41 protein-coding genes (2 of these 41 cut by a window edge) are annotated in these 57671 nt (G+C 52.8%); 20 read left to right on the top strand and 21 right to left on the bottom strand.

What is annotated here, in order from left to right; genetic code table 11:
• Both HF324_RS19880 and HF324_RS19875 read right to left on the bottom strand, forming a co-directional pair.
• On the bottom strand, positions 1–29 hold the 5' end (the start) of the coding sequence (locus HF324_RS19880) for a glycoside hydrolase family 95 protein (protein ID WP_168860625.1). Its footprint begins 2467 nt before the window's first position; only the first 29 of its 2496 coding nucleotides appear in the window; its start codon is at positions 27–29; the stop codon falls past the left edge of the window.
• A gap of 288 nt (positions 30–317) precedes the next feature.
• Positions 318–1625, bottom strand: coding sequence for an alpha-L-fucosidase (locus HF324_RS19875; protein ID WP_168860624.1), 1308 nt, complete (start codon positions 1623–1625; stop codon positions 318–320).
• Positions 1626–1948: 323 nt separating this feature from the next.
• Between HF324_RS19875 and HF324_RS19870 the strand changes: the two genes are divergently transcribed.
• From HF324_RS19870 to HF324_RS19860, 3 genes are all read left to right on the top strand, one after another.
• Positions 1949–2623 carry an SDR family oxidoreductase gene (locus HF324_RS19870; protein ID WP_220101204.1) on the top strand — a complete coding sequence of 225 codons (675 nt, stop codon included), beginning with the start codon at positions 1949–1951 and terminating at the stop codon, positions 2621–2623.
• A gap of 62 nt (positions 2624–2685) precedes the next feature.
• The gene (locus HF324_RS19865; protein ID WP_168804156.1) at positions 2686–3087 is read left to right on the top strand and encodes a GlcG/HbpS family heme-binding protein; all 402 of its coding nucleotides are present in this window, start codon (positions 2686–2688) and stop codon (positions 3085–3087) included.
• A gap of 21 nt (positions 3088–3108) precedes the next feature.
• On the top strand, positions 3109–3912 hold the full coding sequence (locus HF324_RS19860; protein ID WP_168804155.1) for a helix-turn-helix domain-containing protein: 804 nt from the start codon (positions 3109–3111) through the stop codon (positions 3910–3912).
• 8 nt (positions 3913–3920) lie between these two features.
• On the opposite strand, the gene HF324_RS19855 is transcribed toward HF324_RS19860, so the two are convergent.
• The 8 genes from HF324_RS19855 to HF324_RS19820 form a co-directional block, all read right to left on the bottom strand.
• A complete protein-coding gene (locus HF324_RS19855) occupies positions 3921–5423 on the bottom strand; it encodes a PKD-like family lipoprotein (RefSeq protein ID WP_168860623.1) in 1503 nt (500 codons plus the stop codon).
• A 23-nt stretch (positions 5424–5446) separates the two neighbouring features.
• On the bottom strand, positions 5447–6193 hold the full coding sequence (locus HF324_RS19850) for a DUF4843 domain-containing protein (protein ID WP_168860622.1): 747 nt from the start codon (positions 6191–6193) through the stop codon (positions 5447–5449).
• 16 nt (positions 6194–6209) lie between these two features.
• Complete coding sequence (locus tag HF324_RS19845) at positions 6210–7649, bottom strand: RagB/SusD family nutrient uptake outer membrane protein (RefSeq protein ID WP_168860621.1); 1440 nt, start codon at positions 7647–7649, stop codon at positions 6210–6212.
• 10 nt (positions 7650–7659) lie between these two features.
• Positions 7660–10965, bottom strand: coding sequence for a SusC/RagA family TonB-linked outer membrane protein (locus HF324_RS19840; protein ID WP_168860620.1), 3306 nt, complete (start codon positions 10963–10965; stop codon positions 7660–7662).
• A 157-nt stretch (positions 10966–11122) separates the two neighbouring features.
• Positions 11123–12277, bottom strand: coding sequence for a FecR family protein (locus HF324_RS19835; protein ID WP_168860619.1), 1155 nt, complete (start codon positions 12275–12277; stop codon positions 11123–11125).
• Positions 12278–12353: 76 nt separating this feature from the next.
• The gene (locus HF324_RS19830) at positions 12354–12947 is read right to left on the bottom strand and encodes an RNA polymerase sigma factor (protein WP_168804149.1); all 594 of its coding nucleotides are present in this window, start codon (positions 12945–12947) and stop codon (positions 12354–12356) included.
• Positions 12948–13242: 295 nt separating this feature from the next.
• The gene (locus HF324_RS19825; RefSeq protein ID WP_168860618.1) at positions 13243–14022 is read right to left on the bottom strand and encodes a phytanoyl-CoA dioxygenase family protein; all 780 of its coding nucleotides are present in this window, start codon (positions 14020–14022) and stop codon (positions 13243–13245) included.
• Positions 14023–14146: 124 nt separating this feature from the next.
• Positions 14147–15568, bottom strand: coding sequence for a glycoside hydrolase family 30 protein (locus HF324_RS19820; protein ID WP_168860617.1), 1422 nt, complete (start codon positions 15566–15568; stop codon positions 14147–14149).
• 119 nt (positions 15569–15687) lie between these two features.
• On the opposite strand from HF324_RS19820, the gene HF324_RS19815 reads away from it, so the two are divergent.
• The 6 genes from HF324_RS19815 (at position 15688) to HF324_RS19790 (ending at position 27290) form a co-directional block, all read left to right on the top strand.
• On the top strand, positions 15688–16272 hold the full coding sequence (locus HF324_RS19815; RefSeq protein ID WP_168860616.1) for an RNA polymerase sigma factor: 585 nt from the start codon (positions 15688–15690) through the stop codon (positions 16270–16272).
• Between the two features lie 125 nt (positions 16273–16397).
• Positions 16398–17609, top strand: a complete 1212-nt coding sequence (locus HF324_RS19810) for a FecR family protein (protein ID WP_168860615.1) — start codon at positions 16398–16400, stop codon at positions 17607–17609.
• Between the two features lie 263 nt (positions 17610–17872).
• A complete protein-coding gene (locus HF324_RS19805) occupies positions 17873–21142 on the top strand; it encodes a TonB-dependent receptor (protein WP_168860614.1) in 3270 nt (1089 codons plus the stop codon).
• A gap of 11 nt (positions 21143–21153) precedes the next feature.
• On the top strand, positions 21154–22626 hold the full coding sequence (locus HF324_RS19800) for a RagB/SusD family nutrient uptake outer membrane protein (RefSeq protein WP_220101203.1): 1473 nt from the start codon (positions 21154–21156) through the stop codon (positions 22624–22626).
• A 110-nt stretch (positions 22627–22736) separates the two neighbouring features.
• Complete coding sequence (locus HF324_RS19795; protein ID WP_168860613.1) at positions 22737–26246, top strand: carbohydrate-binding protein; 3510 nt, start codon at positions 22737–22739, stop codon at positions 26244–26246.
• A gap of 144 nt (positions 26247–26390) precedes the next feature.
• Positions 26391–27290, top strand: coding sequence for a nucleoside hydrolase (locus HF324_RS19790; protein ID WP_168860612.1), 900 nt, complete (start codon positions 26391–26393; stop codon positions 27288–27290).
• Positions 27291–27334: 44 nt separating this feature from the next.
• On the opposite strand, the gene HF324_RS19785 is transcribed toward HF324_RS19790, so the two are convergent.
• Both HF324_RS19785 and HF324_RS19780 read right to left on the bottom strand, forming a co-directional pair.
• On the bottom strand, positions 27335–28237 hold the full coding sequence (locus tag HF324_RS19785) for an SDR family oxidoreductase (RefSeq protein WP_168860611.1): 903 nt from the start codon (positions 28235–28237) through the stop codon (positions 27335–27337).
• Between the two features lie 158 nt (positions 28238–28395).
• Complete coding sequence (locus HF324_RS19780; protein WP_168860610.1) at positions 28396–28629, bottom strand: hypothetical protein; 234 nt, start codon at positions 28627–28629, stop codon at positions 28396–28398.
• Between HF324_RS19780 and HF324_RS19775 the strand changes: the two genes are divergently transcribed.
• Genes HF324_RS19775 through HF324_RS19765 form a run of 3 tightly spaced genes read left to right on the top strand, consistent with a single transcriptional unit; the run spans position 28630 to position 32182 of the window.
• Positions 28630–29586 (top strand): TolB family protein, encoded by a 957-nt coding sequence (locus HF324_RS19775; RefSeq protein WP_168860609.1) that lies wholly within the window; start codon positions 28630–28632, stop codon positions 29584–29586.
• Between the two features lie 48 nt (positions 29587–29634).
• Positions 29635–31554, top strand: a complete 1920-nt coding sequence (locus HF324_RS19770) for a tetratricopeptide repeat-containing sensor histidine kinase (RefSeq protein ID WP_168860608.1) — start codon at positions 29635–29637, stop codon at positions 31552–31554.
• The gene (locus tag HF324_RS19765; protein ID WP_168860607.1) at positions 31529–32182 is read left to right on the top strand and encodes a response regulator; all 654 of its coding nucleotides are present in this window, start codon (positions 31529–31531) and stop codon (positions 32180–32182) included. The genes HF324_RS19770 and HF324_RS19765 overlap by 26 nt, the downstream gene beginning before the upstream one ends.
• Positions 32183–32187: 5 nt before the next feature.
• Here the strand turns inward: HF324_RS19765 and HF324_RS19760 are convergent, their stop codons facing one another.
• The 6 genes from HF324_RS19760 to HF324_RS19735 all read right to left on the bottom strand — a co-directional run bounded on the left by HF324_RS19760 (position 32188) and on the right by HF324_RS19735 (position 42467).
• A complete protein-coding gene (locus HF324_RS19760; RefSeq protein ID WP_168804137.1) occupies positions 32188–33375 on the bottom strand; it encodes a cation:proton antiporter domain-containing protein in 1188 nt (395 codons plus the stop codon).
• Between the two features lie 79 nt (positions 33376–33454).
• A complete protein-coding gene (locus HF324_RS19755) occupies positions 33455–34834 on the bottom strand; it encodes a tyrosine phenol-lyase (protein WP_168860606.1) in 1380 nt (459 codons plus the stop codon).
• Positions 34835–34855: 21 nt separating this feature from the next.
• On the bottom strand, positions 34856–35557 hold the full coding sequence (locus tag HF324_RS19750) for a thioesterase II family protein (RefSeq protein WP_168804135.1): 702 nt from the start codon (positions 35555–35557) through the stop codon (positions 34856–34858).
• Positions 35554–38055 (bottom strand): non-ribosomal peptide synthetase, encoded by a 2502-nt coding sequence (locus HF324_RS19745; protein WP_168860605.1) that lies wholly within the window; start codon positions 38053–38055, stop codon positions 35554–35556. Before HF324_RS19745 ends, HF324_RS19750 begins: the two co-directional genes overlap by 4 nt.
• 9 nt (positions 38056–38064) lie before the next feature.
• Complete coding sequence (locus HF324_RS19740) at positions 38065–39831, bottom strand: NAD(P)/FAD-dependent oxidoreductase (protein WP_168804133.1); 1767 nt, start codon at positions 39829–39831, stop codon at positions 38065–38067.
• Positions 39832–40190: 359 nt separating this feature from the next.
• On the bottom strand, positions 40191–42467 hold the full coding sequence (locus tag HF324_RS19735; RefSeq protein WP_168860604.1) for an ATP-binding cassette domain-containing protein: 2277 nt from the start codon (positions 42465–42467) through the stop codon (positions 40191–40193).
• 56 nt (positions 42468–42523) lie between these two features.
• Between HF324_RS19735 and HF324_RS19730 the strand changes: the two genes are divergently transcribed.
• The 8 genes from HF324_RS19730 to HF324_RS19695 all read left to right on the top strand — a co-directional run bounded on the left by HF324_RS19730 (position 42524) and on the right by HF324_RS19695 (position 48432).
• Positions 42524–42952, top strand: coding sequence for a MarR family winged helix-turn-helix transcriptional regulator (locus HF324_RS19730; RefSeq protein ID WP_168804131.1), 429 nt, complete (start codon positions 42524–42526; stop codon positions 42950–42952).
• Between the two features lie 48 nt (positions 42953–43000).
• Entirely contained in the window at positions 43001–43885 is an 885-nt protein-coding gene (locus HF324_RS19725; RefSeq protein WP_168860603.1) for a helix-turn-helix domain-containing protein, read from the top strand.
• A gap of 70 nt (positions 43886–43955) precedes the next feature.
• Positions 43956–44873 carry a DUF6268 family outer membrane beta-barrel protein gene (locus HF324_RS19720; protein ID WP_168860602.1) on the top strand — a complete coding sequence of 306 codons (918 nt, stop codon included), beginning with the start codon at positions 43956–43958 and terminating at the stop codon, positions 44871–44873.
• A 63-nt stretch (positions 44874–44936) separates the two neighbouring features.
• Positions 44937–45995: an RNA ligase family protein gene (locus HF324_RS19715; RefSeq protein WP_168860601.1), complete on the top strand. Its 1059-nt coding sequence runs from the start codon at positions 44937–44939 to the stop codon at positions 45993–45995.
• Positions 45996–46089: 94 nt separating this feature from the next.
• A complete protein-coding gene (locus HF324_RS19710) occupies positions 46090–46686 on the top strand; it encodes a hypothetical protein (protein WP_168860600.1) in 597 nt (198 codons plus the stop codon).
• Positions 46687–46728: 42 nt separating this feature from the next.
• A complete protein-coding gene (locus HF324_RS19705; protein WP_168804126.1) occupies positions 46729–47091 on the top strand; it encodes a winged helix-turn-helix transcriptional regulator in 363 nt (120 codons plus the stop codon).
• Positions 47092–47165: 74 nt separating this feature from the next.
• The gene (locus HF324_RS19700) at positions 47166–47792 is read left to right on the top strand and encodes a DUF2306 domain-containing protein (protein ID WP_168804125.1); all 627 of its coding nucleotides are present in this window, start codon (positions 47166–47168) and stop codon (positions 47790–47792) included.
• 31 nt (positions 47793–47823) lie between these two features.
• Positions 47824–48432 carry a tetratricopeptide repeat protein gene (locus HF324_RS19695; RefSeq protein ID WP_168804124.1) on the top strand — a complete coding sequence of 203 codons (609 nt, stop codon included), beginning with the start codon at positions 47824–47826 and terminating at the stop codon, positions 48430–48432.
• A 93-nt stretch (positions 48433–48525) separates the two neighbouring features.
• Here the strand turns inward: HF324_RS19695 and HF324_RS19690 are convergent, their stop codons facing one another.
• The 3 genes from HF324_RS19690 to HF324_RS19680 form a co-directional block, all read right to left on the bottom strand.
• Positions 48526–49308 (bottom strand): hypothetical protein, encoded by a 783-nt coding sequence (locus HF324_RS19690; protein ID WP_168804123.1) that lies wholly within the window; start codon positions 49306–49308, stop codon positions 48526–48528.
• A 123-nt stretch (positions 49309–49431) separates the two neighbouring features.
• Positions 49432–50355 (bottom strand): PorP/SprF family type IX secretion system membrane protein, encoded by a 924-nt coding sequence (locus tag HF324_RS19685; RefSeq protein ID WP_168804122.1) that lies wholly within the window; start codon positions 50353–50355, stop codon positions 49432–49434.
• Positions 50345–57671, bottom strand: the 3' portion of a protein-coding gene (locus tag HF324_RS19680) for an MBG domain-containing protein (protein ID WP_168860599.1). It continues 359 nt past the right edge of the window; the window shows 7327 of its 7686 coding nt (coding positions 360–7686); the start codon falls outside the window, past its right edge; the stop codon is at positions 50345–50347. Before HF324_RS19680 ends, HF324_RS19685 begins: the two co-directional genes overlap by 11 nt.

Raw genomic sequence — 57671 nt, 5'->3', positions numbered from 1 at the left:
CTGAACGCGGAACTTATTGGTTGATACATCAATCGATTGTTTTTTTCAGGGACACTGAGAGGAAATTATAAAATTTAACCGTACTGCCGGTGGTAAAATTCTTCCGCCGGTAAAATAATACCAGCAATTGCTCAATTAATATTTAAACAGCTTGTTAACAGGCTTGTTGCTGCCCGAGGCCGGTTGCAGCGCCTTGTCCCAATGGCGGGAATACGTAAATATTATCCCGTATTATCCCGCTTTTTTTATCTCCCCGAAAAAAACGTTTAACCGTTACCGTATCAGGTTACACCTGCCGCCATGAATGACTGTCATCTTTATTTTATCACGGGTACTGTCTCCATATTTTTATCCATGTCCAGCACAACAACATATTCCTGCTGGCCTTTGAGCGCAGCGGGAAGCATTAAACGACAGGTATCGTCGCTGGTGGTCACGGGCACGTTGATGCCTGTCATCGTACCTGCCCGGCGGACGTTCACGCCCGGAATCGCTTTCAGCGATATCTCCGTGAGTTGCGTATTCAGCACATGTACAAACAGCTGGTTGCTCCTGCGGGTGGTCACATAGTCTTTCGCCGGTTCGTAAGGTCCGCCTTTCGTGTTGTAAATAGCCGCTCCATTTACTTTCAGCCAATCGCCGATGGCCTGCAGACGTTTGATCTGGCGGGCTTCTATCCGTCCGTCCGGCATGGGCCCCACATTCAATAACAGATTGCCATTGCTGCCGGCGCTGCGGGAGAGAATAGACAGGCAGGTGTCCAGCGGCACCAGTTTATCGTTGGGCTTCCAGGACCACTGCTGGCAAATCGTAAAGCAGCTTTCCCAAGGTGTTGTCATGTTCAGCCGGCCCACCACCCGTTCAGGGGTGTCGTAGTCACCCACCATTTGGGAGACGTCAATCGCTTTGTTGTCCATGGCTGCGAATTCTTTGCCCAACCTGTTATTGGTGATGATATCCGGTTTTAACTGCGTGAGATAAGCATAGAGCTCTTTCCCCATTTCGTTGGTCCATGGCTGCTCCCACTGGCCGTCAAACCAGAGCATGTAGGGATCGTACTGCTCAATCAGCTCCCGGAGCTGGTTTTTCATAAAAGTGAAATATTTCCCCATGTCGGAGTTGGGGTCTGCCTGGCTGTTGTGTGCAGAATGGATAGGGTAGTCCGGGTGATGCCAGTCCAGCACCGAATAATAAATACAGAATTTGATGCCTTGTTTCTTACATGCCACCTGTAAGGCTCGTAAGATATCTTTCCGGTAGGGCGTGTTGGCGATGTTGTAGCCGGTGTATTTTGTAGGCCATAAACAAAATCCATCATGATGTCTTGCCGTGATGGTGAGATACTTCATTCCGGCGTCTTTGGCTGTTTTTACCCATGTGTCAGCGTCAAAGAGCACGGGATTGAATTCTTTGTATAAGCTGTCATAGTCGCTGGTGGGAACTTCCTTGTCGCGGCTCCAGCCGATTTCGGTGCCACGCAGGCTTACCGGCCCCCAGTGGATGAACATGCCAAAGCGGTCGTTCATAAATTGTTGAAGAGCGGCTGCTTTGGAACGTGTCTGTGCACCTGCCGGTTGCAGATACAGAAGGAACAACAGGAAAAACAGGAAGTAGTTTGTTTTCATAAGGTGGTAACGCTTTTTGCCAAAGTACAATATTATTCCCGTATACTTCATGCATGCCGGCTTCCAGGTATATTTCTCTCCCGGAGCAGGAACGGTGTTGACCGGGCCAGCTCCCGCGCTGAACTTTCCACCAATATATTTTTGGACTTCCTGGCAAGCTATTTTATCGCTGGTTTGTCCAAATTTGTGGTGTACTAATTTTCTTGACAGATGAGCAAAACCATTTTGATAACAGGAGCTGCCAGCGGCTTCGGAAAAATAGCTGCATTTAAGCTGGCGTCGATGGGACATAACGTTATCGCCACCACGCAGGTATACCCCAGATGAGTGATCTGATCCGGGAGGCCAAAGAAAAGGGAGTCGAACTCACCGCGGATAAGCTCGACGTGACTGATTCCCGCGATATCGCCTACATTCTTAAAAAATACGACATCGACATTTTGATCAGCAACGCTGGTGTAATGGAGGGGGGGCCCATCGCAGAGCAGCCGCTGGACCTCATTCGCGCCATGTTTGATGTTAATGTTTTCGGCGGGCTGGAGCTGGCACAAGGCTTCATCAAAAAATTCGTAAAACAGAAAAAGGGGAAGATAGTGTTCACCTCGTCAATGGGAGGCTTGTGGACGGTTCCCTACGTGGCGGCCTATTGCGCCTCCAAGCACGCGCTGGAAGCCATTGCAGAGGGACTGAAAACCGAATTGGCCCCTTTCAATATTAAAATAGCCACCTGTAACCCCGGTGTTTTCGGTACCGGTTTCAACGACCGTGGGGCGGACTCCATCGGCCGTTGGTACGACCCGGAAGTGAATTTCACACCGGCCAGCGCATTTGATGGCGTCGCCGACGCTCTCGCCAATCAATTAGACCCCGAATCCATGGCAGATGTGATCGTGAATGTGGCGCTGGATGCGCAACCTAACTTCAGAAACGTGCACCCGAAAGAAACAGAAGATTTTGTGAAACAATTGCAAAGTGAAGCCTGGTCCGCTAAAAGTTAGGCGAAATGCACAGGCTTACGCCTGTGCATTCTTTTATCATCCCGCTAAAAAATTTAAAAAAAATGAACATTACATACGATCAGGCTGCCAGGGCATTGTCGGCAGCGATAGCAAAAGCAAAGGAACTGAATATCCCCGTAAGCGTTGCGGTGGTGGATGCAGGTGGCCATCCCGTGGCCTTCGGCAGATGGAACAGCGTATACGGAGTGGCGGACTTTGCCGTGAAAAAGGCAAAGACAGCTGCCATGTTCGGCGTTGACAGCGACGTTATGGGCAATATCATTGCCGGCGCAGGACTGAACGGTTATGGTATGATCAACGCCAACGGCGGCCTGCTGACCATTGCCGGCGGGGTGACCATAAAAGATAAAAACGGGAACGTCATCGGGGCTATCGCCTCATCCGGCGGTACTCCGGAACAGGACAAGGAAATAGCTATGGCGGGCGCGCATGGAGGTGATTGATTTTTCCGCGATATTCGTCATATGGAAGCAAAAGCAGCAATCATATTTGACAGGTTTGTCTATTCCTGCGCTTTTGAAAAGTACAGGGGACACGAGGAGTTTATACCCGAACATTTTTTAGGGTTTCAGCTCTCAGGGGAAACGCATGCCTTTCATGCGGACGGCGAAGCCGTTATCCGCGAAAATACAGTCGTTTTCGTGCCAAAGAATCAATTGATCCGTACCATCAAATACCCCTCTAAAGAGGGCAACTATCAGTTCCTTGCGATCACACTGGATACGGAAACATTAAGACGCTATGCTGCCGAAAACAAAATCAATGTCAGCCAACGCTACCCGGGTGGCCCAAAACTGTTCTTTAAAGCAGATTTGTTTCTCAAAAGCTTTTTTATCTCCCTGACGCCCTATATCAACCGCACAAAAGAAACCACGCCCAAACTGGCAGATCTCAAGATCAGGGAGGCGATAGAATTACTGTTGCAAAGCCAGCCCGATTTCAACAACCTGCTGTTTGACTTTTCGGAACCTCATAAAATAGACCTGCAGGCGTTTATGCGTCAGCATTACATGTTTAATGTTCCCGTGGCCACGCTGGCCCGGCTTACCGGCCGCAGCCTTTCCGGCTTTAAGCGCGATTTCACCAAAACATTTGGCGCCACCCCCAAAGTATGGCTGAAAGAAAGGCGCCTGGAAGAAGCGCATTACCTCATCAAACACAAGCAGCAAAAACCGGCTGACTTTTATCTGGACCTCGGCTTCGAAAACCTGTCCCATTTTTATTTCGCTTTCAAACAGAAGTATGGTATGACCACTTCAGAATTATAATCACGGTCTTACCGGTCGCGGTAGGAAACGCTGGCCACTTTACCGATTCCGCCGGAGAAGGATTGGTACAGTTGCAACGGGGCATTGTTATCCGGTACATTGTAGATGTCGAGCATGCCGGAGTTGGTGGGAGCTCCCGGCGTATAGGTGCATACGACCAGTTTTTTTGCCAGTGCCAGATACCTGTCTTTATTGCCTGCGGCATCGAATATGTAGGTGAATTGCTGGAATTTTATTACCGATATCATGCGGGCGCCATAGTCTTTTATCAGGATACAACGGTTGTTAATGACGTCATACTCGTAGAGCTTTCCGCCGACAGCGTAAAAGAGATAGCCTTTATCCGGGCTGACGGCAAACTGTGTGGCGGCAGCAATGCCATCACCGGTGATTTCCCCGTAATACCGCTGCGTCCCGATGATAGTGAAGCGGGCAAGATATCTTTTGCCGTCTGTTTTATCCTGTAACACCGCAAACACTTCCCCGCCATTGAAGGGCACATGTTGCAGGTAAAGCAGTTCTTTGCCCGTAGTAAAATCAAAAAGGGTACCGTCGGTATAAGGAACACAGGCGGTGCCCTGGCCGGGATAACGGTAGAAGGCACCCTTGTCGGTATCAAATAATACAACGGCGCTGAGCGTGGGAGCGCTCCTGTTGAACGTCAGCCAGCGGGAGGCGTTGAACCGTTGGTTGCCGGCATTATTAACAGGGCCGGTAAAAGTTCCGAGGTATTGTAAAAACACATCGTTGTCAAGCGCGAACAGCCCCGTTTGTTGCTGGCCCATGTATAGCCTGGAATGGCTCCAGTCTGTCACCGCCCCGGGTATCCTGCTCTGCATATCATTAGCCGGTTTATAATCCAGTGTATCTGAACCCAGAAAGACAAACTGTTGGCTGGTAGCGATAAATGGTGTAAGCAGCTGTCCTCTCGGGTCAGCAAAATCAGTGGTGCCTGTTTCTACGAATACCGGTTTGCCGGCAGGAACGAAAGAAGAGGAGACGGTTTTGAGAATGTCGGGATATACAGTGTCTTTGTTGCCCTGGTGGGATACCATATCCAAACGGCTGTTGCCGTTCTCCATGTCGCAGAGTAACAGCCAGCCCTCAAAGCTGGGCGCCCCAACGGTAAGATAAAAGTAGGCGTCGGTAAATACATTGGTTCTTTTATCCGTAACGCGGTAGTACATGTAGTAGGTCCCGAAATCCAGGCTGATAGTCTGATCCAGGTACCGGGCGGTGGAGATGGTTTTGGGACGCGGGACGTATCCTACCACATGATCTGCCACCCACAGGTAGGAGTAGTTGGCGGTGTCCTGCTGCCGGTCGCGGGTAAATGACAGAACTGGCTTTATTTGCAGTTTGTTTCCATAATTTATGGTGTAGGAGCTGTCGATTCCGGTAATGGATATCCTGTTGATGGGATCGTACTGATAGTTGCCGGGGTCTTTCATACAGGAGCCTCCCAGCAGCACAAGGACCGAAAGCAGCAATATATGGAGGTAGGTATGCATATGACTGAGGCAAAAATAAATAATTATTGCACATCCGGTCCCATTACCATCACTGTTCCGTCTTCTTCGCGAATGATATTACCTGCTGCTTTTTGCTGGTCCAGGTAGGATTGAAACTCCAGGGAGAAGTTTTTCAGCTGGGCAGCTGAATACGGGCTGCTATAAAACCTGTTCAGGTCCAGTGAGAGCTGCTTTACCATTAAAGTAATTTTCTTCCTGGTATAAATGCCCAATACATGGACGTTGTTGTTCCATATGTCCGGCTGTTGCAGTATATCGGCGATGGTGATCCTCAGAACGATGCCGCTCCGGGGCTCCTGCTGGGGTGGCGTATAAACGGGCACACTGGTGGCGAAATTTTCATTAGGCTGCAATTTCAGGATAAGCCTGAACGATTGTTCATACAGGGCGGCAGACCGGAGGATTTTAAGCGGCAGATAGGTATGCGTCTCGTTAGCCGGAATATAACAGCTGTCTGCCGGCGGCAGTATAAAGTCCCGGTCGGCTACAGCGGTGGAGCTGTCAGATACGACCAGTTTAAATGTCCTGTTAACTGCCGCCACCTGACCTACCACATTGAAAGCTAATGCCAGGGTGGAATCTTGCGAAACTTTCCTGGAGAAGTCGATTTGACTGGTATCACTTACAAATGGGCCGAGTCCTTGTATATACATATAAATGTTGTTGCCGCCTTCATAGCGCAGCAGCTTTTCTTTGGTGCAGGAACTTCCCAACGCGAGAAGAAAAATGTACAGGCAGCTTGTTTTCATGCGGTCTTGCCGGCTTTTAACGTAAGGTGGTTTCGGATAACGGTAACGGTACCACGTATTTTGTGCTGTTCATCCTGATGACGCCGCTGCCGGTAGCCCTGGGAATACTTTGCCGGTTGATACGTTTATAGTAAAAGAAAAGCTGTCCCTCTCCCCAGCATTCCTTTTGGTATTCCAGTGTCAGTTGATCCCGTTTATCGCCGTGCAGTGTCAGGGGAGGGAGGCCTCTGTTAGTCCGTACCGTATTCAGCAGTGCGGCGGCTTCGTTATCATCCGGCGTACCTTCCGCTGCAATGTAATACATTTCAGACATCCGCAGGAGGGGTTGCAGGCGTCGGAAAGCCTTGCTGAGGTCTTTCACGTCCCTATACTTCTGGAAAACCTTGTCGATCCTGTTGGTGGTAAGGTCTACGGCAAACCAGGAGCGATAGCGGTAATCATCGGGATTGCTTTCGTAGATATTGTCCAGCCGGGAGGCTGCCGGGATCAGTATCTGCAGCGGCCCGTTAATGGCGGCGAACCAGTTTTGCTGTGTCTGGTACATGTGGTTGTTATCCAGGCCGAACAGTATTTCGGAAGAAAATACCCTGTCCGGGTTGGAGATGCCGGGGGCGCTCGCGTCGGCAGGGCTCCATGGGAACCAGCGGCCGGCTTCATTTATTACCGCGGCGGCAATGGTTTTGGCGTTATTGGTGTTACCCTGGTACAGCAGCGCCCTGGCCAGGAGCCCTTGTACGGCGAAGTAGTTCATCCGCCGGTTGCGCCAACTGAAGTAGGCGTCTCCTTCCGGGGCCCCGGCGTTTGCCCCTTGCGTACGTACGGGATCTTTTGCCAGAAAGGCAGCTGCATGGGTAAGGTCGTCCAGCACGTTTGCCATTACCTGCGTGGCAGGAAGCTGTGGCTGTACCTCCGATTGCGGCTTGACAGGGTAGGGAATGGCCGCTTTAGTGGAATCGGTTTGGTATACTGGTCCGAACAGGCGGAGCAGGTCAAAGGCCAGCAGTCCCCGGAGACCGTAGGCTTCGCCCAGCATCAGGCGCCTCTCTTCACCGGATACGATGCTGCTGTCGGACTCCAGCTGCCGGATAAAGATATTGATGTTCAGTATCGCGGAGTAGCTATCGCTCCATATGGTGGTCATATATTCTCTTACGCCGGCGTCGTTATAATCGTACCGGCTGAGCTGCAGGAATGGCCGCCCGGTATAGGCGGGCACATCAAAGTATTGTGCCATCACGTCCACAGTGGTGGAGGACAGGTTTTCACCGTACAGGCCCGGCTTCGCAAGGTTCAGGTAGATGCCGTTCAGCGCATTCCGGATGGATTTACGGTCGCTGTAAACAGTTTCCTCCAGGAGACGGTCTTCGGGTTGCACGTCCAGGTACTTATTGCAGGATGCCGTAGCGGTCATCGTCAGTACAAAAATCAGCAGGTGAACGGAGGCTTTATGTTGCATAAATGACGGTTTAAAAGAAAACATTCAGGTTCAATGACACGGCCTTGCTGAAGGGATAATCTATACCTCTTTCAGACTGGATGGTGGACAGCCGGAAGACGTCGTTCATAATGGCGTCCAGCCGGATGGTCTGCAGCTTCAGACGTTGCAGCCACGGGTGTTGGGCGGCGTCCATTTCGTATCCCGCGCCGATGGATTCCCCCGAGAGGTAGTTCTCTTTCTGAATGAAGCGCGAAGAGATGGGCGTTTCATCGGTGATGCTGATGCCCCTGAATTCCGCCTGGTCGCCCGGTTGTTTCCAGCGCAGCGTTAATGCCCGTTTGTCCTGGTTGTTGGCCAGGTCTGCCAGGCTGATGTTTTCCACTTTGGAATATAAGGCCTGGTTCATCGTCCGTTGCCCCAAACTATAGCGAAGGCTGACGCCTAAGCGGAAACCTTTCCAGGTGAAGCCGGAGCTGATAATGCCTTGCACTACGGGCCTGCTGTCGCCAAGAGGCACGATGTCTGCCACGTCGTAGGTGAACGTTTGACTACCGTCCTTTTTCAGAAACAGTTCCTGTCCGGATGCCGGATCTATCCCCAGGGAGCGTACGGCCCATAGCTCATCGGGGCTGTAGCCATCCACGTAACGTAGCAGGGAACCGGATTTGAGCGCGGAGTCGTTGAGGTTGCCGAGAACGTTGGAAAGCCCTTCATACCTGCTTTTGTAGTAGGCGCCCGTTACGCCAACGGTCCACATGATTTTTTTCTCCGGGAGGTAGATGGGGAAGAAGCGGATAATGGCTTCGGCGCCTTTTGTCCGCAGTGCGCCTACGTTGAAGGCATAGGTAGAAACGCCGGTTGACGGAGGTCTGGCGCCGTTCACCACCAGCGGGTCTGAATACTTTTCATAAATATCAAAGGCGGCCAGCAGCCTGTTGTTCCACAGGCTGATATCCAGGCCGATATTGGCGTTACGGGTATGTTGCCATTGCAGCAGAGGATTGCCCAGTTGTGTCATATATATGCCCTGCCCGAAAATGTTGGGATCGTTCTCGAAGCCGAATACGGAGGAGGAAGCATAGGAGCCCAGGGACTGGTTGCCCGTGGTGCCGATATTGGCCCTGATGCGCAGCAGGTCCAGGGAAGGATGGTTTTTCATGCCCGGTTCACTGCTGATATTCCAGCCGCCGCCTACTGACCAGAAGGAGGAGTATCTTTTACCGGAACCGAAGACGGTGGAGCCGTCCAGGCGGTAGGTAGCATCTGCGTAATAACGGTTTTTATAGGTGTAGTTGACGCTGGCCAGCGCGTTGACCCGCCTGACTTTTGTTTTTTGAAAGACAGGTTTGGAGCCGGGAGGGTACTGTGACGCAAAAGCCGGGTTAGGCCTTACGTCTGCCGGAAAGCCAACAGCGGAATAGCCCGATATGGTTTGTCCCTGTTCCTGTATTTCTGAGCGGAGGTTGCCGTTGATGCTATGTACTTCATGCAGTACGTTCCGATAGGTCAGCATCCCGTTTCCCTGGTAAGAGTGTGCATCCATCCGGGTTTCGGTATACAACCCCTTTTGAGAGGCGGGTTTCCCGTCAAACCGCGTGTCGTCAGATGAAATGAAGAGGATAGAGGAGCCGTTGTTCCGCGCCAGCTGGAAGCCACCGGAGAGGCGCCAGTGTGGCGAGATGTCATAGATCAGGTTGAGCTGGTCCTGCACCAGCAAATTATTGCTGTTGTTTTTCCGGCCCAGCCTGGCATTGTACAAAGGGTTGCCTACCCGGAAAGTGTCAGGAAAGAACTGATCCGTTTCAACAGTGAAGACCTCCAGGTAGCGGTCTGTATTCAGACTGCCATCGGCTTTTTTTTTACGGTAGTAGGGGCTGAGTTTTACGAAGTCGGCGAAAGCGCCGTAAGGTGATTCGTTGGCATCGGTACCATTGATGTACAGTGAATTGGCAACGTTGACTTTTCCTTTCCGGTAGTTCAGGTCTATGGTGGCGCCCCATGTTTTGCGATTGGAGTTTTTCATCACGCCTTTCAGGTCGCGGTAGTTCAAACCAACGCCGTATTGAAAATCGTTGTTCCCGCCGTTCACGTACAGGGAGTGACCATGTGTAAAGCGCTGTTGCACGGGACTGGAAAGCCAGTAGCTGTTAACGCCGCTGGCCACTTCCGCCAGCCGCTGGTTGTACAGGTTATCGTTGGCGAGATTGCCTCCGAAATGCCCGGGGTCGTACATGCCCGCCAGCCTTTGGAACTCCAGCAGTTCAGCGGCATTCATCAGGTTATAGTCCCGCAGGGCGGGTGTTTCAAACCGTGTGGTAAAGGTATAGGATACCTGCAATTCTCCCGGTTGGGGTTTGACGGTTTCCACCACCACTACGCCGTTGGCCGCCCGGGAGCCATACAGGGCGGTAGAGGCGGCATCCTTCAGCAGGGTAATGGAAGCCACCCTGTTCATATCCAGATCGATGATCTGTTGCAGGGTGGTTTCCATTCCATTGAGAATAAATAAGGGTTGATTGGGATCGGTGGAGAACTGGTCTCTCACGGTGTTGGATGAAAGGCCTGTTTTTCCCCTTACTTCAATTTTCGGCATTTGGTTAGGGTTGGAACCCGCGATATTATCACGCACGATCACGAAAGAAGGGTCCAGCGTTTTCAGGCTTTCGAGCACATTAAGCGTGCCCGCCTGCCGCAGTTCTTTTCCCGTGAAAGTTGTTGTCGCCCCGGAGAACGTTGTTTTATTCCTTCTGAACATCCCGGTGCTGATAGTGACATCCCGGATCGTCCTGATGGCCATCTGCAGCCGGACCACCAGCATGCCTTCCCATGGCTGCAACTCCCTGGGTTCATGCCCTACGGAGGAGATGGTGAGCGTGGCATTGCCGTCGGGCACTTCCAGTGTAAAACGGCCGTCCTGGTCGGCAGCGACGCCCAGCAGGGTACCTTTCACTGCGATGGTGGCGCCCGGCAGTGGTTGCCCGCTTTCATTCGTTACCTGTCCCTGTAAACGGGACACTGCTTTGGCGGGTGCCGGCGCGGGCTGTTTTGCCTGCCGGATAATAATCGTTTTGTCGGCGCGTATCTCATAGGTGAGCATGACCGGGCGCAGGTATTTGTCGAGCACGGCGCTCACCGGCGCGTCTTTTACGTCCACATCAAAGTGGCTGTCTTTTGGCAGCATATCATTGTTGTAGACGAATTTATAGCCCGTTTGCTTCCTGATTTGTTTAAAGAGCCGGGTGAACGTGACGCCCTTTTCCGACATGGTGACCTGGGCATAACAAGTGGATGCCAGCAGACAACACGTCAGTAAAATCACAACATGGGATCGCATAAGCAGTAAAAATAATGTCGGTTGGTTGTTGATCCTTACCAACATGAGTGATTCGGTGCGGTATTAAGGAAAACGCCCGCTAGCAGGGCGCTGCCTTTACCCTTGTATACCATATCCAATTAAACGGCTCTTTTGGTTGATCATATCGTTATGACACCTACGGTGTGATTACACGGGCCCTGATGGTGTTGCCTTCCCGGGAAAAGTTAACAGCCCCGGTGGCAGACAGTACAGATAACACCTCCTCCAGGGAGGAAGTCCGGGTAACTACCGCGCTGAATTGCAGACCGGCGGCTTTTCCTTCGGCTACAAATTGTACGTCATACCATCGGGACAGCAACCGGAATATCACGTCCAGCCGCTCATTCTCGAAATCGAAATAGCCATTTTTCCATGCGATGGCTTGGTCCGGGTCTGCCTCCGCTACCGGTATCTCCGTGGAAGCCTGATGGCTGACAGCTGCCTGCTGGCCCGGCGCCAGGACAACGGCTGTCTGGTGATTGTTCACTATTCTGATTTTGCCGGAGAGGAGGGTCGTGAGTGTTGATGGTTCTTCCTCGTAGGCATTGATATTAAAGGCGGTGCCTAACACCTGTACAGTTTCATGTTGGGTGGATACCAGGAACGGGCGTTTGTCTGCCTGCACTTCCATATACGCTTCCCCGGTAACCGTTATATGTCTTTCGTTGGCCGGAAAAACAGCCGGATACCGGACCGTAGAACCGGCGTTCACCCATACCCGGGTGCCGTCCGGCAACTGCAGCCGGAATTGGCCGCCGCGGGCTGTCTGCAACGTGTTAAAGGTAACGGCGCCGGAAGGCTGGCTGTTGGCCGTATATATCAGCTGTCCTCCCTTTTGGGACACGGTGGCCCCGCCCTGCTGCAGGGTACGGGAAAAGCTGCTGTCGAGCGGCACCTGCGACTGGTCCCCCAGTATCAGCACGGCTTTCTGGCTTCCCGGTTGTACGGCAGCCAGCGGCTGAGGGGACCGGTGTTCCCTTTGAAGGAAAAACACCGTTCCGGCCGCGCCCAGTACAAGTGCAATAGCGGCAGCGGCGCTCCATCGCCGGATACGCAGCTGCCTTACTTTCTTCTGCTGTGTTCTTATATTATCAAAGATCTGCTCACGCACCGCAATGTCTTCCCCGCCGGTCACCGGACGCTCCCAAACCTCAGCTAGTAGCTGCTCCAGTTCGGACTGATAGGCGCCTTCGCTGATCATACTGAACAACAGCTCTTTTTCAGAGGCTGTGATCGTATCAGTAAGATACTTGTCGGTCAACTGGCGGAAAAATGCTGGTGTATCATGCATAACTGGTAAAAAATGTATGCCTTATACTATATAAGACACAGAAAAAAGATGATAGGTGCAGCCGGAAAAAAATTTTTTAATCGATGATTCTGGTCAATAGCCAAAGCGCCAGTAACATATTACCGTCCCGTTCGCGAATATAGGCCCTCAGTGTATGTAACGCCCTGATGATATGGCTTTTGACGGTCGCCTGGGAAATATTCATTTGCCGGGCGATCTGGGCATGGGTGAGCCCCTGCTCCCGGCTGAGCCTGAATACCTGCAATTGCTGCGGCGGAAGCCTGGTAAGGGCCTCCTGTACCAACAGGGCCGTCTGCTTATATTCTATGGCCATCTCCGGGGTCAGCTGGTCCTCCAAAGGAAGATCGTCCGTCAGCATCATTGCTTCGGTCGCTTTTCGGTTCAACTTGTTTAAAATAGTATTCCTGGCCATAATGAACAGCCAGGCGTCAAAATTTTCCACCCCCGGTAAATGGCTACGCTTCTCCCATAACCGGATGAAAACAAGTTGTACCGCTTCCCGGCTTTCTTCTGCGTCTTTCAGAAAAGAAAGCGCAACCTGGTAAATACGGTTCCAGTGACGGTCGAAAAGAAATTTGTAAGCATGCTCATCACCCGCTGCGACCCTCAGCAGCAGGTCGGATTCATCATGATATCTGGATTCAGGCAATGGACAACGATTAACACTATTACTAAAATAACAAAAAATAGCGTTCTGCCATCACAGGGGGAAAATATAATATCTGTGAGGGATTTAGTTAGGATTCGGATTGTTTCTTAAAAGGGTTGTTTGCGACGCAGGGCTGAAGTCCGAAACCGGTTTTTATCAATTTTATGAAGGGGTATAACGGTGACTGCTATACGAAGAAAGCAAAGCAGTGTGATTTCGGCAATGAGGATGGACGCAGCAGAACAAACTAATGAAAAACAGCGGGCCGTCCGTCAGGAAGCGGTCCGCTGCGTATTTATTCGTGAAGGCTTTGCCGGATGGCTTCTTCCACGGGCGTGTAGGTGATCTCCGTGCCGGCTTTCATCAGTTCATCTTTCAGCAGCAGCGGCGGTTGCGCCAGAAAACGGGGTTCCGTTCCCTGATGCGGCTGTGCGGCGTGTACCAGGAAAGGATGACACAGGTATACTGTGCCCGCCTTACCGGTAGCGTTGACGACCGGCCGCGATGGTAAAGACGGGAAAGCCGCTGCCAGCTCGAGGATGGTCATGCCTGCTTCTCCTGCGGGTTTTAACAGTCGCGCCACATCTCTATGGGATCCTGCCAGTATCCTCGTGGGGGCGTCATTTTCCCCGATGTCGGAGTAAAGGAACAGCATCAGCAGCGCCCTGTTTTTAGAGCGCCAGTTAACGCGCCATTCGAGGTAGTTGGCCGGGTTGTCGCCGAAGCTGGCGTCTACATGCCAGCCGGTATCGCCGGGATCTTCGCTGGAGGGAAAACGGATGGGGAAGGTGCCCATGCTCCGGCAGGGGAGCCACCGGTCTTTTCCCACCAGCTGGTCGAAGGCAGCGTGCAGCAGCGGCGTATTGGCAGATGCCACAAACGGTGGCTGGGAGTACATGCCCAGCCGGATAACGGGCTTCGTCCACGTAGATGGATCATCACGATCGATGGCCATCTCTTTCCATAAGATGCTGCGGACATCGGCGGCGAGCGTTTCGGGGAAGGCATGATCAAGACGGACATAGCCTTCTTCCATAAATTGTTTTATCTGAGTGGGATTTAATACTTCTTCCATAAAAAAATGATGAGGGTGAAAAATAGCAGAAAGCACGCCTGGAAGCAGGCGTGAACGATAGTTTATCGGTGAAGTATTAAAGTGTGGGTGTCATCCTCATAGTTCCAAAGCTACAACAAATCATTTAAAAAATATAGGTACCTACGCTGGCCGCCGGCAGTACGGTGACGGCTTGTTTTCCTTCGTAGCGTACATTAAAATACGCTTCGGTGTCATGGTCGTTTAAAACGATCAGTACTTTGCGGCCATCGGGTCTTTTGAAGGCGACGCTGTGGAGTTTGCCTTCGCTGTTGCTGCCGATCCTGACAGCGCCGGCCGGCACAAAGCGGGAGGCATGTGCGATAATATAATAGGCCACGTTGCGGGCCACCTGGTTGCCGTTGATCGTGAAAGCGCCTTTGCACTGGGTGCATCCGCCGGGCGTATGCGGTTTGTATCCGGGGTCATTGGCGAGGTTCCATTCCAGCGCAGTGCGGCTGTAGTTGCGCATGGCGCCGATGATCACATTTTTGATATGCCAGCGCAGGTTGTTGTCGAACGTTTCCTTGGAGCCGGTCCATTGTTCGGTGAAGTAGATGGCCTTGTCGGGTTCTGCATTGTGTACGGTCGTCAGCGCGCTGATATCGCCGGCGTAGAGGTGAAAGGCGCTGCCATGTACGTACCTGGCTGCTGCCGTGTCTCCGAGTATGGTCAGGGGATAGTCCGGGCGGTCGCAGTTGTGATCGTAGACAACGATTTTCGTGCGGATGCCGGCGGCTGCGAATGCCGGTCCGAGGTGATATTTAATGAAATCGCGCTGCTCTTCCGCCACCATTTTCAGGCTGGGATTGTTGCCGGGATGCAGTGGCTCGTTCTGTGGTGTAATAGCGTCTATCGGGATGCCGGCCGCTTTCATGGTCTGGATGTATTTCACGAAGTACTGCGCATACACGGGGTAATATTGCGGAAGGAGCGATCCTCCTTTGGAGGAGTCGTTGTCTTTCATCCATGCGGGCGGGCTCCAGGGCGCGGCCATTATTTTCAGTTTCGGGGAGCGCTGCAGTATCTCCTGCAGCAGCGGAATGAGACCGGTGCCGCCGGCCATGTCGGGCGCCAGTGAGAAATGCGCCAGCGGAACGTCTGTTTTCCCCGACGGCATGTCATCGTAGGAAAAAACGGTGGCGTTCAGGTCCGATGCGCCGATGCTGATACGGAGGTAGCTGACGCCGAGTTGCTGAGGACCGTTGCCGAAAATTTCCTGCAGCAGCTGCTCTTTGGCGGTGGCTTCCATCGCGTTGATCAGTTGCGCGCTGCCGCCGGTAAGCGTATAGCCGAAGCCTTCCACTTGCTGGAATGTCTGTTTGCCATTGACTTCGATAGTAGTGTAACCGTTGGCGTTAGTGCCGGAAAAGCGGAGCCCATCCTGCTCTTTCAGCAGTTGCTGTTGGTCGCTGCTGGTGATAAAAGCAGTGGCGCCGGCTTTGGGACCGGCGGCGTGTCTGCTGCCCGTGCAGGCGGAAAAGGTGGCGGCGAGGCAGTAAAACACTAACGTGGAGAATCTTTTCATATATACATTTCAGGCGGGAAAATTATAAAAAGAATTTAAACGGCGAAAGAAGATAGTGTTTCTGTGTCTGTGGAGCAACTATCAATTATTTTGCTACTTTAGCGGGAAGGCTGTCCTCCATGCATGCGTACACACATGATAACAAAAAACTTTTTGAACTGATCTCCGAAGGCGATGAAACAGCCTTTCGGCAGCTGTTTCATCAGTACGCACCTGAGTTCAGGGCCATGGCGCTGCATATCACCAAAACGGCGGCGGTGACGGAAGATATTCTCCAGGAGACTTTTCTCCGTTTATGGCTCAGCCGGGATAAGCTGAAAGAGATTGAGCAGCCCCGTTCCTGGCTGCTGCGTATTGTTTTCTACCAGTGTTTTACCTATCTGCGCAGGCAGGCGGTGCATCACAAGGCGATGGCGACGCTGGCGCCGGAGGAGCCGGTTTTCAGCCCGGAAGAAGATATGGCCTATGCTTTTATGCACGAACAGGTGGCCCTCGCGGTACAACAACTCCCACCGCAGGCCAAACGGATTTATTTATTAAGCCGCGGGCAGGGCCTGAAAATACCGGAGATCGCCGCCCAACTTTCTCTGTCGCCCAATACCGTCAAAAATTCGCTGGTGCGTTCCCTCCACGCCATCCGCGCGCACCTGGAGCAATCCGGGCTGCTGTTTCCGATGCTGGTCCTCTGGCTGTTGCGGGTGTAAAAAAAAAATTTCTGACTGATAGGTCCTAAATGTCTGCTCGCGCGTCTGTTTAAGCAGAAGGGGTATTTCACGTTTGAAGAATAGACCAAAATCGTCCCGTTCAAAACTGTCAAAACAATCGACCATTGTCAACACAAGACCGTCTTACCTACCTGCTGGGGCAGGCATTGCAACGCGTCGCTACTGCGGCGGAGCTACAGGAGCTTTCCACGCTGATCCGGGAAGATGCCAGCGGTGCTGTTACGCAGCAGGTGGAATCACGGCTGCTGCAGGAGCTGCCCGACAATACTGCCGACGGCTATGACGTCGCCTACTGGGATGACGTTGCCGGCCGGATTCTGGCCGCCGACCGCCCGGAGCAGGCCGAAGTCGCCCCGCGGGTGACGCCGCTCCGTCGTTTACGCTGGATGCCCGCTGCCGCGGCCGCCGTGGTACTGCTGGCCGTCGGTGCATACTGGCTATGGAAGCCGGCCGCCCCGCCACCGGCTGCCATAGCGGCCACGCCGGTGCAAAAAGATGTGGCGCCCGGCGGCAACAAAGCCGTGCTTACCCTGGCAGACGGCACGGAGCTGCCGCTCGACAGCGCCGCCAGCGGCGCGCTGGCACAACAGGGCAATACTAATATTCTGCAGCCGGCGGGCGGACAACTGGTATACAATTCCTCCGGAAACGCTACTGTCCTGCAATACAATACGCTGCGTACGCCCCGGGGCGGGCAGTTCCAGGTGACGCTGCCCGATGGCACCAAAGTATGGCTGAACGCCGAAAGCGCGCTGAAGTATCCCGTGGCCTTCAATGGCGCCGTGAGACAGGTGGAGCTGACAGGCGAAGCCTATTTTGAAGTGGCCCGCCACGCTGCCATGCCTTTTAAAGTGACCGTGCGTACAGGACAGCAAAACGACAGCATGGAAGTGGCCGTACTGGGCACGCAGTTCAACATCATGGCCTATGCCGATGAAGCGGTGGTGAAAACCACCCTGCTGGAAGGCGCCGTGAAAGTCAGCAGCCACGGCAACAGCCGCCAACTGGCGCCGGGACAGGGCGCGCAGCTGGACAAACAGCAAGACCAGCTGACGTTTCAGCCACAGGCGAATACGGAAGAAGCAGTGGCCTGGAAAAACGGCCTCATGCAGCTGGAAGGAAAAGACATCGCCTCCGTGATGCGCATGATCGCCCGTTGGTACAACGTGGAGGTAGTGTTCACCGCGCCGGTAGCCGCCCACTTCCACGGTATCATCCCCCGCAACGTGCCGGTGTCACAGGTGCTGAAAATACTGGAGATGACAGGAGAAGTACATTTTGAAATAAGAGACAGGCAGATCATCGTATCGCCCTGATAAATTCGCGTTGTTTAAAAACTGATACACTATGGGTCCTTAGCGTTCCACGAATCCCTTTACCCATACAGGCAACAAAAAACCGGAAGCGTTCGTACCGCTCCCGGTGAATGTCGGGCCTGTATGCTCAATCGCTTGCGGCAATTATTCATTATTTACCCAAACCATACAAAAGTATGCAATTGATGCTTTATTCCCAAAGCAGGCAGCTTCGTGCTGCGTGGGATAAAAAATATCCACGGTTATCGAAAAAAATATTGCTGATGATGAAACTAACGGTACTCTTACTGACCGTTGCCCTGCTGCAGGTACACGCTGCCGGGTATTCTCAGACAGTCACCATCTCCCGGAGCAATACGCCGCTCGACAAAATCTTCCGGGAGATCAGAAAACAGACAGGGTACACCTTCCTGTATACCGATGAACAAATGCTGCAGGAACGCAAGGTAAGCCTGCAACTGAAAGACGCTTCCCTGAAAGAGGCGCTGGAAGCCTGCTTCCGGGGGCTGCCTTTCTCTTACAGCATTTCCGACAAGATCGTCATCGTGAAACGCAAACCCGCAGAGGTGAGCGTCGCCCCGCCTGAGCAGGAGGTGCGCGGGAAAATCACCGATGAAAAAGGAAGTCCGCTGCCCGGCGTCACCATCCAGGTGAAAGGCACGGCCAAAGGCGTGGTCACCAACGTGAACGGCGAATATGCCATCACCGTGCCTGACGGTAACGCAGTACTCATCATCTCTTCGGTAGGCTACAACAAAACAGAGGTGCCGCTGAACGGGAGGCGGGAATTGTCGCTCGCCTTACAGCCTTCCGCCTCCAATATCAATGAGCTGGTAGTCGTGGGATATGGAGAGCAGAAGAAAGGTTCCCTGACAAACGCTATCTCCTCCATCACGGCCAAAGATTTCCAGGACGCACCGGTGAACCGTCTCGACCAGGTGTTGCAGGGCCGGGCCACAGGGGTGCAGGTGACCAATTCCGCCGGCTCTCCCGGCGGCGCCGCCCGTATCCGCATCCGTGGGTCCAATTCGGTCAATGGTGGTAACGACCCGCTATATGTGGTAGACGGTTTCGTAGGGGCGGAGTTTTTTGCTATCAACCCCGACGATATTGCGTCTATACAGGTACTGAAAGATGCCGCAGCTACTGCTATCTACGGCAGCCGGGGCGCTAACGGCGTTATCCTGATCACTACCCGCAAAGGCAGCAAAGGCGGCTTGAAAGTAAACTTCACCACCCGGCAGTCCACTTCTACCGTTATTAAGAAGATGGACCTGCTGAACGCTGCCGACTTTGCGGAGACGGTGAATGCACGCGCTAAAGCGGTAGGCACCACACCTAAATTCACGGACGCACAAATCGCCGGTTTCCGTACTAACGGAGGTACTGACTGGCAGGATGAGATTTTCAGAAGATCGCCGGCGCAGGAGTATATGCTGAGCCTCTCCGGCGGCACCGATAAAGGCGGCTACTTTATTTCCGGCAATTATCTCAACCAGGACGGTGTCATCAATAATTCCTTTTACAAACGGTATACGTTACGTTCCAATATCAATGCGAACCTGACCAACAGCATCTCTACTTTTCTGAATATTACCGGATCGTACAGCACGGCGCAAAACGTGGACATTCCTGCAGATGGCGCCAGCAGCCCGCTGGCACAAGCCATCATCTGGGCCCCCACAACGCCGGTGTACAATGCAGACGGCTCCTTTGTAGTGAGCGATCCTGTTGGTTCAGTGTCCTATAATCCCCTGGCGCTGACGGTCAACAGGCTGGCGGTAAGAGACAGGATGCTGGCCAACCTTATCGGCGGGTTTAAGTTCGGCATCCTGCCGGGACTGACGTTTAATATGCAATACGGCGCCAACTACCTGCAATACGAAGACAAAGCTTTCGGCGGAAAAATCACCAACAATGGCACATCTACCGCCAATATAAGGTCCAGTAAGGAAATTGTGCTTCAAAACACCAATACCCTGAACTATAGCAAGGTGTTCAATAAAGTGCATAGCCTCGACGCTACGGCAGTGATGGAATATCAACAGTCTAGCTACAACTACTCTTATGCCGGCTCTTCCAAGCTCACTTACGAAAACTTCCAGTGGTATAACCTGGCATTGGGCACGCCGGGCAACCCCGGCTCCGGCTACTCCAAATGGGCGCTGTTTTCGCTGGTGGGACGTGTCAACTACGGCTATAATGACAAGTATCTTTTATCTGCTGCCATCCGGCGGGACGGCTCTTCCAAGTTCCGTGGCAGCAACAGGTTCAGCTATTTCCCGTCTGTATCGGCAGGATGGGTGGTAAGCAATGAACCGTTTATGCAACAGGTCAGCGCTGTCAACTATTTAAAATTGCGCGGCAGCTGGGGACTCACCGGTAATCAGGGGATCAGTCCTTACAGCACTATTTCATCCTATTCAAATATACCAGCATCGTTTAACAACAGTACCAGCCAGGTAGGATTGGTGATTGGCAACATCGGTAACCCGGACCTGAAGTGGGAAACCACAGAACAAAAAGATGTGGGCATTGACATTGGCTTCTTAAAAGGACGATTGTCTGTCAGCGCGGATTATTTTATCAAAGACACCCGTGACCTGCTGTTGGAGGAGACGCTTCCTATGTTCCTCGGCGGCAATGTTATCACCCGGAATGTAGGCGCTGTGCAGAATAAAGGCTGGGAGTTTTCCATCGAAGGCGACGTGCCTGGCAAAGGAGCTGTCGGGTGGAACACAGGGTTCAACGTGTCGTTCATCAAAAACAGCGTGGTTTCCCTGGGCGAAGGCAAGACAAGGATTTTCGACCCCAATACCCGCAAGATCGGCGGCGGTCTGTCTCCCCAGTCTGAATTTGTAGTGATGCCCGGGCAGTCACTGGGTTCCATCTGGGGGATCACTTACCTCGGTACGTGGAAACCGGGAGATGCGAAAGCCGCCGACTATGGCGCCAGGCCAGGTGATGCCCGCTACGAAGACCTCAATAACGATGGAAAAATAGATGGCAACGACTATCACATTATCGGTTCCGGTATGCCGAAAACATCCATTGGCTGGAACAATACCATCACCTACAAGGCTTTCACGCTGAACCTGTTGTTCCAGGGCCTCTTTGGGTTTGACAGGCTGAATTATAACAAAGCGGCCGCCATGTATTTAGGCGCGGACGCCCGCGAGGCCACCGCTGTGGATATCAAAGACCGCTATATCCCGGGCGTGAATGAAACGTCGGATATACCAGCCTTCAGTTCTACCAACAAGAATATCACGCAGAGTACCCGCTTCCTGGAAAAAGGAGATTTCCTCCGGCTGAAAAACATCAGCCTGTCCTATGATTTTCCTAAATCCAGGTTAAAGAATATTGTTGGCATCAAACTATTTGTGAGTGCTACCAATCTCCTGACATGGACCAACTATTCGGGTATAGACCCTGAAAGCAATTCATCGGCAGGTGATATCCGCCAGGGTATTGATTATGGAACTTACCCAAATGCTAAAACCATCACCGGAGGAGCGACACTAAGCTTCTAAAAATAACAGTTATGACTATACGTTACGAATTGAGATATACGATATACTTGTTACTCTGCCTGATGCTGGCTGCCGGGTGCAACAAAGAGCTGACAGAGAGCCCGAGGGGGCTGGTGGCCGGCGACGATGCGTTGACCAGTCAGGCCGGCCTTGAGACCGTACTGACCGGCGCGTATGGCACCATGATGGTGCCCTGGACCAGCGGTTTTACTACGGTGTCACAGATAGCCATGACGATGGGCAGCGACGATCTCACCACGCATCCCGGCTCCAACAAGGAGGAATTCAGGGAGTTTGACCTGTTTACCGTATCCTCGCTGAATAGCAGGATGAACCCCATCTGGTTGGGATGCTACCGGACGATACAGTCCACCACCAACATCATCAGCAATTACGACAAAGTGCTGGATGGCAACAAAGACACTGTTCACGCGATCGTGGGCGAAGCCAGTTATCTGCGCGCGCTGTCCTATTACTGGCTGACACGGCTGTGGGGCGAAGTGCCCATCCTTCCGTCCGCGAAGTACATACCGGAATATCTTAACCTGAAGAAAAGCAAGCCGGCGGAGATATACCAGCTGATAGAGGAGGACCTTAAACGTGCGGAGGAATGGGTACCCAATGGCAAACGTAGTTCCGGCCGGATGAACAAGGGAGCAGTAAAAGCGCTGTTGGCGGATGTATACCTCACCGAAGCGGGATGGCCTCTGAAGAACCAGGCGAAATATGCGCAGGCGGCGGCCAAAGCGAAAGAAGTCATCGACAACAAAGCGCTGTATGGGTTTGATCTTTACACAGGCGACTACCTGAAAATCTTTGCAGGGGGCACGGTAGAAGATGTATTCACCCTTTTCACCCGCGGGAGCTGGATCACCTATAATTCTTTTTACGGGCTGTCTACCATGCCGGAAGATGAAGGAGGGTGGAGCGACTTTTTCCCCGAGCTGAATTTCTTCAATAACTTCCCCGCAGGCCCAAGGAAAGACGCCACTTTTAGCACGGAGTTCAAAAAGAAAGATGGCACCACGATTCCCTGGCAGGAGACCACTACCCATCACCCTTATTATAAAAAGTTCACTATCCAGTCAGGTCAGAAAGATGTGTACATGTCCAACAATCCGGTTATTATGATGCGGTATGCACATGTGCTGCTGATCTATGCGGAAGCGCAGGCCCGCTCGGCCGGCGCACCTAACAGCGACGCCTATACGGCTGCTAACGCCGTACGGCAGCGTGCCGGTTTGCCTGAACTGCCGGGAGGCATGACAGGCGCTGCTTTTGCGACCGCCGTGGTAAACGAGCGCGCCTGGGAGTTTGCCGGGGAATGGAACCGTTGGTTCGACCTTGTAAGACTGGAACTGGTAGAAGCCGCCAATGCCAATAAGGCGGAGGGCGACCTGCAGCCGGTTGGAACCGTTATCACCAAAGCAAAGTACTGGATGCCTGTTCCCGGCGCAGACGCGGCGGTGAACCCTAATTTATGATCGACAGACGAATGAAGCTCCTGTTTTCCCGTTAAACTTCAAAACCCGAAAAAAAACCCTGCCGGTACAGCTTTTAGCTGTACCGGTCTTCCACCCTAAAATGAAACGTTATGAAAACGAGCACACCAACATCTGACGCTCGCAAAGGGACCGCTTTGCGACGTATCGCCCGGTTGCTGCAAATGCATTACAACCGGCTGAAAATTATTCCTGTATTACTACTGCCGCTATGCCTGTTATGCAGTACGCTCCACGCGCAATACCTGCTGCTGGATGACATGGAAGGCCATGGCCCCTGTTCCGGCAGGTGGACGTATTACGCCGGCAACACCACCACCGGCAAAGTGGAGTTCGGCGTGCCCAACCCCAACCCGTCAGGACTGAATACCAGCCCGCTGGTGGCCAAATTCACCAAAGACACCAGCAGCTTCGAGTACATGAGCGCGTCGTGTCAACTGACAGATTCTTTTGATCTCGCCACCAACAGCACGTTTAAAATGCTGGTGTATGCCAGCACGCTGGATGAGATCATGTTCAAACTGCAGCCCGGCAATAACTACAGCAAGGCGGTCTTCTTTACCTTCAAGCCTTCCCGTATCAACCACTGGGAAGAGGCCACCTACAATTTCCAGAGCGTAAAGAACAGAACGGACTTCAACACCATCGCCATCCAGTATATCGATGGTAAGAAGGCTAACGGCATCCTCTATTTCGACCTCGTGCAGGGGCCCAACCCCACGGCCATTGTGCTGAAAGATACTACCATCCTGATGGGGCACGAAAACGGAGCAGTGCTGACAGCCCAGGTAAAAGGGGGGACCCTCAAGCCGGCACTGGCCGCCGCTAACTGGACGGCCGCCAATTTCCCCCCCGGCGTTACCATCAGCGGCGTACAGCGGTTGAACGACACCACGGCGCGTATTACGCTCAGCGGTAATTCCCCGGCCAACTATTCCAGGACAGCCCTGAAGCTCAGCGTCGCCGGCGCAGAGCTGACCACGGCTAACGTGGCCAGCTATACGGCGAAAGGCAACGTGGTGTTTGAAGGCAATCCCAACTGGACATTAGTGTTCGCAGATGAGTTTAATACCGACGGAAAGCCGGACCGCTCCAAATGGATCGTAGATCCCCGCCCCAAAGGATGGATCAACGGCGAGCAACAGGTATATACCGACACCACGCATGATAATGCCCGCGTGAGAAACGGCCGGCTGGTCATCACCGGGAAAAAAGATTTCCCGACCGGCAACACTACAGAACCATGGTCTTCCGGTCGCCTCATCACACAGGGTAAATTTGATTTCCTGTACGGCAAAGTAGAAGTACGGGCTAAGCTTCCCCGTGCGCGCGGCTCCTGGCCGGCCATCTGGCTGATGCCTACCTCCAGCGCCTACGGCGGATGGCCTAAGAGCGGTGAGCTGGACATAATGGAACATGTGGGCAATAACTTCGGAACGGTGTTGTCTACCATTCATTCACAGAACCATAACTGGACCAACGGGGGAGGCATTAGCGGCAGTAAAAAACTGATGGACGCAGATACGGTGTATCATGTGTATGCTATGGAATGGGCGCCGGACACGCTCCGGTTTACCTTCGATACGATGCAGGTGCTTACTTTCGCCAACCCGCATACGGACTGGAAAGACTGGCCCTTCGACCAGAAGTTCCATCTTATCCTGAACCTGGCCATCGGCGGGGGCATGGGCGGCTCCATCGTAGAAGCCGACTGGCCCGACAGTATGCAGGTGGACTATGCCCGCGTGTATCAGAAAGGACTGGGCACGCCGGTGCTGGATACTATCATCGTTACGCCGTCGGACCTGTCATTCCTGCCGGGAAAACAACAGCAGTATACGGTGAAGGCGCTGGACCAGAACGGGTATCCCATTACCATTACGCCACAATGGGGCATCACCGGTACGGGCAACAGTATTACGCCTGCCGGGCTGGCCACGCTGAATAATTCCGGGCAGGTAACGGTGACTGCTACCGTGGATACGACCACCAAAACGGGTGTCGCGTTTGTTACCCGGCGGCCGGCAAACTATAAACCGGTGCCGGTGAAAATACAGGCCGAAAGTTTTGACAACAGTAATAACACCCATACAGAGCCATGCTCCGATATAGGCGGCGGCCTGGATGTCAGCTTCATCGGTACCGGCAACTGGTTTGAATATGATCTCGATGTGCCGCGCGCCGATACTTACCGGATACAGTTCCGCGTAGCGGTCAACAGCACTTCCAGTCTTCGTATACAACTGGACACTACCACGCTGCAGACCGTCAACCTGCCGGCCAGCGGCGGATGGCAGAAATGGGTTACGGTAACGTCTGCGCCTGTACGATTGGAACAGGGGCAGCAAACCATTAAGATCGTCGCTAATAAAGATGGCTGGAATTTCAACTGGCTGAGCATTATCCGGGCCGATTCCATACCGCTCGCCCGTGTGGTGATCAAACCCGACAGCGCAACGGTCAATGTTGGCCAGGCGCAACAGTTCACCGCTACCGGCTATGGGCAGGACAGCAGCCTGATAGCCATCACGCCGGTATGGTCGGTGTCGGGTACCGGCGCCAATATTACTACCGGCGGATTGTTTACCGGCACTGTTGACGGTGATTACCAGGTGTTGGCAACAGCCGGAGCGGTGGGTGATACCGCTATCGTGCATGTTGTCACGCCGCCGGTACTGACGCGTATCGTCCTGACACCGGATTCCGCGACGGTGCCGCTCAGCGCATCGCAGCAGTTTGTCGCCAAAGGGTACGATCAGCGGGACAATCCCTTCACCTTTAAACCGGTATGGAGTACAACCGGCTCAGGAAATACCATCGACACCAACGGCGTATTCACCGCGGGCATCACACCGGGTAGCTATACGGTGACCGCCGCCAGCGGCTCCCTGTCTGTCAGCAACACGGTAATGGTAGGCTACACCTGCACGGTGAATGATAAGTACGAAGCCGAAAGCGCTTCCAACCGTGCTCCCGGGCCGGTGCTGGAAGCCTGTACAGATACAGGCGGAGGACAGAATTTCACCGGCCTGAAAGCGGGTGACTGGTTTGCGTACAATACCCTGAATGTACCGGTGGCAGGTAGATACACGATCAGTTTCAGAGTATTGTCTACCGCCGCGTCCAAAATATGGATAGGCCACAGCACCTATAAGTTCGACACCATCTCTGTGCCGTCTACCGGCGGGGTGTGGAAGACCATTACAGACACCATCCGCCTGCCGGCGCTCAATTATACCGGCGTGCATATCCTGACCGGCAGTCCGAAGTTTAACTGGTTCAGTATCGATAATTGCGCCGTAAACGAGCAGGCTGCTGCTACGGCTTATGCAAAAGCGGAGTATCCCGCGAAAGAAACAGACACGAAAGGGCCTGTCCTTTATCCCAATCCTACGAACGGACAGCTGACCCTCGACCTGCGCGGTCAATCGTACCGGCGGCTCACGGTGCTGGATATCCGCGGCAACCTGTTGCGGCAATGGTACATTCAGAAAGGGGAACGGCGCATCAGCAGGGACATCAGCGCGTTGCCGGCAGGGACCTATATGCTGATACTGGAAGGTGATAAAAACAACAAAACCTTCCGGATTATTAAAATCTAAAAAACAGAAGCCGTCCCACGCTTGCGTGGGACGGCTGTTATCGTCTACATGAAACGAATGAAGTATGTCGGTGTACTCGTAATTCACCTCTTGATATGTCATGTTGCCTTAGCGCAACAGGTAAAAATTATTTTTGATACAGATATGGATTCCGATGTAGATGACGTAGGCGCGCTGGCCATGCTCCACGGATTTGCCGACCGGGGAGACGCGGCCGTACTGGCAGTGATGGTATCCAGCCTTAATCCCTGGTCGCCCGGAGCGGTAGATGTGATCAATACCTTTTACGGCAGGCCGGACATTCCCATCGGCGCCGTGCAGCGGTTTGGCGTATATCATACATCCAGATACGCCAGGGCGCTTTGTGAGCAGTTTAAGCATAATACGCTGCCGGAGGGGAATATGCCGGATGCGACGATGCTGTACCGCAAAATATTGGCGGCTCAGCAGGATACGAGCGTGGTGGTGGTGACGGTAGGCGATCTGACCAATCTCTCTAACCTATTAAAATCAGCGCCGGACCAGTTCAGTGGATTAAAGGGTATCGCCCTCGTAAAAAAGAAGGTGAAACACCTTGTTTGCATGGGTGGCCGCTACCCGGCTGACACCGATCCTCAGCCGTGGGGAAATTTCAAACCGGACCCCGACGCTACCCGGCATGTTGCTGCCGAATGGCCCACCCGCATTTATTTCACCGGGGGCGGCGCTTTTGCCGATAGTATTCCCACCGGGAACATTTTTTTTCAGGAGAAATACCGGCATACGCCGATGGCGCACGCTTACCAGCTTTTCCTCAAAGGATGGAACAGGAAGTGGCATCACAGCGCCGACATTATTGCGGTGTATGTGGCAGTGAAAGGGTACTTGTCTTATTTCAAAACAGAAGAACGTGGTTATAATCATATTTTCGAAGACGGGACAAATGTGTGGCGGTTAGCGCCGAGGAATGACCGGCATTATTTGATCAGTGCGTTTGCGGAAGGTGTTGATCCCGGCAAAATCGCTGAAAAGTTCAACGAGTGGATGGCGCCACAGGGGCGTTAATAAATACCTGCAGGCGGCTGTGTCACCTGCAGGTATTTTACCGTTTAGTGTTCCGCCGGGAAATACGCATTTCCCGCCAGGTCTTCCGGTAAGGTGGCATGTGTGGGATTCCATCCCAACGCAGCTTTGGTGGCCTCGGAAGAGGACCGGTTGTTGAACCTGGCGAAGTGTGCAAACCAGGTAAAGTGTGCTGCCGCTTCATCCGGGCCCAGTGACACCACGGGTACGCCAAGCTTCTCACCGATGGTGGTTGCAATGATATTAAAAGAAACCCCCTGTTCAGCTACGGCATGATAACGGGTGCCCCCGTCTGCATTCTTTTCCAGCGCCAGCCGGTACAAGCGGGCCGCATCCCGCTGATGCACTGCAGGCCATACATTGGCGCCGTCATTGATCATCACGGACTGGCCCTTTTCCCGGGCAAGGCGGATCAGGATGGGAATAAAACCACCTTTATCTTCTTCTCCATGCACGCTGGGAGGAAGTCGCACCACAGACACCCGGACCCCTTTGGCCGCTACTTTATCTACTGCTTTTTCCGTGGCCACCCGCGGATTAGCGTCGCTTTCGCTACGGTCTTCCTCTGTGATGATGCCGTTTTTCGCCAGCACGCCGGTAGCGGAGGTGACAATAAAAGGGCGTGCGGTACCTGCCAACGCTTCCCCGATAGCCTCGATCACTTTTTCATCGACGGCGCACATCTCTTTGAAGCGTGAAAAATCATGGATGAAACCGAGGTGAATAACACCATCGGCGTTTGCTGCGCCTGCTTTCAGGCTTTCGAGGTCGGTAAGGTCGCCCCGGTGCGCTTCTGCACCGAGAGCGATCAATTTTTGCGCGGCTGCTTCCGAGCGGGCCAGCCCTGCTACCTGGTGGCCAGCTGCCAGCAGCTCTTTCACGACAGCGGTGCCAACGAACCCGGTCGCGCCGGTTACAAATACTTTCATGCTTTATGTGTTTTGTCTCACAAAATTGAGCACAAACGAAAAGGTATTTGTAGCCGGAACGGGGCATCTTGTAGTCAAAAACGGGAACTTAATTTTCCGGGGCATATCTGCCGGTATCGGGGCCGCCGATGATAAATAAAGGGGCCTTCAGCCTTACCTTAGATTTTTGGGCGTTTTAGGGAAGACTGACCTCTCCCCTGAAAAAGAGCCGAAAGCAGCATTGGAATATTGACGATGATATTGGATCTGCCCAGGCTTTGCCGCGGCAGATCCATGTTCTCAGGGTTTTCCCTGAGAAAAAAAGCAGCGTTTTGCCCGGTTGTTCCGCCTTGGTCCATCATTTTACTTTGCCGGAGGAAAATCATTGTTTCACCCCTGTAATCATTAACCATATGAAAATACGTGTATTACAGCTCCTGGCAGCTTTGTTCTTTTTCGTTTCCTGCAGTAAGGACAAAAACAACGGTCCCGGTCCGGATAACGGGGGCGGCTACACTCCGCTGGGCGGCGGTGTTATTTACTACAACTGGGCCAATGAGGGTATCCTTCGGTTTAATCTCGCTGCGGGCACCGTCGCTACTGCTCAGCAGGACGATGTAGGCCGCAACGGGTGGGACATCAGCCTGGACGGCACGAAGTATTTGCAGGCAGAAGATAAAAACGGCGACGGTTATGACAAGGAAATCTATACGCTGACTAACCTTGCCGACGGAACGATCATCAGCCGTTTTGAAAAAGAGTCGGGTTATGCCAATCATACCTTTCCAAAGCTGTCCCACGACGTGACGCGCATCGCCGTGCCGCCCACTTTCGACGACGGACTGATGGTGCTGGACCTCCAGGGCCGGATATTACATAACCTGAGCAGCTTCCAGGGAGTTAAAATAGACAAGGGCAATGTCAACTGGATGCCCGACAACACGTTGCTCTTTAGCATCGGTAAAAAGATCTGCCGCACCAATACCGCTTTTACGCAGGCGTCGGTAATAAAGGAGCTGAATTTTGCGGCATGGGGTGATCTGACCGTAAGTCCGGATGGCAGCAAATTAGTCTTCGCGGCCGGGAACCATATCTGGATGATGAATATCGACGGCAGCAATCTGGTGCAGGTCACTACCAGCAGCAAAACGGAGGTGCTGCCGGAATTTTCGCCGGACGGGAAGTGGCTGGTACTGGGCACAGACTACCAGACCACCGGCCCTTTCGGCCATATATGGCGCCTGGTGGTGGTGCCGGCGGACGGTAGAAAATACAACCTCGATCCCGGTGCGGACGGAAATGTAATACGCCTGGTCAAAAAAGGAGAGACCCTGCCGGAAGCCTGTGATGGCGGTGTGTGCTGGCGCTGATGTCTTTCCGTGAAATATGCCGTATTTTTAGGATCAATTATCCATCGTTTGAGAACAGTTACCATTGTATGTTTTTTGTGGCTAAGCTTCGCCGGTTTTGACGCAAATGGTCAGCAGGACCGTTACACAGATAGCCTGCTCCGGAAGCTGGACACCGCCGCAGAGGATACTGCCCGGGCGCGTGTCCTGTTTCTGCTTTCCGATTATTGGGCAGATAAAGACAGCGCCCGGGCGGTAGATTACGCCAACAAATCCTTTGACTATACAGAACATAGGCCTTTCTTCCGTGGGTTAGCCCATTTTTACCTGGCCGGGGCTTATTTCAGCTACGATAAAAAAAGAAGCCAGCAGGAATATCTGCTGGCGGATAAGTGGCTGGGACCCTTTACCACGCCGGAAGCCCTGCAATACCGTTCCCGGGCCTGGCATAACTATGGCGCGCTGGACCAGTATATGGACGATAACCGGTCTTTTGTCAATATTCTGCTGACCAAAGCCATACCGCTGGCACAGGCAGCCGGTGATAATGAACGGGTGGCCTGGGGGTATATGGACGTCGGCTCCGTATTCATGAACTATAAGGACTATTCAAAAGCAGGCTATTACTTCACCAAAGCCATCGGTATCCTCCGTAACAACTATCTGGAAGCCAAACCCGTGCTGGCGGAGTGTTATATCAATCTGGCCAAAGCACGTCTTTTTGAAGACCGTGCCCTGGAAGCGGAGCCTCCGCTGAAAGAAGCGTTCCGGATCTTAACCACAGCAGGTGATTCTTCCTATCTGCCCTCTTACTACACTATCAGCGGCATGTACCATATCCGCATGAAACAATGGGACCAGGCGCTGGCAGACCTTCACACCGGGTTAAATATAGCGGAGCGGCAGCAGAGGACGTATGATGTACTGAGCCTGCAATATCAGATTTACGAGGCTTATCAGCAACAGGGCAAACCGGATATGGCTAAAGCCGCGCTGGAAAAAGCATATCTCAGTTACCAGCGGTTTCCGCTGGCTGCCAACCGTAAAACGATCCTGTACGAACTGGCTAAAACAGAAGCTGCATTGGGGAATTACAAACCGGCTTATAACCGGCTGATGGAATACGCCCTGCTTTCAGATACCCTGTTTGAAAAACGGACGGCCAAAGAAATAGCCACGCTGGAGGCCAGGCACCAGGCGGCAGAGAATGAAAAAAAGCTATTGCGCCTGCAAAACAGAAGCCAGTTGCAACAACTGTTGCTGTACTTCGGCGGTGCTGTGGTGGTACTGCTGGCCGCCTTCTTCCTGTATATTTACCGGCAGCGGAAAAAGCGCGAGGCGCAACAATTGCAGATACAGATCGCCCGCGCCCAGCTGGAAGGGGAAGAAAGAGAGCGGCGCCGCCTGGCGCGTGACCTGCACGACGGACTGGGAGGCATGCTGGCAGGGGTGAAGCTAAATTTATCTGCTTTCGGCCACGATAAAGAAGAAGGCCAGCAGGCCGATCTGCAAAAGGTTATCGGCCAACTGGATGATTCCGTTCATGAGCTCCGGCGCATCGCCCGTAATATGATGCCGGAAACCCTGCTGCGTTCCGGCCTTGCCCGGGCGCTGGAAGATCTCTGTAAGTGGATGGACAATGACCGGATGCATGTGGAATACACGTTGCTGGACATACCGGAAGAGATGTCACACAGCCAGAAGATGGACATTTACCGGATCGTACAGGAATTGCTGGCTAATGCAGCCAGGCACTCCGGCGCGCGGGAGGTGTTTCTCCAATGCAGCGGAAGGGAAAACCGTTTTTATATTACCATAGAAGATAACGGAACCGGCATGCAAGGAAAACAAGGCGGGGAAGGAATGGGACTGGCCAATATTCGTAGCAGGGTAGCGTATATGCATGGGAAAATGGAGCTGGACAGCCGCGCGGGAGAAGGAACGATCATTAATATCGAAATCAATGTCACAGCAAACGGAAAAAATTAGTATCGTATTGGTGGAAGACCACAGCATCTTCGTGGAAGGCCTGCAAAGCGTGCTGCGGAAGATCGAAAATGTAACGGTGATGGCTACCTTCAGCGCAGGAGAGGAGGTGTTGGATTACCTGCAACAGCAGCCTGCGGACATCGTGTTTCTGGACATCAGCCTGCCGGGAAGCCTGTCAGGCGTTGAGATATGCCGGTTGATCCGCCGCAGCCATAAGGCGACGAAAGTCATTGCGCTCAGTAATCACACAGAAAGGGAGATCGTCAGTGACATGCTGAACAATGGCGCCAACGGATACCTCCTGAAGAACGCCTCCCTGCCCGATCTGCAAAACGCCATCGACCAGGTGATGATGGGCCAGTGTGTGATGAGCGAAGAGGTACGAAACATTGTCTTTACCGCTAACACTTCTTTAAAAAGCATACCACGGCTCACTTCCCGTGAAAAGGAAGTCCTGTATTGGATCAGCGAGGGGCTGACCACCTCCGCGATGGCGGCCAAGCTCTTTATCAGTGTTCAGACGGTGGAGAGCCATCGTTATAACCTGCTGCAGAAGTTTCAGGTGCCCAATGCAGTGGTGCTGGTCAAGAAAGCAATGGAGCTGGGCTTGATACGGTCTGAAAAATAAAATAATCAAATAATGAAATAACTAAATCGCCTGCGCATGGATATGTTGTAAATCGGCATAGCAATGATGGTGGAAAGCAACGCCACCAGAATGATCATGGAATACAGCTCTTTTGAGATGATGTTGTAAGTCAGCCCGATATTGGCGATAATGAGTTCCATCAGCCCCCTGGCATTCATCAGCCCACCGACGGCAGAAGCTTCCCGCAATGAAAAATGATTCATGCGCATGATAATCAGCGAAGGAAGATATTTCCCGATAAAGGAAAAAACAACCAGCACCATGCAGGGGACCAGATACCCCAGGTCCTGCAGGATCAGCAGATTGGCATTCAGACCTGAAAAGCAGAAGAATAGGGGAAGTAAAAGGGTAATGATCATATCTTTTATCCTGATGATCAGAGGCTCTACCATTTTTTTATCCCTGGGAAAAATCAGGCCCAGCACAAAACCGCCAAAAACTGAATGCAGGTCCAGGTAATCTGAGGCCAGGGCGCTCGCCAGAATGAGTATGACAGTAAAAGAGAAAAAGCCTGAAAAATCCCCTTCCTTCCTGAAAAACCTTCGGCATATTGCCGCTAAGAGCGGCTTTATCAACAGGAACATCAACAACAGGTATACCGGCGCGCCAATGATTGTTTTAAAACCGGAGGCGGAGGAACCTTTTATCATCATGAGCACTACTGCCAGCATTATCCATGATACCACGTCCTGTATGCTGGCAGAGAGCGTAACGATAGTGCCCATCCTTGTTTTTAACAGGCCGTTTTCCTGCAGTATCCTGGCCAGGATAGGGAAGGCGGTGATAGCCAGGGAAGCTCCCAGGAAAATGCCAAAGGATAAAGTGCCGGCAGCGCCTTTGAGCAGATCGAAATAAATGACGCCGAAGAGCAGCCCCAGGGCAAATGGAGCAACGATGATAAAAAAGGAAAGCCAGCCTGACTGCTTCAGCATTTTTTTGTCTACCAAAGAGAAATCAAGTTCCAGTGCAACAATAAACATGTAAAAGGACAGCCCCAGGTTGCCCAATATAAAGAGGAACGGAAGCTGGGATTTAGGGAATATTTCGCTGGCCAGGGCGGGGAAAAAGTATCCCAGGCACGTTGGCCCCAATAGCACCCCAGCCAGCATTTCTCCCACTACTTTGGGTTGCCGCAGGAAAGTAAACAGATGTCCGAATAACTTTGCGGACATGAGGATAATAATGATCGAAATTAACAGGCCGATAAATGTTTCCTGGTTATTCATAGGGAAATAAACGCTGAGTGAATGACTATTGTACCTGTTGGAAGCGGGCCTGGAAGAAGCGCATGTATTTGGGCTCAAAAACCATCTCAAGGCCCCTGATGTTATCCTTGTTTTTGAAGGTCGCCATGATCGCTTCCGCTACCATATCCAAATGTGCGAGCGTGTATACCCGTCTTGGTATTGCGAGGCGAACGAGTTCCAGTTTGGGATAATGATGATCTCCGGTTTCTTTGTTGCGGCCTGCTGATAAAATACCCCTTTCCACGGAACGGATACCGCCTTCCTGGTAAAGTGCCACGGTCAGCGCCTGTGCGGGAAACTGAACCTGGGGAATATGCGGGAGAAAAGCAGCAGCATTGAGATATACGCCATGGGTACCGATGGGATTTACCACAGGGATGCCTGCATCCTTCAGCTGATCACCGAGATAATGTACCTGGTGCACACGGTAAGCAATATGTTCTTCTTCCACAGACTCGGCTATGCCGATGGCCATGGCTTCCATATCACGTCCGGCCATGCCGCCGTAGGTATGCATGCCTTCATATACGATCACGAGATTTTTGGCTTCTTCATAAAGCCCCTGATCATTTAATGCCAGGAATCCGCCGATATTTACAAGCGCGTCTTTCTTGCCGCTCATAACAGCTCCGTCTGTGAGTGCGCAGATTTCTTTTACGATAGCAGCCACCGTCTTATGCTGGTGACCCGGTTCATGTTGTTGTATCATATAGGCATTCTCAGCTACGCGCGCCATATCGTGTATGATGCGGACCCCGTGTTGCAGAGTGAGCTGCCTGACCTGCTGCAGGTTGCCAAGGGATATCGGTTGTCCGCCAGCCATGTTGACCGTAGTAGCGAGGCTCAGGTAAGCAATGTTGCCGGCGCCTGTTTCAAGGATAAGCTTTTCAAGTTTCAGCAGGTCTACATCACCTTTAAAGGGATGTGTACTATAAGGGTCATGGGCTTCATCGACGATCACATCTTTAAAAATGCCACCGGCCAGCTCCTGGTGCAAACGGGTGGAAGCAAAGTACATGTTTCCCGGAACGTACATTCCCGGCCGGATAAGCATACGGGAAATGAGGTGCTCTGCACCACGGCCCTGGTGGGTAGGCACTACAAACCGGTAACCGTAGTATTGCTGCACAGCGGCTTCCAGGTTGTAGAAGTTACGGCTCCCCGAATAAGATTCATCACCCATCATCAGGCCCGCCCACTGGCGGTCGCTCATTGCGCCGGTACCGCTGTCGGTCAGCAAATCGATATATACCTCTTCCGCCTTTAACTGGAAAGCATTGTACCCTGCGGCGGCAATCAGCCGTTCGCGCTCACTGCGGGTAAGTTTTTTTATGGGTTCTACCATTTTAATTTTGTAGGGCTCCGCCCGATGGGATTTTTGCATAAGAAATAAATTGAGGGTGATTTAATGCTGTTTTATTTCCATTAGCTTTTGCCGGATCATGGTCATGATTTCACCGGTGTGGTCTTTCCAGAAATGATGCTTGCCGCTGAAAAGATGTATTGTTACAGGGCTGCCGGTTTCCCGTTGCCAGGCGCCAGCTTCCGCGATGGTAACGTCATCTTCGGTACCAATGAAAACCGAAATCGGAATGTTGAACGGAACGTCTGGTTCATAGTCATATTTTTTAAACATGAGAAGGTCGGTGCGAATGATGGGCTCATATACCGCCCAGAACGTTTCGCTGTTTAAAACAGACAGGGGGACCTGCATTACCTCATACATTTTTCGCTTCCACTCTTCGCCAACGGCGACTTGCCTGCGGGCGGCCGTCATGGCCACGGAAGGTCCTCCGAAGCCCGATACAAAAAGATATGCAGGCGGTGGTTGGCGCATCGCTGCCAGTTTCCTTGTAAGCAGGTAGGCCAGCAGGGCGCCCATGCTGTGCCCGAAAAAAGCGAATGGCGCGGACAGCTTTCCGGACAGTTGCCGGTAGCAGTCTTCCGCCAGCAGCTGTATGTCATCAATGAGTGGGTCAGCATAACGGGCGCCTCTTCCCGGCAGCTCAAGGGTAATAATATTCACCTCATCGCCTGCATGTACACGCAGGCTTTCATAGGCGCCGGCATCCCCGCCAACAAAGGGGAAACAAAACAGGTTAATCATGTATATCGTTTTTTGTCTTCCAGAAATGCGGCAGTAAACTCACTGAGTACAGGAAAACGGAATATCATCCGGATGTCAAAGCCGGGATGCTCCTGTTTAAGCAGGGTGTGCAGCGATATTACATTGATGGACGTTGCGCCCAGCTGGAAGAAATGTCCATCCCTGCTGATACGGGGCAGATTAAGTGCCTGCTGCCAGATGCCCTGCATATGGGCTTCCGCTTCGTTGACCGGAGCAGCGTAGCTTGTCTGATGATCCAGTAACGCAGTCAACGCCTGTTTGTCGGTTTTTCCGTTGCTGTTGACCGGAATATGGGACGTAAGGATAATGCGGGAGGGGCACATGTATGCCGGCAGGCGCTCATATAGAAAATCAGCAAACATTTGTTCCGTTACAGCAGGCGTACCCGGTGTTGGCTGTACAAATGCCACCAGCCGCTTTTCCGCTGTTGTTCCGACAGCCAATACCTCGCACAACTTCACCTGCGGATGCTGCAGCAGCAGGTTACTGATTTCTTCGGGCTCTATCCGGATGCCATCTACCTTGATCAGGTCATCGGCTCTGCCGGTAAAGTCGAGGTTTCCGTCGGGAAGCCATCTTGCCAGATCGCCACTGTCGTACAGCAGCGTATCCGTATGTTCCGGCAGCCGTATAAATTTTTCGCGGTTAAGATCGGGCCGGTTGAGGTACCCGGGTGACAGGCCCATACCGGCAATGTACAGCCTGCCGGTGATGCCGACGGGTGTTGGCTGGTACCGTTCATCCAGAATGTATACCTGTGTATTGGCGATGGGGGTGCCAACGGGTAGCCGCCGGGGGCAGGGACCGTCAGGCGTGGCCTTGTAGATGCTGGTGCAGACGGTGTTTTCCGTAGGCCCGTAAGCGTTATAGTATTCCAGGAAACCGCTGCAATACCTGGCCGTTTCAGGATTGGCAGGTTCGCCTGCCGTGATCAGCACCCGCAGGAAACGCAGGGCATCCGGTGGCAGGATGCGCAGGTAGGCAGGCGGAAGAGTGACGACGCTCACCCGTTGCAGACGCCATTCGTCCAGCAGCCGGGTGGTGTCTTTAATCAACGCCTCGTCTGTCACTACGATGCCGGCGCCCGCATATAAAGCCATCAGTACCTCCGAAACAGCCGCGTCAAAGGTCACATTCGCAAAGGCTGCCACCCGGTCGGTGTTCCGGATGCCAAAGCGCAGCACCTGGTCTGTCGCCATATTCACTACGCCGGCATGTTTGATGGGAACGCCTTTAGGCTGGCCGGTGGTGCCGGAAGTGTAGATGACATAGGCCAGGTCCTGAGGTGTTGCTACCGGTGAAGGATTACTTACGGGGAAATTGCCGGATGCCGGCAGGATATTCTGTTCAATACCAATAGTGGGCACTGCCGGATCAAACCGGGCCTGCGTGGTGGCATCTGTGATCATCAGCCGGATATTGGCGTCGGCAAGCATAAACTGCGCTCTGGCATCAGGGAGATGAATATCGAAAGGTACATACACCGCACCCGCTTTGAGGATGGCCAACATGGCAATCACCTGCCAGGCCGACCGCTGCATACAAATGCCGATCATCGATCCCTGCGTGATGTTATGAACCATACGCAGCCGGTGCGACAGCTGGTTGACTTTTTCGTTCAGTGCCCGATAGGTGTACATGGCAGCATGGTGGACCAATGCCACATGGTCTGGAAACTGTTCCGCTTTTTCTTCAAAAAATCCGTGGATGGTTGCTGCCGGCAACGTGTCGTTCCGGGAAGAGCTGAAGCGCCTTAACTGCTGCCGCTCATGCTCGCCGAGTATCCGCACGTCAGACAGGCGGGTAGTGATGTTCTCCAGGCCGCCAAAAGTATTCATCAGGTGGCTCAGCATGTTGTCGATAAACCAGGATGGAAAATAGGCTTCCTGCCAGGTGACACGGAGGACAATGTCCTGACCTGTATTTTCAATATGGTAAATCAGATCATGCTGCGTTGCTTGCTGTGGCTGATGAAGACCTTCCATACAGAGCAGGATGTTGCTGCTGAGGTAATCCTGCTGGCGCCGGCTAACGAGCGATAAAGGAAAATTCTGATGCCGGTACGCTGTTTTGACAGCTGTCCGGCAATGCTCGAGATGTGTTTGCAGATCAGCGGAAGGATCAATGCGGATCCTGATGGGAACAAATGGTTCGTATACAATCGCAGGCCTGGATGTTTGCAGCAGCGGCGTATGTAAAATAATATCTTTCTGGCCGCAATAGCGGTCCAGCAACCATGCTACGGCTGCGATGAATGCTGTGAACAACGCACTTTTTTCTCCCGGGACCAGGCGTAACAGCGGTATAGCAGCGCTGCCAGGCAGGCGGAACACGCGGGTGGAAGTTTTTACAAGTGGTTGACGGGTAAACTGCAGCCGGAAGGTGAAATTAGTGGGGGCGTCTTCCGCCGCCCGCCAGTACTGAAAGAAAGATACATACTTAGGATCTGTGAACTGCAATGGATCTACATTTTTCATACATCGTCCTTATCTGAATGAATAATTAAAATCTTCCTCAATGCTGCTGTTGTCCTGTTCCCTTTTACGGAACAATGATTTCAACTGGTGGTAAACGCCGGTAATGTCTGCCGGAGGCGTATCCGGCTCAAACAGCCGCCGTTCTTTCCATGAGGCTGTGTCGAGGCTGATGGCCGAAGCATTTAGCCAGGGCTTTTCTTTTATTAAGGCCGTCATCTCCGGATGTACGTCTTCCAGGGCTATCCAGAACAGCACTTGCGCAAACATTTCCAGGTCGCGCAGGTTTTGCTCGAACTCGGCTTTTAGCTGGGTAGTGGTCTTCCCCGATTTCAGGTTACGGTTGTATATGTCCCGCAGGAAAGGAACAGAGAGGTAGTTGATGAAATCAAAGGTATACGTGTCCGGTGTCTGCGTTTTCCATTCATTGAAGAAATTTTCCACGTTGTAGGCAATGGTGAAAAAGCGGAGCGAGGTCGCTTTCAGATAGGCGGTGGCAGTAGTGTCGAGGTAGATGCTGTTAAACATCCTGGGACTGATAAATGACCATCCTGCTGCTACATCCCATATGAAACTGAGTGCCATCACAATATCCAGATGGAAGTAAGTGTAGGATGACTGAATAGACTTTGTGAGCCATTTATTCATATTGATTAAAAAATCGTTGTAGGCATCTACCTGTGTTTTCCAGCTATCATCGTTGTTGACATCATCTGTGATCATTTTCGTGATCATCGTGTTTTCAAAAGCGATAAAGTTGGAACCGGGAGAATAGTAAGGATCTGTAAAGAGCCCTGCTTCTCCGGTACAGGCCCAGCGGTTGACTGAAAACAGCTGCCTTGACCCATAACTGTAGTTCCTCATTTTGAGAAAATCCAGTACTTCGAATTGTTTCATATGTTGGTATAATACCGGCTCATGTATACTGAGCCATTGCATGGATTTATCAAAAGTGTTGTAGGTTTCAAATGGATGAATGGATTCGGTCGTCACGATTCCCACGCTGGTATTGGCGGAAGACAGCGGGATCAGCCATACCCAGTACCCTTGGTTGTGCAGGTGCGTGGTGGAGAAAAAGCGGGACCTGCGGGCTACGCGCGTGTAGTATTCACGGTGGGTCTTAGGTACCAGGTCGTCTATGTCCAGTCTGCCTTTTACGCGCCACCAGGTGGAGCTGCAGACGGTTTCGGGAGGCTCGCTCAATTGAAGCGCCCGTTGAATAAGCTGCCTTCTTCCGCTGGCGTCCACCACCCAACGGCCTTTTATTTCTTTTGTCAGCTGTTCTTTTTCCGTTTGATAAACAACCGTGTGCGGTGTGCCCTCATCTGACAGCTGGATAGATTTTACGGTAGCGTTGGTGATAATATGGACATCCGCATGCAGATTCATATAATAGAGGTCATTCTCAAGGACGCCTCTGTCTATCTGGTAGGAATCGTATGGCGGATAGGAGGAGAGCCCTACCTCGGGCCTGTTAGCGGGAATGTCGCTGCCGTTTCCGAGAAAGTAGCGGAACCCGAATTTCCGGTAGTGGTTGTTCCGGAAATAGTCGGTTAACCTTAATGTTTCACTGAGATAGAAGGCGGAAACCTCTACGGTAGATTCGCCTACTTTAAAGTCGTTTGCGGCAAGCGGCATTGCTGACTTGATGATCATCAGCACGGAAAGGGAGGGGTGGCTTAGTTTGAGTTGCCGTGCCAGTGTTTGTCCGGCTAGTCCGCCACCGCAGATGATTACATCAAACAGGTAGTCGGAGGAGGGAGTGTCCTGAGTAAACATAGTTGTTCGCTTTAATGGTTATCGTCTTAGCATGTGCCGTCCTTAATACAAGGCAATAACAGGATGGCAGGCGCCATGAAGTCGGCGCCGGTGCTTTTCCGGTTTTTTATTGAGAGGGAACACCGGTTGAAGGATGGTGTTTCTCCTGGAAATCAGTTGGCAGTGTTGCGGGCATAGGCAACAATGGTGAAAGGCAATCAGCCGAGACTGCCAGCCCTTAATTTGCCGGGTGATAAACAGATTTTCATAGTGGATATTTAAAAGGTCAAATTGAGGACGATATGGTCGCGTCTTTAAAGATAAGTCAGGTAGCGGCAATTATCTTGCAGTATTTTATTTTTTAGTAAGGGGTCAGAACTTTATTGCGATGTTTTTTTGTTGCCGCGTTCCAGGTATTTGCGCAGATAATCGGCTGTAGGCGTATGTGCCTGTTGCAGGAGGTCGGACACAGTCCCTTCGAAGGTAAGCTGACCGCCGTCTTTGCCGGCGCCGGGTCCCATATCGATGATCCAGTCGGCGCAGGCGATGATGTCTAAATTATGTTCAATGACAATCAGCGTGTGCCCGGCGTTGACGAGTTTGTTAAAAAGCGCGAGCAGTCTTTCTGTATCGGCGGGATGCAGGCCCGTACTGGGTTCGTCCAGTACCACTATGCTGTGTTGTTCTTTCAGTTGCGTGGCGAGTTTCAGTCGCTGCAGTTCTCCGCCGGAGAAGGTGTCCAGCCGTTGGCCCAGCGTGAGGTAACCCATGCCCAGGTCGTGCAGCATCGCGAAATGGCGGCGGAGCTGTGGTTGCTCCGGGAAAAATACGGCCGCTTCCTCCACGGTGAGGTCCATCACGTCAGCGATGGATTTCTGATGATAGCGATATGCCAGCACTTCGGGTCGGAAGCCGCTGCCGCCACATACTTCGCAGGGTATCTCCACATCGTCCATAAACGCCAGGTCAATTTTTTCGATGCCGAGGCCTTTGCAGTTGGGGCAGGCGCCCTCGCTGTTGCGGCTGAAGAGCTTATTGCTGACGTCATTGGCATGAGCGAAGAGGTTGCGGATAATATCGGAAATACCGAGGTAGGTCAGCAGGTTGGATTTGGAATGTCCGGCGATGCCGGACTGGTCTATCAGCGTGATCTCCGGGTGTTGCAACGGCAGCACGTCGCTGATCAGCGTGCTTTTGCCGGAGCCGGCCACGCCGGTAACGACGGTCAGCACGCCACGGGGAATTTCTACCGTGATGTCTTTCAGGTTATGCAGCTTTGCATGACGGATGGTCAGCGTGTCGGTAAATGTGCGTGGATGCTGATTGTAGGTTTGCTGCCGGGCGAAGTAACGGCCTGTTTTGCCGGTGCTTTTGCGCAGGCCCTTAAAAGTGCCCTGGTAAACGATTTCGCCGCCATGAGTGCCTGAACCCGGCCCCATGTCGATCACATGATCGGCAATGCGGATCAGGTCAGGGTCATGTTCCACCAGTAACACCGTGTTGCCTTTATCGCGGATCTTCTGAATGATGCGGGAGAGGTTGTCCAGGTCGGCGGGGTGTAATCCTATGCTGGGCTCGTCGAAAATGTAAAGCAGGTTCTCCAGGCTGCTGTCAAGATGCCGCACCATTTTAATCCGTTGCGATTCGCCGCCGGAGAGCGTGGGCGTTACCCGGTCCAGTGTGAGATAACCCAGCCCGATGGTGATCATATGTTGCAGCTTTTTTACCAGTTCGGCGACAATGGTGTCGTACCCGGCGGCTTTCACGGGACGGATAAAGGCCAGCAGCTCGTCTGCCGGCATGGCGGCGCAGTCGGCGATATCCAGGCCGTTTATCTTGCAGGAAAGTATCTTTTCATTGAGCCTTTTACCATGGCAGGAGGGGCAGGGCTGTTCCCGGACGATCCTGCTGATCTCTTTTTCCCGCAGCCGCAGTTCTTTGGTGTCTTTTTTCAGGATATCCCTTTCCAGCCGGGGAATAATACCGGTGTAACGCACGGTTTTGCCCCATTGGGGAGATGGGTGCGGCGGAACATGCTCTTCCGCATGGAGCAGCATCTCCCATTCGTCTTTCGTATAGTCGGCGAGTTTTTTATCGTTGTCGAAATACCCCGATTCCGTGTAACGCAGCCAGCGGAAGCCGCCCGGCTGAAAGGTCGGGAAGAGGATAGCTCCTTCATTCAGCGATTTGCTTTTATCTATTAACTGACCGATGTCTATCTGCCGCGTTTGCCCGATGCCGCTACAGACCGGGCACATGCCTTGCGGATGGTTGAACGAAAATGTATTGGCATACCCTACGAAAGGCTTGCCTATGCGGGAAAACAACAGCCGCAGCGACGTATAAATATCCGTGGCGGTCCCTACGGTGGAGCGGACATTACCGCCCAGCCGCTTCTGGTTGATGATCACCGGCACATTCAGGTGTTCGATGCTGTCCACGTCCGGCACGCCCAGGTGCTCCATCCTGCTGCGCACAAAGCTGTGCTGCATCTCGCTCATCTGCCGCTGCGCTTCCGCCCCGATGGTCCGGAATACGAGCGACGATTTGCCCGATCCGGACACACCTGTAAAAACGGTGATGGTGTTTTTAGGGATCTCCAGTGTCAGGTTCTTCAGATTGTGCTGGCGGGCGCCGGTGATTTTTAGCGGATACATGGTTAAAATTTTTATTAACTTTGTGAATAGTTAACAAAGTTAAATAATTTCAGGCAATGGAGAAAGCGCAAAAAGCCTTTTTTGATACCTATACCGATTTCCAATGTTACGTGATCGCTCAGGTCAACAACGGCGACTATAACGGTATAGGGGCTACGCACTACAACATGGTGGAATACCTCTACCGCAACGGTCCCGCCACGGGCAAAACACTGGCGCAGAAATTCCATATCAGCGCCCCCGCCATCTCCCGCCATGTAAAAATACTGCTGGAAAAAAAACTGATCGTCCAGCAACAAAGTCCGCAGGACCGCCGCCTCTTCCTGCTGGAAGTGACCGCCAAAGGAAAACACCTGGTCGACGGGTCGGAAAACCAGCGCCACAGCGTCACCACCCGCATCAGCAGCATGCTTCCCAAAAATGAACTGGAACAGTTTACCCGCATCCTGCGGAAAGTAGTAGACGTGCTGAAGGAAGAAGAATAGGGGTAAGACGGGGCTCAGGTGTCGTATCGAAGTAACAGCATCTGCCATATGAAAATAAAAAGGATCGCCCCCGCTGATTTTGAATGCCGGTATATGACGGCCGTGCCGCCGGTCTTCAAAACAAGGGACACGCCGCTGCAAATATTCGATATCCGGGAAACAGCTGCATTCATCAGCCTGCCTACGCCGCTCTACCGGCCGGACTACAACTTTATCGTTCACCTCACCAAAGGCACTGCCAGTCAACAGGTAGATGCCGCGGTAAAACACATCTCCCCTCATGATGTGCTCTTTGTAAAAAACGGTAATGTGACTGCCCTGCTGGAAACCAGCGACGACGTGGAAGGATATGTAGTGATCTTTGAAGACAGTACCCTCCGTCATCTGTTGTCCAAAGAAAAACTGGTCCGCCTGTTCAGCGCCGGTACTGTCATTCCCTTACCCGATGAGGCCAGCCACTGGCTTACCCCGCTTTTTATGCTGCTGGCGCGGGAAATATACCAGCCTGCCCCCGATTTGGAAATATGTTATTCCCTCTTTCAGGCCGCCCTTCTCAAAATCATCGCTGCCGACAAAGGACAGCATAAATCGGTCAACCGCAGCAGCGAAATCACATTCGCTTTTAAGGAACTGGTATACAAACACCATGTGGAAGAAAGATCTGTCGCTTTTTATGTAGATAAACTGGCTGTCTCCGTGAATTACCTCAACCGTTGCGTGCAGCAAACATTAGGCACTGCGCCGAAGGAGTGGATCAATAAAGTGAATATCCAGCACAGTCAGCTGTTGCTGCAGGATTTCACCAAAGACATCGCCGCTGTGGCGTTTGAACTGAACTATGAAGATCCAGGTTATTTCGGCCGTCTTTTTAAGAAGATCACCCGCCTTACACCTTCCGAATACCGCGCATCCCTGATGCAAAGTTTGTCCTGATAAAGGTAGATTCTGTTCGAAAGCAAGCGGCAGCCGCCGGCGACCTTTGTGTTATCAAACAAAAGAAAACATGAAACGCTTATTGCATCTGCCGGTGCTCATCTGCTTGCTGGTATCGTTTACCAAAGATCTTACTGCACAATTTATCAAAGACGTGGCGGGCATATCGGTGACTGCGCACGGAAAAAGCCAGTTCAGCGATCTGCCGGAGGGCAGCGGTTTAACCGGCAACAAATTCAGCTATAATACCTTCGATGCCTGGCTGTCGGCGCCACCGCTGCGCATCGGAAAAACGCAGCTTTTCCCGAATGTCAGCTACCGCAGGATGGACTTCTCCTTTGACAGGGAGAATACCCAACATCTCTATCAGCTGGATAAAATACATGAAATCAAAGCCGTCATCATTGTCCGGCATCCTATTGCGGCAAAATGGTCCGTACTGGGAATACTCATCCCCACAGCAGCATCGGACTTTAAAAATTCCCTCTCTGCCGACGACCTTATTGCAGACGGTATCTACGGCGTGGCCAGGCGGTTTGGAAAACGCGCGAACCTTGAAGTGGGGGTAGGCGTACATGTAATGTATTCTTTCAGGGAGTTCCTGGTCACCCCAGGCATATCTGTCGATTACAAAAGCAACAACGGCAAATGGACGGGACAGTTCTACTGGCCGAGGCTCAATGTTGTTTACAACGTATCTCCCAATACGCAGGCAGGCATTGCCGGGTCTATCGACTGGACAAAATACAACCTGAAGAACTTTACGGATTTTGAAGGCAGGGAGATTGACTATGCCCGGTTCTCAGCCATTCACGCCGGCGTACAGTTTAATCAGCGTCTCTATAAAAATCTGTGGTTGGGAGTGCAGGGCGGCATCAGCCTGTCCGGCAGCTACAAACTTTTTAGTCCGGGCCATGATACCATCCGGAACTTCTCCGTTGACAACACCGCTTACGGCAAAGCCATGATCACCTACCGGTTGAAGTAACCCCGTTTATGACAGGAATTACTTATTTTTACAGCTGTTAACCAGAAAAAAAGGGCTGTAAACATGAGAAGCCCAGGTGCCATGAACAAGAACTCCGAATACGAAAAAATGCCTAAAAGCCTGAAGGGCCTTCAGTTGTCAGAGAAAGCCATGCAGGACCTCAATAAATTAAAATGGGTGGTGACAGAAAAAATACACGGTGCTAATTTCAGCTTTGTGTATGAAGGTCATCAGTTGTTATTCGCCAAACGTAAAGCTTACCTGCAATGGACGGACGACTTTTTCGGCTTCCAGGCCGTGGTGGCCGGCATGGAGGACCGCATCATCCGCCTGTTTGAGCAACTGCAACAGGATATCCCGGCGCAGCGCTATATTATCTACGGTGAATTGTTCGGCGGGAAATACCCGCACCCCGATGTTGCGCCTGACCCGCAGGTACAGGCCATTCAAACCGGTGTGTATTATAGTCCGGCGGTGCGGTTCTGCGCTTTCGACATTGCTGTGGAAACCACGGAGGGGGCTAAGCGTTATATCGATTATGATACCGCCATGGCCTACTTTCAGCAGTTTGACATCTTCTATGCCAAAGCGCTTTTCACCGGTAAGTGGAACGAAGCGCTGAATTTCAATACCCGTATTTTTTCCACGGTGCCCGCACAGCTGCAGCTGCCGGAGTTGGCGGCGAACCTGATAGAAGGGGTGGTGATCAAACCGCTGCATCATTCCGGGCTCACCAGCCTGGACACGCGCCCGGTCATCAAACTGAAAAATCCCGAGTTCGATGAAGAGGAAAAGTTCCACGAAGCGGAAAAATGGTCCTTTATCCCGGAGGTGAGTTCCCGCTCCGCGCAACTTTCTTTTCTGGTCGACGAGATGGCCCGTTACATCACAAAAAACCGGCTGGACAGTGTGCTGTCAAAGACCGGCCGGCTGGATGCCGCCGACAAGCAGCGGCTGGAAGAGGTCCGGCGGGAATTCCTGGACGATGTGTACACAGACTTCAACGAAGACAACGGTAACATCCTTGCCGACCTGGAGGAGACCGACCGTCGCTGGGTGAGGGAGCGTACTGCTACACGCATCGCCGCATGGATGACTGATCATGCCGGTAGACCGGAATGATCAGCCGGGATGGTTTCCTATCCCAAAAGATTCCTCCGCGAAAAAATACTGACGGTAAAATTTTCTGTAATTTAAAGGTGTCAATCCCTTTGCTATGTACAGATTTTTGTTGTGGATACCTATACTGGTATTGCTTGGTACCGGTTATACCTATGGTCAGGCCGGCGCCTTCAAGGTGAAAGGAAGCATCGATACAGCTAGCGTCAAAGCCGGTCGCTACCTCGACCGGGCTAAAATGTGTTCCGTACAGGAGTTTGTTAAAATGTATATAGCCGTGGGAGATACCGTCCGGTCCCGGAAATGGGGATATACGCACTTGGAAAAGCTATACCAGGATGCTACCTTCGCCTACTATGGGCAGGTAAAAAGCGGAGGGTTGCTAATGACGTTTTTTAAGGTTCCCGCCTCTGACCTGTCGGGCCTCGATTATAAAACGCTCGATTATCAGATGCTAACGAAAAAGTTTATGGAGGAGATATTTCCCGCGGACGACAGGAAGCTGTTGGGACGAAAAAAAGGGTTGAACAATTGCTGGACCGCCAATGAAGTGTTCGATTTTATCTATCATCCTGACAAAAAGCAGCTGGAGGTGGCTTACCACTGGACGGTGGACTGCAATTACCGGTCTAAAAAAATACGAAAACACTATACTGCGCTGTATGATCCGGCATCGAAGCAGTTTGTGAAATAACCCGGAATACCGTTATTTTGTTTCTTCGGAAAAACCTATAACATGTTTACATACGAACGTAAGACGCCGGTGGACCTGGACTGTGGCATCACCGTATATATGCAGGTGCTGGGCGCAAAATGGAAACCCTGCCTGATCGATATGATTAACAAGGGTTATCAGCGGCCCAGCGAAATGCACCGCCTAATTCCTGAAGCTACGCCGCGTGTGCTGGATATGCAGCTGCGCGAGCTGGAGGCGATGGGCGTGGTGGAAAAAAACGCCTCTTCCGGTTTCCCGCTCAAAGCCCATTACAGCCTTACAGACCTCGGCCAGTCGCTCATTCCCCTGGTGGAAGCGCTTGACAACTGGGGGAAACAGTACGGCGAAAGGGTGAAACAGGCCATCGCGGAAACCGCTGCCTGATACCGAATAATTTTTCGGTTATTGATTCTTGCAGCACGGATACGGAGTTTTGTAGCCGTAAATCTGTAAGCATCATGAATAAAACTCTTATCGACAGGTCTTTCTCCTTCAAGGATGGTATCTATGTACTGCTGTGGCTTGGCATTCTCTTTATCACGTGGACATTCATGCACGGCGCCGACCATTACCTGCAGCTTACCCCCGAAGCGCTGGGACGGTATTTCCCGGTGCGGTGGTTCCTGCTGATGCATATCACCTCCGGCGGCGGCGCGCTGGTACTGGGACCGCTGCAGTTCTGGAAGCGGCTGCAGTCCAGCAAACGGTTGCACCGTGTCGTCGGTTATCTTTACCTGCTGGCCATCCTGGCCAGTAGCCTCTGCGCCGTGGTATTGGCCTCCACTACCGCCTACGCCGTTAACTGGGCCTATGCCTTTTCCCTGCAAATATGGGTGTCTGTCTGGATCACTACTACCGGCATAGCCTGGTGGCTGGCCGTGAAGCAAAAATTCAAACAACACAAGGACTGGATGATCAGAAGTTACCTTGTCACGCTGGCGTTCGTTGTGTCCGGCCTGATACTGAAGATGCCGGTGATCTACCAGCTGGGCGATTTCGCTTCGATCAGCCCGTCTTTTTTCTGGCTGGGATGGGCGCTGCCGTTGTATGTCTATGAAATGGTGAAGGCTGTGCGATTAAAGTAATACCTTTGTGCAGGTCTTATATCCTGCAGACATGATCACGTTTCTCTCAAAAAAAGAACAGCAAAGGCGCTTCCTGTTGGGGTACCACCTTGCCTACGAAACTACCTCCCGCAAAAAAGACTGGAACAACATTTTCTGCCTCTGGCAGAGTGCAGCCACCAGCGGCCATAAAAGGGCGCAGTTTTATCTGGGCACCTGTTATGATCATGGCCTGGGATGTAAGCGGAGTCTGGCTACAGCCATAGAATGGTATTTAAAAGCCGCCCGCCAGGGACATACGGCGGCTCAGTTTAACATCGGCTTCTGTTACCGCAATGGCGACGGCGTGGAACAGAACTACCGGAAAGCCCTGAAATGGTTTGCACAAGCCGCCAGTCACGGAGACATACCTTCACAGCGGGAAGTGGGATATAGTTACTTCTATGGCCAGGGTATCCAGCGGGACTGGCAGAAGGCGGTCTACTGGTATAAAAAAGCTGCCTGCAAAAATGATCCGCTGGCGCTGTATAATCTGGGACTTTGTTATAAAGAAGGAGAAGGCGTCCGAAAATCATTGCGCTGGGCAAGGTATTATTTTCAGCGGGCCGGTGCGCTGGGCCATAAAAAGGCGGCGGGGCAGCTGAAGAAGCTAAAGGTGTAACGCTTTCCTGCCGGATACAATGCGTGACAGCGGGCAACAAAAAAGCCGGTGGTATCATAACAGCGATACCACCGGCTTTTTAAATTATCTCTCTTAAAATTTGATCAGCAGTTTCTCTGCTACCAGCTGGTTGTCTTTGTAATGTTCAAAGTACCAGTCTCCGTTTTTCTTCACTACTACACCATGCAGTGTGCCGTTTTCTGCAATAAAGAAATCCTGTACGGAAGTCTTCAGCAGGGTTAAAACAATTTTAGGCGAGGTATCGATCAACTGGTAACCGTTGGCGATAGCCTGTGCATAGAGCGTGCCGGCGGCGTCTTTCACTGCCGGTGTGGCGGGAACGGGCGCAGGAGCCGGAGCGGAAGCTGCCGGAGCAGGCGTGGGTGCTACGGCTGCCGGCGCGGGTGTTGCCGGCATGGTTTGCCCCGCTGCCTGCGTATGGGTGGTACCGTTATATGTATACGGCTCATCTTTCAGGGAACTGAAAGCGTCTCTTAAAGCCATATTGTATGAAGTGTTGAACTCCTTTTCACGGCTTTTGCCTTCTTTGCTTTTGAAGACGATGTTACCCTGGCAGTCTTTTAACACCAGTGTCAGGTTGGTCGCGAACAGCGCCTTACGTTGGGTCACCTCTGCCTTCAGGGCGTTGCATTTGTTGCCGGCCAGTTCCTGCGGCAATTGGGTATTGTCGAAATAGGCGGTGAAGCCTTTTTCTTCCACCAGCATCTTGGCCAGGGTGTTGAGCCCATACTGGTTGTCTTCCCGCGAGAAATCAAACCGCTCGGGTATCAGCACGTATTTGTAGTTATTGATGGTGTTCTGGGCATACCCGGACACAGAAAACATTACGAGAAATAATAAAGCGAGTCTTTTCATATCGAATTTTGTCTGCTACTGTAGCGAATATATAAAATAACCGGTGAAAATATCTCCCGCGTGTCAGCAGACAATAAAAAAGGGCGCCCGGGCGCCCTTTTTTACAGATGATGATGATGAAGGTTATTTAAACAGATGGACAACGAGGTCCAGCTCAAAAGTACCGTTGGTATAGTTGGCCAGCCCTGCGGTCTGGGAGTGGTACACCAGCTGAAGTCCGGCAACGGACCGGTAATGGATACCGGCTCCCGCGCTGAAGCTCTTGCTGGAATGGTACATACCGAATACGTTGAACAGGTTTTCCATGAACAGAAAATTGGCGCCGGCATCGATGATGTCGTCGTACCCTTTCATGCCGCGCAGGCATACTTTCGGTTCTATGGAGGTCAGCTGCCCGTTGACCGGGAACCGGTAGGAGGCTGCAGCGAAAAACAGGTTCCTGTTGATGCCGAAGTCAGAGGATTTGTCTTTCACAAGGCTGACGAGGTTAGGCAAAGAACCCTGTAAGGTTAGCCCTTTTCGGGTAAAGGCCATGCCGAAATCTGCTTCGAAGTAATTGTCCCGCCGGTTGAACGCGTTGATGTTGGGGTCGTTCATATCGCCATTGACCGCCTTGGTGTCCAGCCGCCGGGCAATGAAAGCGCCGGACAGGCCGAAATGGAGCATGCTGCGTTCGTCGGCCGTGAGCGGCAGGTGATAGGCATAGGAAAAAGCCACCTTGGTATTGTTTAGCAGACCGGCTTTGTCGTTGTATATATTCATCCCGATGCCTACCCGGTGGAACAGTTTATAGTCAGCTGTGAGCGATTTGGCTTCGGGCGCGCCGGGCATATCCGACCAGGGGCGCTGGTAAGCGAGATATACATGCAGCCCGGTGTCGATACCGGCCATCGCCGGATTGGCGAGGTACGGGTTCAGAAAATACTGTGCTCCCAATGGCTCGTACAGCTGCGACGGGTTGCCGGCCGTCTGTGCGCCGGCGGAGTGGGTGCCGAGCGCCCACATGCCCGGCAGCAGCAGATATCTGACTAGCTGTTTAATTTTCATGTACAATGGTAATAAAGCCTTTGAATAATGGTCTGTTTTCGCCCAAATCGATAATGTAGTAGTAAGTACCTTCGGCCAGGCGTTGACCATTGACGGTACCTTTCCAGTTGTTGGTGTAGCCACGCTGACGGTAGATCATTCGTCCGGTGCGGTCGAAGATCTTCACCTCGTTTTGCGGGTACATGTCTATATTCTTCACGACCCACACGTCGTTGATGCCGTCGCCGTTGGGCGTCAGAATATTAGTAGGCTCCAGCTTATAATCTTCTTTTACGTTGATGGTGACGTCTTTGACCACGCTGCAGCCTGCTGCGTTGCTGATGGTAACCCGGTAGGTAGTGGTGGCCGTGGGCCTTGCTACAGTTGCCGGCGCAGTGGCGTCGCTTAAGCCGGTCGCTGGTTCCCAGTGGTAGCTGGCGCCGCCGGAAGCCACCAGCGTCACGCTTTCGCCTTTGCTGATGGTGGTATTGCCATTTACCTGCAGATGGCCTGCCGGTAACGGGTTTACGGTAACCTGCGTTGCAGCGGACGTTACTCCGGCGTTATTGGGATAGATGGCTTTCACCGTATAGCTGCCGCTTTCGGTAATGGTGAGCGTGCGGCTGCCGGCGCCATTGATCCGGATATTGTTGCGGTACCATTCGTATGCCGGCGCTGCGGTGGACTGTAAGGTCACGCTGCCGGCCTCGCAGAAGACGGTGGCTCCCTGGGCGGTGATCACAGGCAGCGGATAAGCGGTGACCACAATGGTCTGCATCACCGGCGCCGCTGCTTCGTAGTTGCCGTTACCAGCCTGCGAGGCGGTGATCACGGCGGTACCGGCGTTGCCTATGGTAGCAGTACTGCCGCTGACAGCTACCACGGTGGTATTGTTGCTGCTGAAGCTCACCGGCAAGCCGGAGCTGGCGGTTGCCACCAGCGGAAAATCCGCGTCGCCCTGATTTTTATTGCCCGGTGCGGTAAAGCTGATCTGTTGTGACGCTTTTTGAATGGTGAGGGTGCCGCTGTTATATGTCAACGTATAGTCGTTACTGTTAAGACCGCCCGGTGTGATGTTATACGTGCCGGCATTCACAGCTCCCTGAGAGGTACCGCTATAGGACAGCGTACCGGTTAACCTGCCTGTATTATCGCCATTTACAAATCCCGTATAGGCTACTCCGTTACCACCGGTGTAGGTGGCGCCGTTATAGGTACGCGTGTCGTTTTTCGCGGTAACGGTCAACGCTGCTTTAGCCACGTTGAAGGTGCGGTTAACCGGAGCCGCCGGTTTGAACCCGCTGTTGCCTGGCTGACTGGCAGCGATGGTCACGGTACCGGCGCCGGTCAGGGTAACGGTATTACCGTTGATCGTTGCGGGCCCGCTGACGATACGGTAGCCTACCGGCAGCGTACTGCTGGCGGTGGCACTGAGTGTAAATGCGGCATCGCCATAGGTCCTGTCACTGATCGCCGGGAAGGTGATGGACTGGTCTGCCGGGCCAACGGTCAGCGTGCCGCCTGTCAGCGTAAAGTGGTAGTTGGCGGCGTGCAGGCTGCCGGCAGCAATGTTGATCGGGTACATGCCGGCGACGCTGGTAATATTGGCAGTGGTATTTAACGCCGGCGTACCGCTTACCACACTGTGGTTTTCGTTGTACACAAAACCGCTTATGGTATATGTCAGCGCCGGGTTAGCACTACCAAAGTCACGTTGCTGATCATTGGCTTTTACCTGTAACACGGCCGGCAATACGGTGAAGCTTTGACTTACCGGTGCAGCGGCGTTATAGTTAGCATCACCATTTTGGGTAGCCGTTACCGTTACAGTGCCCACGCCGGTGATGTGAAGCATGTTGCCACTGATGGTAGCGGGGCCGGCTGTTACAGCAAGGCTGACGGGCAGGCCCGCGTTGGAGGTGGCGCTGATCGCAAACGGTACATCACCATAGGTTTTATTCGCCAGCGTATTGAAGCGGATGTTTTGCGCCGCTTTGGCGACGGTGAGTTGGCCGTTCTCAAAGCGAAAACTGTAATGAGCGGCAGCCAGTGAGCCTGCGGAAACGGTGACCGGATATGTCCCCGGAGCGCTGGTGGCCTGGGCGGCGGTGCTGATGTTCGCATCACCATTTACCACACTGTTGTTATCGTTGTATACAAAACCACTGATGGTATATGTAAGTGCCGGGTTGGGTTCGCCGTAAGCCCTGTTTTTGTCGGCGGCGGTAACGGTGAGCACTGCCTTGTTGATGTTAAAGGTATTGATTACGCGTGTTGCCGGTGTATAACGCGCATCGCCGGCCTGGTCAGCAGCGACGCTCACGGCGCCGGCGCCGGTAATGGTAACGGTATTTCCGCTGATAGTGGCAGGTCCGCTGAGCACCGTGTAAGTCACCGGTAATTGGCTGGTGCTGGTGGCGCTGAGCGTAAAGGCGGCGTCGCCATAGGTCTTGTTACCGATAGCCGGGAAGCTGATCGTCTGGCTGGTTTGTCCTACTGTCAGCACTCCGTCTGTAAGCCGGAAGGTATAATTAGCAGCGCTGAGATTACCAGCGGTGATTCCGATCGGGTAAGTACCTACGGCGCTGCTGGCATCTGCTGTGGTGCTGAGGGTCGGAGCGCCGGTTAAAACACGGTTGTCTTCCTGGTACACAAACCCGGTAACGGTATAAGTCAACGGAGGATTATTATTGCCGTACGGCCGTTGCAGGTCGTTGGCTTTGACGGTGAGTGTGGCAGGTGTGACCTTAAAGCTCCTGCTGACTGCTGCTGCCGCATTGTAGTTCACATCTCCGCTTTGTGTAGCCGTTACTGTTACTGTGCCTGTGCCGTTGATGCTGAGGATATTGCCACTGATGGCCGCCGGTCCGCCGGTTACCGCGAACGTAACGAGTAAACCTGCATCGGAAGTGGCCTGGAGGGCAAATGAGGGATCTCCATAAACTTTATCGGCGATGGCATCGAAGGTTATAACCTGACTGGCGGGCGTAACGGTCAGCGTGCCGGCTTTATAGGTAAAGTCATAGTTGGCAGCGCTGAAAGCCGGATCGCTCAGGCTGATGGGATAAGTACCGGCCGGACTGTTGATGCCGGCGGTGGTGCTGGCAGTAACCGTGCCGGCGACAACGTTACCGTTATCGGCGCCGATATAGCCGGTGATGGTATAGTCTAATAACGGATTCGGCTGTTTGTAAGCCCTTGTTTTATCGTTAGCTGTGACGGTGAGCAGCGCTTTACCGGCCTGGAAGGTTTGTTGTTCCTGTGCGGCCGGTTTATAGTTGCTATCGCCCACCTGATCGGCCCCGATGGTCACGCTGCCGCTGCCGGTGATCGTCACGGTATTTCCGCTGACAGTGGCTGGGCCGCTGATAACCGAATACCTGACGGGCAATCCGCTGCTGCTGGTGGCGCTGAGCGCAAACGGTGCATCGCCGTAGGTTTTGCTGCTGATAGCCGGGAAGTTGATGGACTGCTGCGCAGTGGTGACCGTCAGTGTACCATTTGCAGGAATGATAATATAATTGGCGGTGCTGAGGGCAGCACTGATCATAATCGGATAATCACCGGGTATACTGAGGATGTCCGCGGGAGTGGAGAGACGGATCGTGTTGGCGCCATTTACCACGGAAGCGTCATCGCCATTCACGAAGCCGGTAAAGCTATAGGTAAACTGCGGATCGTTCTGCCGATATTCCCTGGTCTTGTTGTCTGCCTTGAATGTCAGATAGGCTTTTTTGACGGTGAAGCTTTGAGACGATGGATTCGCTGCGTCGTAGTTGTTGTTGCCCGGTTGACTGGCGGTCACTACTACAGTACCGGCACCGGTAACGGTGAGGATGTTCCCTGTAACGGTGGCTGGCCCTGTAACAGTATAGTTTACCGGAAGCCCTGCATCGCTGGTGGCATTCAGCGCGATCGGCGCTACGCCATAGGTCTGGTCTGCCAGCGCCGGGAAACTGATCGTCTGCGGCAATGTGGTGATGGTGAGCGAGCCATCGGTAAAGCTGAAGTCGTAGTTGTCCGCGTGCAGGGTGCCCAAGGTAATGTTGATCGGGTAAACGCCTGCGTCGCTGGACGGACCAGCGGTGGTAGCGATAGCTGCTGTGCCGTTGACAACGGAACCGCCGTCGCCATTCACGAACCCGGTGATCGTATAGTCCAGTAGTGGATTGGGTTGTTTGTATGCCCGTGTTTTGTTGTTGGCGGTGACTGTGAGCACCGCTTTACTGATCCGGAACGTTTGTGTCTCCTGTAGCGCCGGATCATAATTACCATCTCCTGCTTGTTTGGCGGCAATAGTAACGGTACCTGCGCCGGTAATGTTGATAGTGCTGCCGCTAACCGTGGCAGGGCCGCTGACAACAGCATAGGTGACCGGCAGCCCGCTGCTGCTGGTGGCGCCGGGCGTAAAGCCGCCATCACCATAGGTCTTGTCACTGATAGCGGGGAAGGAGATGGTTTGCGGCGCAGCGGTGATAGTCATCATACCGTCAACAGGGACGATATTGTAATTATTGGAAGTGGTAACGGAAGTGAACTGAATGGGATAGCTGCCGGGCGTACTGTTCAGGTCGGCGGTAGTTGCAAGGGCCACACTGCCGGTCAGTACGGAGGCGTCTTCTCCATTCACAAAACCGTTGTAATAATAAGTCAGTGCGGGGTTGTTCCTGCCGTATTCCCTTGACAGGTTATCGGCCACAAGGCTCAGCGGAGCTTTGGAGACGGTGATACTGGTCTGTACTGCAGCCGCTGCATCGTAGTTGTTGTCTCCTCCCTGTGTTGCCGTAACGGTGATAGTGCCGGTACCGGTGATAGTGAGCATATCGCCGCTGATGGTGCCGGGGCCGGTGGCCGTATAATTTACCGAAAGCCCGGCATCGCTGGTGGCGTTCAGGGAAAACGGTGCGGCGCCGTAAGTTTTGCCGGGTATAACGGGGAAGCTGATGGTCTGCATGGCTTTTGTTACGGTGAGGGTACCATTTGCCACATTGAAATCGTAGTTATCGGCGTACAGGGTGCCGGCGTCCATCGTGATGGGATAGGTGCCGGGCACGCTGGACATGTCGGCGGCAGTGCTGATGTCTGCCACGCCGCTGACAACGGAACTGTTATCTCCATTTACAAACCCGGTGATGGTATAGTCGAGCGCGGGATTGGCCTGTTTATATGAACGCGTCTTGTCATCCGCTGTCGCGGTCAGTGTCGCCTTTTTAACGGTCAGGTTTTTTGATACCGGTGCGGCGGGGAAATGATTGACGTCGCCCGGCTGGCTGGCATTTATTGTAACGGTGCCGGCGCCGGTGATGGACAACATATTGCCCGTTACCGTAGCAGGGCCGGACACAGCGTATACGATATCAAGACCGCTATCGGTCTGCTTCGTCAGGGTAATCGGCGTAACGCCATAAGTCACCTCTGCCGGCACGGAGAAGTTAATGTTCTGTGTCGTGGGGGTGATCGTAAGGTTGCCGGTGGCGCCGGTAAAACTGTAATTATCGGCGCTAAGCCCGCTCACATCCGCTGTAATGGCATATACTCCAACAGGGCTGGTAAGGGTGGTAGCGGTGCTGTAGGTAGCGGCGCCGTGTACCACGGAGGCGTTTTCATTATAGACGAATCCGCTGTAAGTGCCGGTGAAGGTCGGATCTGCGGTGTAGTACGGTCTTGTATTGTCAACCGGTGTTACAGTGAGCGTTTTTTTGTTGACTGTCAGTGTCTGGCTGGCGCCGGTGGTATTGGCCAGGTAACCATTGCTGGCGCCGGCGGTGGCGGTGATCTGCGTGGTGCCCGCACCGGTGATTTTAATTGCGCCATTGACAATGGTAGCTACTGCCGGATTGCCGGACGTATAGGTGATGGCCCCGTCGCCATTGGATGTAGCGGAAGGGTAGAAATTATTGTCGCCGTAGGTGCGTGCCGTGATCGGATTAAATGTAATGGTTTGAGGCTGCGCCTGATATTCAAAGGCGCCAGGATCAATGCTGGTGTTGCTGATGCGGGGCTGACCGGCAAGATCGGTATTGCCTGCCTGCGCAGGATACCCGTTGGCGTTAGTAGACGGATCACCTTTATTGATGACCGGACTGGTGGCTGTCAGGGTCAGATCTCCGTTGTTGATATCGGTGAAATACAAGTTTAAGAAAAACGAGGACGGCGAATTGTTGGCATAGTAGGTCAAACCCAAAACGGTATAGTAGTAGTTGATAAAGCCGCCTGTCCGGATAACATCCAGCGGAACAGTGTTATTGGTGACGATGCTATTGTAAATGTCCAGTTGTCCGCCGCTTTGTTTGATGCCGGAGGATATGTTGCCGGCAATAGTGGTGTTAATGAGTTTAAGCGTACCGTTGCTGGCGATAGTCCCTTCGTCGGTACCGGCTTCGTTGCCAAAGAAGCTGCTGTTGGTGATGGTGGCGTTACTGGTAGCAGGAAGGTAGAGGGCGCCGCCGGAGGTCCCTGCTTTGTTGCCGTAAAAGCGGGCATTCCGGATCGTAATGGTGCTGGAATTGCTTGTATAGAAACCTGCGCCGTTCGGACCGCCGGTACTGTTGGAAGTCTTTCCGCCGGTAATGGTGACGCCATCCAGCGTAATATTTCCGCCGTTGGCGGTGACCACGTGATAACTGTTGATCCCCTGTATGTTGGCTGGTTTGAGTACAATGCCGTTGGTCAGCACGTCATTGTTGTCAATGTCTCCGCTGAGGACCACCGGATGGGCGCTGATAATGCGGTCGGCAACGTTGCTCTCTGTACCAGCAAATCCGCCGTATACCGGGATATTATGGACGAGCGCAAAGCTCGCAGCGGGATCGGTGGTGCTGGGTTTGTAAGTGCCTTTCGCCACCCATATCTGTGTAATGCCGTAAGCAGGATTGGCGGCGGCCGACAGGGCATCGCGAAGTTCCTTCAGCGGGGCGCTCCAGCTGCTGCCGTCTCCGGAAGAAGCGGATTGATTATTGACATATAAGATGCCGCCTGCGCCGGGATTCACAATGGCCAGCTGGCAGGGCGGTGTTTTCTTCAGGTCGTACGCAGCGGGAACGGGGGCTGCCATGGTGTTGTCTTTAGCCCAGTTGGCGGGATCTTGTATCAGGGCCTGCAGCGCTGGTACGGAGTTGGCTGCAGCAACGTTACAATTGTAGCGGCCATTCACTGCGGTGATGCCAGGGGACTGCGGCACAGAGCCCGGCAGCATGGATTTGGAGGAAGTGAACTCACATGGGTCCAGTGAGGCATCCCAGGCAGACCGGTTAATATTGAGTCCTGCAATGACCTGGATAAAAGGAGCAACTCCTGTGTAGGCGAACAGCTGATCGCCGGCCAGCCCGAGGCTGATA

The organism is Chitinophaga oryzae (genome assembly GCF_012516375.2).
In the GTDB taxonomy this organism is placed as follows: domain Bacteria; phylum Bacteroidota; class Bacteroidia; order Chitinophagales; family Chitinophagaceae; genus Chitinophaga; species Chitinophaga oryzae.
Note: the sequence above shows the minus strand (reverse complement) of the source record. Positions and strands in the feature narration are given on the sequence as shown.

Excerpts from the sequence above, each read along its gene's own strand:
- HF324_RS19875 (WP_168860624.1), bottom strand. The coding sequence starts at position 1,625 with ATGAAAACAAACTACTTCCTGTTTTTCCTGTTGTTCCTTCTGTATCTG.
- HF324_RS19870 (WP_220101204.1), top strand. The coding sequence starts at position 1,949 with ATGAGTGATCTGATCCGGGAGGCCAAAGAAAAGGGAGTCGAACTCACC.
- HF324_RS19865 (WP_168804156.1), top strand. The coding sequence starts at position 2,686 with ATGAACATTACATACGATCAGGCTGCCAGGGCATTGTCGGCAGCGATA.
- HF324_RS19860 (WP_168804155.1), top strand. The coding sequence starts at position 3,109 with ATGGAAGCAAAAGCAGCAATCATATTTGACAGGTTTGTCTATTCCTGC.
- HF324_RS19855 (WP_168860623.1), bottom strand. The coding sequence starts at position 5,423 with ATGCATACCTACCTCCATATATTGCTGCTTTCGGTCCTTGTGCTGCTG.
- HF324_RS19850 (WP_168860622.1), bottom strand. The coding sequence starts at position 6,193 with ATGAAAACAAGCTGCCTGTACATTTTTCTTCTCGCGTTGGGAAGTTCC.
- HF324_RS19845 (WP_168860621.1), bottom strand. The coding sequence starts at position 7,649 with ATGCAACATAAAGCCTCCGTTCACCTGCTGATTTTTGTACTGACGATG.
- HF324_RS19840 (WP_168860620.1), bottom strand. The coding sequence starts at position 10,965 with ATGCGATCCCATGTTGTGATTTTACTGACGTGTTGTCTGCTGGCATCC.
- HF324_RS19835 (WP_168860619.1), bottom strand. The coding sequence starts at position 12,277 with ATGCATGATACACCAGCATTTTTCCGCCAGTTGACCGACAAGTATCTT.
- HF324_RS19825 (WP_168860618.1), bottom strand. The coding sequence starts at position 14,022 with ATGGAAGAAGTATTAAATCCCACTCAGATAAAACAATTTATGGAAGAA.
- HF324_RS19820 (WP_168860617.1), bottom strand. The coding sequence starts at position 15,568 with ATGAAAAGATTCTCCACGTTAGTGTTTTACTGCCTCGCCGCCACCTTT.
- HF324_RS19815 (WP_168860616.1), top strand. The coding sequence starts at position 15,688 with ATGCATGCGTACACACATGATAACAAAAAACTTTTTGAACTGATCTCC.
- HF324_RS19805 (WP_168860614.1), top strand. The coding sequence starts at position 17,873 with ATGATGAAACTAACGGTACTCTTACTGACCGTTGCCCTGCTGCAGGTA.
- HF324_RS19800 (WP_220101203.1), top strand. The coding sequence starts at position 21,154 with ATGACTATACGTTACGAATTGAGATATACGATATACTTGTTACTCTGC.
- HF324_RS19795 (WP_168860613.1), top strand. The coding sequence starts at position 22,737 with ATGAAAACGAGCACACCAACATCTGACGCTCGCAAAGGGACCGCTTTG.
- HF324_RS19790 (WP_168860612.1), top strand. The coding sequence starts at position 26,391 with ATGGATTCCGATGTAGATGACGTAGGCGCGCTGGCCATGCTCCACGGA.
- HF324_RS19785 (WP_168860611.1), bottom strand. The coding sequence starts at position 28,237 with ATGAAAGTATTTGTAACCGGCGCGACCGGGTTCGTTGGCACCGCTGTC.
- HF324_RS19780 (WP_168860610.1), bottom strand. The coding sequence starts at position 28,629 with ATGGTTAATGATTACAGGGGTGAAACAATGATTTTCCTCCGGCAAAGT.
- HF324_RS19775 (WP_168860609.1), top strand. The coding sequence starts at position 28,630 with ATGAAAATACGTGTATTACAGCTCCTGGCAGCTTTGTTCTTTTTCGTT.
- HF324_RS19765 (WP_168860607.1), top strand. The coding sequence starts at position 31,529 with ATGTCACAGCAAACGGAAAAAATTAGTATCGTATTGGTGGAAGACCAC.
- HF324_RS19760 (WP_168804137.1), bottom strand. The coding sequence starts at position 33,375 with ATGTCCGCAAAGTTATTCGGACATCTGTTTACTTTCCTGCGGCAACCC.
- HF324_RS19755 (WP_168860606.1), bottom strand. The coding sequence starts at position 34,834 with ATGCAAAAATCCCATCGGGCGGAGCCCTACAAAATTAAAATGGTAGAA.
- HF324_RS19750 (WP_168804135.1), bottom strand. The coding sequence starts at position 35,557 with ATGATTAACCTGTTTTGTTTCCCCTTTGTTGGCGGGGATGCCGGCGCC.
- HF324_RS19745 (WP_168860605.1), bottom strand. The coding sequence starts at position 38,055 with ATGAAAAATGTAGATCCATTGCAGTTCACAGATCCTAAGTATGTATCT.
- HF324_RS19740 (WP_168804133.1), bottom strand. The coding sequence starts at position 39,831 with ATGTTTACTCAGGACACTCCCTCCTCCGACTACCTGTTTGATGTAATC.
- HF324_RS19735 (WP_168860604.1), bottom strand. The coding sequence starts at position 42,467 with ATGTATCCGCTAAAAATCACCGGCGCCCGCCAGCACAATCTGAAGAAC.
- HF324_RS19730 (WP_168804131.1), top strand. The coding sequence starts at position 42,524 with ATGGAGAAAGCGCAAAAAGCCTTTTTTGATACCTATACCGATTTCCAA.
- HF324_RS19725 (WP_168860603.1), top strand. The coding sequence starts at position 43,001 with ATGAAAATAAAAAGGATCGCCCCCGCTGATTTTGAATGCCGGTATATG.
- HF324_RS19720 (WP_168860602.1), top strand. The coding sequence starts at position 43,956 with ATGAAACGCTTATTGCATCTGCCGGTGCTCATCTGCTTGCTGGTATCG.
- HF324_RS19715 (WP_168860601.1), top strand. The coding sequence starts at position 44,937 with ATGAGAAGCCCAGGTGCCATGAACAAGAACTCCGAATACGAAAAAATG.
- HF324_RS19710 (WP_168860600.1), top strand. The coding sequence starts at position 46,090 with ATGTACAGATTTTTGTTGTGGATACCTATACTGGTATTGCTTGGTACC.
- HF324_RS19705 (WP_168804126.1), top strand. The coding sequence starts at position 46,729 with ATGTTTACATACGAACGTAAGACGCCGGTGGACCTGGACTGTGGCATC.
- HF324_RS19700 (WP_168804125.1), top strand. The coding sequence starts at position 47,166 with ATGAATAAAACTCTTATCGACAGGTCTTTCTCCTTCAAGGATGGTATC.
- HF324_RS19695 (WP_168804124.1), top strand. The coding sequence starts at position 47,824 with ATGATCACGTTTCTCTCAAAAAAAGAACAGCAAAGGCGCTTCCTGTTG.
- HF324_RS19690 (WP_168804123.1), bottom strand. The coding sequence starts at position 49,308 with ATGAAAAGACTCGCTTTATTATTTCTCGTAATGTTTTCTGTGTCCGGG.
- HF324_RS19685 (WP_168804122.1), bottom strand. The coding sequence starts at position 50,355 with ATGAAAATTAAACAGCTAGTCAGATATCTGCTGCTGCCGGGCATGTGG.